A 57,671-nucleotide genomic window follows, 5' to 3' on the forward strand; every position below is an offset into this window, starting at 1 on the left:
GCATCTGGGTCAGCCAGACGTGGTCGCAATACCAGGACAACGTCCGACGCATCGCGCTCGGCCTTACGTCTCTCGGTTTCAGGAAAGGCGACACCGTCGGCATAATTGGTGACAACAGGCCCGACTGGGTGGCCGCAGAGATCGCCACCCATGCCTGTGGCGGCATATCTCTCGGGCTCTACCGTGACCTGATGGAGAGCGAACTCGGCTATCTCGTCAACTATGCCGAATCGCGCTTCGTCTTCGCCGAGGACGAAGAGCAGGTCGACAAGTTCCTGACCCTCGACGACGAGATTCCGTCCGTCGAGTGGATCATCTACGAAGATCCGCGCGGCATGCGCAAATATGACGATCCGCGGCTCATGTCGCTGGAAGAGCTGCGCAAGAGAGGCGACGAGCTACATGCTGCCGATCCGCGCTTGTACGAGCGGATGGCGGACGAAACGGACGGTGACGCGCTCGCGATCCTTTGCACCACGTCAGGGACGACTTCGCATCCGAAGCTGGCTATGATCAGCGGCCGGCGTCTCATCAATCACTGTCACAACTACCTTTCCGTCGATCCGAAAGGACCGGATGACGAATACGTATCGGTTCTGCAGCTGCCCTGGATCATGGAACAGCTCTACGTGTTCGGCTTCGCGCTCATATCGCGCATGAAGGTCAATTTCGTCGAGGACCAGGAAACAACGATGTCCGACATGCGCGAGATCGGGCCGACCTTCCTGCTGCTTGCGCCACGGGTGTGGGAGCAGATAGCCGCCGATGTGCGCGCGCGCATGATGGACTCCTCGTGGATCAAGCGGAAACTCTACGACTTCTTCATGAAGATCGGACTTGCCGCCTTCGAGAAGGGGCGCGTCTCGCGGCTGGCGACCTTCTTCCTCTACAACGCGCTGAAGGACCGCATCGGCCTGTCCAAGGTCCGGTCAGCGGCAACCGGCGGGGCCGCGCTCGGCCCGGACACGTTCAAGTTCTTCCTCGCGATGGGCGTTCCGCTGCGCCAGCTCTATGGCCAGACCGAGACGCTGGGGGCTTACACCATCCATGAGCCCCGTGACGTCAATTTCGACACTGTCGGCGTGGCGTTCAACGAGGAAATCGAGATCAGGGTGGACAAGCCGGACCCGCAGGGTGTGGGCGAGATCGTCACGCGGCACGCCAACATGTTCATGGGCTACTACAAGAACGAGGAGGCGACAAAGGGAGACCTGCGCGACGGCTGGATGCACTCGGGCGACGCGGGCTATTTCGACGCGAACGGCCACCTCGTCGTCATCGACCGCATCAGCGATCTCGCCGAGATGAGCGGCAACCGGCGCTACTCGCCGCAATTCATCGAGAACAAGCTGAAATTCTCGCCATTCATCGCGGAGGCCGTCATCCTCGGCAACAAGCGGGACTATCTCGCCGCGATGATCTGCGTCCGGTACTCGATCGTTTCCAAGTGGGCGGAGAAGAACCGCATCTCCTTCACGACCTATACCGATCTTTCCTCGCGCAAGGAGGTCTACGACCTCATCTACAGCGAGGTGGAAAAGATCAACGACACGCTGCCGGAGGCGCAGCGTATCCGCAAGTTCGTCCTGCTCTACAAGGAACTGGATCCCGACGACGGGGAACTGACGCGCACCCGCAAGGTGCGGCGCGGCGTGATCGCCGAGAAGTACGGCGAGATCATCGACACGATCTACTCCGACCAGGATCACGTCGACATCGACACGACGATCACGTTCCAGGACGGAACCAAACAGCGAATCCAGACAACGATCGCGGTGCGCAAGGTCGGCGACGTGCCGGAGTCGCGGGCGCTGACGGCAGCCGAATAGGAGAATGCGATGAACTGGGCCCTTCTCTCGCAACTCGTCGTAAACGGCCTCATCGTCGGCATGCTCTACGGCGTGGTCGCGATGTGCTTCGTGCTGATCTACAAGTCGACGCAGGTGGTGAACTTCGCGCAGGGCGAGTTCCTCGTCCTCGGCGGGTGGGTCTGCCTGTGGTTCGTCACCGACATGCAGATGCCGTTCGTTCTGGCGTTCCTGTTCACGCTGGTCTTCATGACGCTGTTCGGCATCCTGCTGCAGGTCGTGATACTCCGGCCGCTGATCGGCGAGCCGATCATCAGCGTGATCATGGTCACGATCGGGCTGTCGATCTTCCTGCAAGCGCTTATGAACTGGATCTTCGGGAACTCCGCAGAGCGGTTCCCGCCCGTCTTCGAGACCGAGAGCATCGCGATCTTCGGCCTGAATGTCGAGACCGCCTACATAATGAGCCTCGCTATGTCGGTCGTCATCATGGGGGCGTTCTACGCGTTTTTCCGGTTCTCCAAGTGCGGCCTGGCGATGCGGGCCACAGCCTTCGACCAGCAGGTCGCACAGAGCCTCGGCATCTCGGTCAAGCAGGTCTTCGCGATGGCGTGGGCGATCTCGGCGGTCGTGTCGGGCATCGCCGGCATTGTGATCGGCCTGGTCAACTCGGTTTCCTCGTCGCTCGCGATCATCGGCATCAAGGTGTTCCCGGCGGTGATCCTCGGCGGTCTCGACTCGATCATCGGAGGCGTTGTCGGTGGCATCATCATCGGGGTGCTGGAAAACCTCGCCGAGTTCATCGACGGCCAGTTCCTGAACTGGGGCAACCTGTTCACGATCGCTCCCTTCTACGTGCTGATCGTCATCCTGATGATCAAGCCCTACGGGCTGTTCGGCACCAAAGACATCGAGAGGATCTGAAGTCATGGCGACGACTTCCCTGCGTCCCTGCGGCGATTTCCGCACCACCTACAAGGCCGACCAGTACCTGCTTCAGACCAAGTGGATCGGCATCTGGACGTTCATCGCAATTGGCGTCCTGCTGCTCGGTCCGCTCGTACTCGACGGCTACATAATCAGCCTGCTGATCCTGATCGGGATCTATGGCATCGCGGCACTCGGTCTGAACATCCTGGTCGGGATGACCGGGCAGATCAGCCTCGGCCATGCGGCCTTCTTCGGCTTTGGCGCGTTCTCGTCGGCGTGGCTGAACTCGACCACCGGCATCCCGGCCATACTCACGATTCCGCTTGCCGGATTCATGACAACGGCGATCGGCATGATCTTCGGCATCCCGGCCGCGCGCATCAAGGGACTGTACCTGGCGATCGCAACTCTTGCTTCCCAGTTCATCCTGCAGGATTTCTTTGCCCGCGCGGACTGGTTTTCCGGCGGATCGTCGGGGTCGCTTGCCGATACCGTGAGCCTTTTCGGCTTCGCCTTCGACAGCGACGAGCGCTACTACTACCTCGTCCTGTTCTGGACCATCCTGTCGCTGGTCGCGGTGGCCAACATGAAGCGCAGCCGGGACGGTCGGGCGCTTGTGGCGGTGCGAGATCACTATCTTTCCGCCGAGATCATGGGCATCAACCTGACGAAGTACCGCATCCTGGCCTTTGGGGTTTCCTCCTTCTTCGCCGGGCTCGGTGGCGCACTGTTCGGTCACTATCTCGGATATGTCTCCGCGGAAGGCTTCACCATCCTGCTGTCGATCCAGTTCCTGGCGATGATCATCATCGGCGGGCTCGGATCGGTGATGGGCACCATGCTGGGCGCCGCTTTCATCGTGCTGCTGCCGCAGGTAATGGAGGCGCTGACGAGCGGCATGTTCGCGATGTTCCCGGAAACGCTGGCCACGTTCTCGTCCGGCCAGGCCTACATCAAGGAGATGTCGGTGGGTGCTGCCATCATCCTGTTCCTGATCTTCGAACCCGAGGGGCTTGCCCACCGGGTGAAACTCATTCGTCAGTCGTGGAAGCTCTATCCCTTCAGCTACTGACGATTTCTACCCGCACCGGAGGAGGGGCGGGAAACAACCGGCGGTACATGATGCGCCGCCACGTATCCGGGAGGATTGAGATGAGAAGATTGTTATCAACCGCAGTTGCCGTTGCGCTGGCTTCCGGCCTGTCCCCGGCGGCGCTTGCCGACAGCGTGTTCGTCGGCCACCTCGTGGACTACACGGGCCCGACCGGCTTCGTCGGAAAGACCTACGGTCCGGGCGTCAAGGACGCCATCGACTACGTCAATGCGCATGGCGGCATCGACGGGACGATGATCGAGCTGGAACAGGTCGACTACGCCTACAAGGTGCCCGAGGCCATCGCGACCTACAAGCGATGGACATCGCGCAACAACATGGTCGCCATGCAGGGCTGGGGCACGGCCGATACGGAGGCGCTGATCACCTTTGTCGCCAAGGACAAGATCCCGGTCTGGTCCGCATCCTATTCGGGTCATCTGACGGATCCGACCGGCAAGAATCCGAACACGGAGAAGCCTGCGCCCTACAATTTCTTCTACGGGCCCAGCTACTCCGACGGCTGCCGCGCCATGGTGCAATGGGCTGCCGACGACGCCAAGGAAAAAGGGATAGAGAAACCCAAGTTCCTGCATACGGGTGACAATCATCCCTATCCCAACGCGCCGAAACAGGCCTGTGCGGAATATGCCGAGGAGCTCGGCTTCGAGGTGTTGCCGCCGGTCGTGGTGCCGATGGCCCCGGGCGACTTCAAGGCGCAGTGCCTGTCGATCAAGGACAGCGGCGCCAACTATGCCTTCATAGGCAATCTCGGCGGATCGGTGGTGTCGCTCCTCGCATCATGCGGCACGGTCGGAACGGACGTGACCTACATGGCCAATATCTGGGGTGGCGACTACAAGACCATCGAGGCCTCGAACGCGCAGAACTACATCTTCCCGTCGGCCTCGCCGTTCTGGGGTGCGGAAGCGCCCGGCATGGAACTGGTCAGGAAGATCTACGAGGAGGGATCCTCGGACAAGTCGGAGAAACCGACCCATCACTACATCCGCGGCATCTGCTCGGCCTTCTACATGGTGGAAGCCATGAAATGGGCGAAGGCCAATGGCGGCATCACCGGCGAGAACATCAAGCAGGGCATGTACGCCACGGCCGACTGGGTTCCCGAGGGACTCGAGGGGGTATGCGTGCCCTCGACCTGGACGGCCGAAGACCATCGCGGCACGACGATCGTGTCGGTGAATCGCGGTTCCGCAGTCGACGGAAAGGCACAGATCGAACAGATCGCCACGGTCGAGTTGCCGCGGCGCGACGACTGGATTGGCTACTGATCGTTGACACCTGCCTCCGCCCTCGGGCGGAGGCATCCACCAAACCGAAGGCCAGGGACAATGTTGCAGGCAGCGCCAGATACAGACAAGAGACCGGACGACAACTCCGACATCCTCCTGTCGGTCAACAATATCGAGGTCGTCTACAATGAATACGTGCTCGTGCTGCGCGGCCTGAGCCTCGACGTGGAACGCGGCTCGATCACCGCGCTTCTTGGCGCGAACGGAGCCGGCAAGTCGACGACGCTGAAGGCAATCAGCGGTTTGCTGAAATCCGAGGACGGCGAGATCACGCGCGGTTCGATCACGTTCGACGGCCGGACGATCAGTCACCAGGATCCCGAGAGAACGGTGCGCGAGGGCATTTTCCAGGTCATGGAAGGCCGCCGGATCATCCAGGACATGACCGTTCTCGAGAACCTGAAGCTCGGTGCGTTCACGCGCAGCGACAAGGGCATCAAGGACGACATCGATCTGGTCTACTCGTATTTTCCCCGGCTCAGGGAACGCAAGGGCCTGGCCGGGTATCTCTCCGGCGGCGAGCAGCAGATGCTGGCCATCGGGCGGGCAATGATGGCGCGACCGAAACTGATCCTCATGGACGAGCCGTCGATGGGGCTTTCGCCGCTGCTGGTCAAGGAAGTGTTCGGCATCATCAAGAAACTAAACGAGGATTTCGGCGTGACCATCCTCCTGGTCGAGCAGAATGCGGCGATGGCGCTGAACTGCGCCAAGCATGGCTACATCATGGAAAACGGGAAGATCGTTCTCGACGGCACGGCCGAAGAGCTGCGCGAGAACGAGGACATCAAGGAATTCTACCTCGGCGGCGGCGGAGAGCGGAAAAGCTTCAAGAACATCAAATCCTTCAAGCGTCGCAAGCGGTGGCTGTAATGAGCAATGCGATCCAGAAATCGAAATCCGGCGGCGATGCGGGTATCTCCGCACCGGATCCGCGCGAGACACGCCCCGTCGCCGAGCGGCAGGCGGAGCAGTTTTCCCGCCTGCGGGAAGTGCTCGTTGCCGCAATGGAAGGCCCCTACTATGCCAAGGCATTCGCGGGCGTGGACCCGACGAGCATCGGGGGGCCGGCCGATCTCGAACAGCTGCCGATCCTGCGCAAGAACGACCTGATCGACATCCAGGCCGCACGGCCGCCGTTCGGCGGGATCATGGCGGAGGCGAGCCGGTCCGACTACCTGTTCGTCTCGCCGGGACCGATCCACGAGCCGGGATTTCTGACAGCCGATTTCTGGCGGGTAGGCAGGGCGATGCGGGCCGTCGGTTTCGAGCCGGGGGACATCATCCACAATACCTTCTCCTACCACCTGACGCCGGGTGCGTGGATTCTCGATTCCGGGGCCCGGGAGATCGGCTGTTCGGTCATTCCGGCGGGCAACGGCCCGATAGAACAGCAGTTGCTGGCGATCGCCCAGTACGGCGCGAACGCCTATTGCGGCACGCCGGACTTTCTCAAGGTGCTCGTGGAGGCTTACCAGAAATCCGATCGCGGCAGGATACCGTTCACAAAGGCACTGGTCACCGGGGGCGCGCTGACGTCGGGCCTGCGCGCCTTTTTCAATGCTTCCGGCATCCGGGCGCTGCAATGCTATGCGACCGCGGAACTCGGCCTGATTGCATATGAAACGCGTCCGACCGGACACATGATCGTCGACGAGGACATCATCGTGGAAATCGTTGACCCGGAAACCGGCAAGGCGATGCCATTCGGAGAAGTCGGCGAGGTTGTGGTCACGACGCTTCGCAGCGATTATCCGCTGATACGTTTCGGGACGGGGGACCTTTCGGCCTTTGTCGAGGAAGAGCAGGTGGACGGGCGTACCGGAGCGGTTCTGCGCGGCTGGCTCGGCCGGTCCGACGAGGCGGCGAAGGTGCGCGGCATGTTCGTGCGACCAAGCCAGATCAACGCATTGACGACACAGATCGAAGGGCTGTCGCGGGCGCGGCTGGTAATAGATCGCTCGAACGAGAAGGACGATATCATGCTGTTCTGCGAGTTCGAGCCCGATTTCATCCTCGGTGACGGGGCAGCGATGCAGGAACAGCTGGCACAGGCATTCCGCGATCTCTGCCATTTGAGAACGAACATCTCGATCGTGCCGCCTGGCACCGTGCCGGATGACGGCAAGGTGATCGTGGATCTTCGCTAGAGATTGTCTAACGGCCAGAAGTTGACCGGCATTGGCGGAAATAGTAATTAAACGAACGTTCTTTTAATTAATGAGGCCGGACGTGGCGCGAACCGCAGGCTCCAACGGCGAAGTGACGGCGCAGGCAATCCGCGAAACCAGCCTGGCGCTTTTTGCGCGCGAGGGCTATGCGGCTGTTTCAATGCGCCAGATCGCCGACCGTGTCGGAGTCCAGGCCAGTTCCCTCTACCGCTATCATGCCAACAAGCAGCAGTTGCTGGTCGACATCATGCGCGATCACATGGTGCAGTTGCTGGAGGCGTGGGAGGCGGAGGACAGGCCCGAGGGCGATCCTGTCGCCGCGCTGGAACATTTCGCGCGGTTCCACATCCGCTACCACATCAAGCGGCCGGACGAGGTCTTCATCTCCTACATGGAACTGCGCTCGCTGGAAGAGCCGGGGCTGCGGGAAATCAGCCGGCTCAGGGGGCGCTACGAGACCATACTCAAGGACATTCTCAGGCGCGGCATGGACGACGGCGTCTTCGACATCGCCGACCCGCATGTCGCGGCGATGGCGATCCTCGCCATGATCACCGGCGTGAACACCTGGTACCGTTCGGGCGGGCGGCTGTCGCAGGCGAGAATCGAGGATATCTACGTATCAATGGTACTGGGCAGCGTGGGCTGCCGGAGCGAGGGAGTAGTCCATGTTTGACCAGACGATGAATTTCGGACACGGCGAGGAGATCGATGCGCTGCGCGAGACGGTGCGTCGTTTCGCCCAGGACGAGATCGCGCCGCGCGCGGCCGAGATCGATGCAACCAACGAGTTCCCGATGGACCTGTGGGAGAAGATGGGAGCGCTCGGCCTGCACGGCATCACCGTGCCGGAAGAGGATGGCGGCTCGGCCATGGGCTATCTCGCCCATTGCGTCGCGATCGAGGAGATCAGCCGGGCGTCCGCCTCGGTAGGGCTTTCCTACGGTGCCCACTCCAATCTCTGCATCAACCAGATCCGGCGCTGGGGTACCCCCGAGCAGAAGGCGAAATACCTGCCGAAGCTGATTTCCGGCGAACATGTCGGCTCGTTGGCCATGAGTGAGCCCGGCGCGGGTTCCGACGTGGTGTCGATGAAGCTGCGAGCCGAAAAGCGCAACGACCGCTACGTGCTCAACGGCAACAAGATGTGGATCACCAACGGGCCCGATGCTTCCACCCTGGTCGTCTATGCCAAGACCGACCCCGATGCCGGCTCGCGCGGCATCACCGCCTTCCTGATCGAGAAGGACTTCAAGGGGTTCTCGACGGCGCAGAAGCTCGACAAGCTAGGCATGCGCGGCTCGAACACCTGCGAACTCGTGTTCGAGGATTGCGAGGTGCCGCTGGAGAACGTGCTCGGCGAGGAGGGCAAGGGCGTCAACGTGCTGATGAGCGGTCTCGATTACGAGCGGGTGGTGCTGGCGGCCGGCCCGGTCGGCATCATGGCAGCCGCGCTCGACGTGGTCGTGCCCTATGTTCACGAGCGCGAGCAGTTCGGCCAGCCGATCGGCACCTTCCAGCTGATGCAGGGCAAGCTGGCGGACATGTACACGACCATGAACGCCTGCCGCGCATATGTTTATGCGGTGGCGGCCGCCTGCGACCGTGGCGAGACGACCCGCAAGGATTCCGCCGGCTGCATTCTCTATGCCGCGGAGAAGGCGACGCAGGTGGCACTCGACGCGATCCAGTGTCTTGGCGGCAACGGTTACATCAACGAGTATCCGACCGGCCGCCTTCTGCGGGACGCCAAGCTCTATGAGATCGGTGCGGGCACCTCCGAAATCCGCCGCATGCTGATCGGGCGCGAGTTGTTCGAGGAAACCAAGTGAGACGCTTGCTTCCCGCCCTGGCGCTGCTGCCGCTTCCCGCGTTCGCGCAGGTGGCGCAGGAAATCGATGTAGACGAGATTGAATATTGCCTGGCCGAAGTCGGCTATACCGGCCCTGCCGACCCGCGCAGATGCATCGGCTTTGTAGCCGATTCCTGCCAGGATTCTGGAGGGGCCGGGAGCGCCGCCGACTGCATGACGCGCGAGGCAGCGGCCTGGAACGAGGTCGCGAAGCGCCGTGTCGAGTTGCTGAAGCAGAGATCGAAGCAAGCGGTCGCCGAAGCGGTCGTTGCGTCACAGGACAGCTGGACGCGCTATCGTGACGCGCAGTGCGGTGCGACCGGCGAATTCTTCTTTCAGTATTCCGGTTCGGCCGCGGCCGAATGGCAGGCGAAATGCCTGCGCGATGCAGCAGCCGAACGGGCGCTGCTACTCGACGATTGGCTGACGCGGTCGGAGGATTTCGTACAATGACGATACTCGAGAGCACGGTTGCGCATGCCTCCGCCGAATTCGCGGCCAACCGAGAGGCGATGGAGAAGCAGTGGGAAGCCATTGCCCGAGAGGCTGCGCGGATCATGCAGGGCGGCTCCGCATCCTCGCGCGAGCGCCATGTCAAGCGCGGCAAGCTGCTGCCGCGCGACCGGGTCGCCGGCTTGCTCGATCCCGGCTCGCCCTTTCTCGAGATCGGGCTGTTCGCGGCATCGGGCGTCTACGAGGATGACATACCGGCGGCCGGCGCGATCGCCGGCATCGGCCGCGTCGAGGGCCGTGACTGCATGATCGTGTGCAACGACGCCACGGTGAAGGGCGGAACCTACTACCCGCTGACGGTAAAGAAGCATCTGCGTGCGCAGGAGATCGCCGAGGAGAACCGGCTGCCCTGCATCTATCTTGTCGATTCCGGCGGTGCAAACCTGCCGAACCAGGACGAGGTGTTCCCGGACAAGGAGCATTTCGGACGCATCTTCTTCAACCAGGCGCGGATGAGCGCCAAGGGGATCGCGCAGATCGCCGTGGTCATGGGGTCGTGCACGGCGGGCGGCGCCTATGTGCCGGCGATGAGCGACCAGACGATCATCGTCAAGAACCAGGGCACGATCTTCCTGGCCGGGCCACCGCTGGTGAAGGAAGCGACGGGCGAGGTGGTCGATGCCGAGACGTTGGGCGGCGGCGACACCCATACGCGGCTTTCCGGCGTCGCGGACTATCTCGCCGAAAACGACGATCATGCCCTGGCGCTGGCGCGCGAAATCGTGCGGGGTCTCGGGCCGGCGCCGCAGCCGAACATCGCGCTCGCCGAACCGCGCGCGCCGCTCTACCCGGCCGACGACATCATGGGAATCGTGCCGGCGGACACCAAGACGCCCTATGACGTGCGCGAAGTGATCGCACGTATCGTCGACGGCTCGGACTTCGCCGAGTTCAAGCCGCGCTACGGGACGACGCTGGTCTGCGGCTTCGCCCATGTCGAGGGCGTGCCGGTGGGCATCCTCGCCAACAACGGCGTGCTGTTCTCGGAAAGCTCGCTGAAGGGCGCGCATTTCATCGAACTGTGCTGCCAGCGAAAGATCCCGCTCTTGTTCCTGCAGAACATCACCGGCTTCATGGTCGGCTCGAAATACGAGGCGGGCGGCATCGCTCGCGACGGCGCGAAACTGGTCGCGGCCGTCTCGACGGCGGCGGTGCCGAAGGTGACGGTGATCATCGGCGGTTCCTACGGTGCCGGAAATTACGGCATGTGCGGGCGGGCCTATTCCCCGCGCTTCCTGTGGATGTGGCCCAATGCCCGCATCGCGGTGATGGGTGGGCCGCAGGCGGCGGGCGTGCTGGCAAATGTCAAACGTGCCGGCATAGAGGCGAAGGGCGGTACCTGGTCGGCGGAGGAAGAGGAAGAATTCAAGCGGCCGACACTGGAGATGTTCGAACGGCAATCGCACCCGCTCTATGCCTCGGCGCGGTTGTGGGACGACGGCATCATAGACCCGCGCAAGACGCGCGACGTGGTGGCGCTCAGCTTGCACGCGGCGCTCAACGCGCCGGTCGAGGAAACGAAATTCGGCGTGTTCAGGATGTGACGATGAAGCCACCTTTCGCAAAAATCCTTGTCGCCAATCGCGGCGAGATTGCATGCCGGATCATCCGCACCGCGCGCCGCATGGGTGTGAAGACCGTCGCCGTATTTTCCGATGCCGATGCGCGGGCGATGCACGTGGAGATGGCCGACGAGGCCGTGAATATCGGTCCCCCAGCCCCCTCGGAAAGCTACCTGAATACTGCGAGGATCATCGACGCGGCCAAGAGGACCGGCGCGCAAGCGGTGCATCCGGGCTACGGCTTTCTCTCGGAGAACCCGGATTTCGTCGAGGCGGTGGAGAACGCGGGGCTTGTCTTCGTGGGGCCGTCGGCGGCGTCCATCCGTGCCATGGGGCTGAAGGACGCGGCCAAGCGACTGATGGAAAAGGCCGGCGTGCCGGTGGTGCCGGGCTATCACGGCGAGGCGCAGGAAGTGGTCGTGCTGGCGGCCAAGGCCAACGAGATCGGCTTTCCGGTGCTCATCAAGGCGCGCGCCGGCGGCGGCGGCAAGGGGATGCGCAAGGTCGACTCACCGAAGGAGTTCAAGGACGCGCTGGCAGCGGCGAAGCGGGAAGCGAAATCGGCCTTCGGCGACGACCGGGTGCTGGTCGAAAAATTCGTCGCATCGCCTCGGCATATCGAGGTGCAGGTATTCGGCGACAGCCACGGCAATGTCGTCCACCTGTTCGAGCGCGACTGCTCGCTGCAGCGGCGCCACCAGAAGGTGATCGAGGAAGCGCCGGCGCCGGGCATGACCGAGGAGGTGCGCGCGGCGATGACGGATGCCGCAGTAAAGGCCGCGAAGGCGATCGACTATCGCGGCGCCGGCACGATCGAGTTCATCGCCGACGGGTCGGGGCCGCTTCGCCCGGACGGATTCTGGTTCATGGAAATGAACACGCGGCTTCAGGTGGAGCATCCGGTCACGGAGGCGATCACCGGCCAGGACCTGGTCGAGTGGCAGTTGCGCGTGGCGGCGGGCGAGAAACTTCCGGCAAGCCAGGAAGTGCTTTCCATCAATGGCCATGCCTTCGAGGCGCGGCTTTACGCGGAGGACCCGGCCAACGGCTTTCTGCCCGCGACGGGCAGGCTGCATCACCTGGAATTCAGCGAGGCCGCGCGCAACGACGCGGGCGTGCGTTCGGGCGACGCGATCACGCCCTTCTACGACCCGATGATCGCCAAGGTTATCACCCACGGCGCGACGCGCGGGGAAGCGCTGGTGAAACTCGGCAGCGCCTTGAGGGAAACCCATGTCGCGGGAACCGTGACCAACGCCGCCTTTCTCTGTGCGCTGGCGGCGCATGAAGGCTTCGCGAAGGGCGCGGTCGATACGGGGCTGATCGAACGGGACCTGGCGGCATTGACGGAAAAGGCGCCGCTTCCGGAGACTGTCATCGCGCTTGCGGCGGTGATCTTGCTGGGCGTCGATCCGTCGGCGCGGCATGCCGGCTGGCGGCTGTGGGGCGAGGCGAGCCACCGGGTCCGGTTCGTCCATGACGGAGAAACGGTGGAGCGGCGGCTGGTGGTGCCGGGCGACGGGACCTTCGCGCTGGAAGGCGGAGCGGAGCGGGTGAGCCTGCACTCCCTCGTTCGCGATGGCACCAGGGTCAGGGTGCGCCGGGGCGATTCGGGCGAAGCGGTCGAGGCGGATGTCGTCACATATCCGGGCATCGACGGCACGGCCGTCTCGGTGCAGATCGACGGAGTGGCGCATGTGCTGCTCAAGCCCGATCCGCTGGCGGTGGCCGCTCATCACGGTGAACACGGCGATGCGATCCTGGCGCCGATGACCGGCATCGTGCGCTCGGTCAATGTCGAGGAAGGCGCGGCCGTGGACAAGGGCGACAAGCTGATCGTCATGGAAGCGATGAAGATGGAGACCAGCCTGGCCGCCCCGCGCGCCGGACGGGTGGCGGAAATCTTCTGCGCCGAGGGCGAAACGGTGGAGGGCGGCGCAGTGTTGCTGCGTTTCGAGGAGGCGGAGTGATGATCCGGCTGCATCACTGCCCCCAGACGCGCTCCATGCGCGTGCTCTGGCTGCTTCACGAATTGGGCGTGGAGTTCGAGGTCGTAACGCATCCGTTCGACAAGAGCCTGCGCCTGCCCGGCTACCTGAAGCTGTCACCGGCGGGCAGGGTGCCCGCGCTGGAGATCGACGGTGCCACCATGTTCGAAAGCGGGGCGATCACGGAGTATCTGTGCGAGCGGTTTCCCGAAGCCGGTCTCGGCAGGCTGCCGGGAGAGCCCGAACGGGCGGAATGGCTGACCTGGATGCACTTCGCGGAAACCGTAAGCCAGCATGTCGCCGCGCTTACGCAGCAGCACGTGGCGCTTTACGATGATTCCATGCGTTCGCCGGTGGTGATGAAGCTGGAGGCGGCGCGGCTGACCAAATGCTACGGCGCAATAGAGACCCGGCTGGCCGGGCCGGACGGGCGGCGCGCCCACCTGCTCGACAGCAGTTTTTCCGCCGCCGACGTGGCGGTCGGCCAGGCGGTGTATATGGGCCTGCATTTCGCGAAGCTCGACGGGTTCCCGGCGACAAGCGACTGGTACCGGCGCATCACCGCGCGCCCCGGTTTCGAGGCATCGCTTCCGGGCAAGGACGAGGCGTTGCTGTATGCCCGCGATTTCTACCCGGCATGGGAGGTGCCCGCGTGAAGCATGTCCGCATCCACGAAGTCGGCCCGCGCGACGGGTTGCAGAACGAGAAGGCGATCATCCCGACGGAGCAGAAGATCGGGCTGATCGACCGTCTTTCCGAGGCCGGGTTCGAGAAAATCGAGGCGACCAGCTTCGTGTCGCCGAAATGGGTACCGCAACTGGCCGACGCAGAGGCGGTGCTCCGGGGCATCAAACGCAGGCAGGGCGTGACCTATGCGGTGCTGACGCCGAACCTGAAAGGCTTCGACCGGGCGGTGGCGGCGGGAGCCGACGAGGTGGCGGTGTTTGGCGCGGCATCGGAGACCTTCAGCCGGAAGAACATCAACTGCTCGATTGCCGAAAGTCTTGAACGCTTCGCGCCGGTGATGGACGCGGCGGCAGCGGCGGGGATCCCGGTGCGCGGTTACGTGTCCTGCGTGGTGGCGTGTCCATATGAGGGCGATATCGCGCCGGGAGCCGTGCGCGACGTGGCTGCGCGGCTGACGGAGATGGGGTGCTACGAGGTGTCGCTGGGCGACACGATCGGCAAGGGTACGCCGGAAACTGTCTCGACAATGCTGGAAGCGGTTCTGCAGGCCGTGCCGGCGGAAAGGCTCGCCGGCCACTACCACGACACGAACAACCGGGCGCTCGACAATGTGCGTGCCAGCCTGGAGCTCGGCCTGCGCTGTTTCGACAGCGCGGTGGGCGGGCTTGGCGGTTGTCCCTATGCGCCGGGCGCGAAGGGCAATGTCTCGACCGGGGCGTTGGCGAGGATGCTGACGGCGGAGGGCTGGGAGACCGGCATCGACATGGAAAGGCTGGCGGAGGCCGAGGCCTACCTGGCCAGGGTGATCGCGGCGTCGAGGGAGTGAGACGATGAATTTCGAAACGATCCGGCTGGAACGGGACGCGCGTGGCATCGCCACGGTGACGCTGGCAAGGCCGGACAAGCACAATGCGATGAATGCGCGGATGATCGCCGAGCTGGACGAGGCGGCTCGCGATCTGGGTGAGGATGCCGACGTGCGCGCGGTGGTGCTGGCCGCGGAGGGACGGAGCTTCTGCGCTGGCGGCGACCTCGGCTGGATGCGCGAGCAGGCGGAGAAGGACCGTGCAGGCAAGATGGCGGAAGCGCGGGCGCTGGCCGCCATGCTTGGCGCATGGAACGCCCTGCCGAAGCCGGTGATCGCCCGGGTGCAGGGCGCGGCCTATGGCGGCGGCGTCGGCATGATCGCCGTATGCGACATCGCGGTGGCGGCCGGCCATGCGAGATTCGGCCTGACCGAAACGCGGCTGGGCCTGATACCGGCTACGATCGGCCCCTTCGTGGTGCGCAAGATGGGCGAGGCCTTCGCAAGGCAGGTGTTCTTCAATGCGCGGCCCTTCGGCACGGAATTCGCGTTGCGCGCCGGGCTGATCGCCCGCGCGGTGGCCGATGACGGCCTCGACGCGGCAATAGAGGAAGAGGCTTCCGCATTTCTCGAATGCGCGCCGGGCGCCGTCGCGGACGCCAAGGCGCTTGCCCGCAGGCTGGGGGGGCAGGATCCGCAGGAGCTGGCGGAAATGACGGCGAACGCGCTGGCCGACCGCTGGGAGACGGACGAAGCGCAGGCCGGCATCGCCGCCTTCTTCTCCCGGCAGACACCGCCTTGGAAAGCTGGCTGAGGACACGCGTCGAGCCAGGTTGCGACGACCTGCATCCCGGCGGATATTCAACGGGGCGAGGTGGATCAGGCCGCGTCCGTGACGGGAGGGAACAGTGCGACAGGGCGAAAGCGAAGACACCTATGACTACATCGTGGTCGGAGCCGGCTCTGCGGGGTCGCTGCTTGCCAACCGGCTGTCTGCCGATCCGGAAAGCCGGGTCCTCGTGCTTGAGGCCGGCGGCAGGGATGACTGGATCTGGTTTCATATCCCGGTCGGCTATCTCTTTGCGATCGGCAATCCGCGCTCGGACTGGTGCTTCAGGACGGTCAGCGAACCCGGGCTGAATGGGCGGGCGCTGTCCTATCCTCGCGGCAAGGTGATCGGCGGCTCGTCGGCGATCAACGCCATGATCTACATGCGCGGGCAGGCCGGGGACTACGATCACTGGAAGCAGCTCGGACTGAGGGGCTGGGGCTGGGACGACGTGCTGCCGATATTCATGAAGCACGAGGACCACTACCTGGGCGCCAGCGAGTTTCACGGCGCCGGCGGGGAATGGCGGGTCGAGCCGCCGCGCGTGGAATGGGAAATCCTCGACCGCTACCGCGACGCTGCGGAGGAGTGCGGGATCGCGAAGATCGACGACTTCAATCGTGGCGACAACGAGGGCTCGGCCTATTTCCAGGTTAACCAGAAGCGCGGCCGGCGCTGGTCGGCAGCGCGGGGCTTTCTCAAGCCGGTGCTGCACCGACGGAACCTGGAACTGGAAACGGGATGCGTCGTTGACAGGCTGACCTTCGACGGCAGGCGTGCGACAGGGGTGGAGTGGATACAGGAAGGCCGGCGCCGGCATGCGACCGCACGCAGGGAAGTCATCCTGGCGTCGGGCTCCATTGGCTCGGTGCAGGTGCTTCAGCGCTCGGGCATCGGCGACGGCAACCACTTGCAATCACTGGGTATTCCCGTGGTCGCGGACCGCAAGGGCGTGGGCGCCAACCTGCAGGATCACCTGCAGCTTCGCCTTATCTACAAGGTACATGGCGTGCCGACACTGAACCGCATGTACGCCAACATCCTGCGTCGCGGCTGGATGGGTGTCGAATACGCATTGTTTCGAAAGGGACCGCTGACCATGGCTCCGTCGCAGCTTGGCGTGTTCGCACGATCCGGGCCGGATGTCGAGCGGGCCGATCTCGAGTTCCACATCCAGCCGCTGTCGCTCGACAAGTTCGGCGACCCGCTGCACCGTTTCCCGGCGATCACGACCAGCGTGTGCAACCTGAGGCCGGACAGCCGCGGCCATGTACGCATCGTTTCTCCGGACCCGTCGGACGAGCCGGAAATCGCACCGAACTACTTGACCGCGGACCATGACCGCGAGATTGCCGCGCGCTCGATCCGCCTGGCGCGGCGGATAGCGGCGACAAGGGCACTGCAGCCATACAGGCCGGAGGAATATCTGCCGGGTCCCGCTATCGGCGACGATGATGAGTCGCTGGCTCGTGCGGCAGGCGACATCGGCACGACCATATTCCATCCGGTCGGCACGGCGAAGATGGGCCTGCCGAGCGATCCGACGGCGGTTGTCGATGACCGGCTGCGGGTTTTCGGCGTGGAGGGCCTGCGCGTTGCCGACGCCTCGGTGATGCCGACAATCGTTTCCGGAAATACCAATTCGCCGACGATCATGATCGCGGAGAAGGCGGCGGCCATGATTATCGAGGACAATGGGGCCCGAACCGGCCGCCTGTCTCAGCGGCCGAGCGCGTAGAACTCGTCGTTCGGACGCATATTCATGAAGTTCGCCATCCTGTTGGACATGCCGAAGAAGCCTGCAATGGCGGCAATGTCCCAGGCATCCTCCTCGGTGAAGCCGTGTTCGGCGAGCAAGGCGATGTCTTCGTCGTCAACCTCGTGGGAACGGAGCGCGATCTTCATGGCGAAATCGAGCATTGCCTTCTGGCGCGGCGTGATGTCGGCCTTGCGGTAGTTCGCGGCGATCTGATCGGCGATCAGCGGGTTCTTCGCGCGGATGCGGAGGATCGCGCCATGCGCGATGACACAATACTGACACTGGTTGGCACTGGACGTGGCCACGACGATCATTTCGCGCTCGGCCTTCGTCAGGTTGCCCGGTTTTTCCATCAGTGCGTCGTGATAGGCAAAGAAGGCGCGAAACTCGTCGGGCCGACGGGCAAGCGCGAGAAACACGTTCGGTATGAAACCCGACTTCTCCTGGACCGCGAGGATACGTTCGCGGATATCCTCCGGCAATACGGCAAGATCCGGAGTGGAAAACCGGCTGACGGGCTTGGGGGCGGATGTCGTCATGCACTCCTCCACGGCAACGACTGCGCGGGCTATTGCGCGACCCGCTTCTGACACGACTTATCGGAAATCGGTGCCGGTTTGACCAGCATGTCACGCAACTAAATGTCGTGCGCCAGTTTGATCGATGTCATGGGAATCCGGGCCGGGATGGTAAAAGACGCATTCCGGATGTGTCTTGTACGAAAACAGGAGCAGAGGATGAACGAGGCTCAAACCCCTGCGGATCGGTTGGAGAACTTCCCGATCACGTTCTATGCAATCGTGATGGGCATGCTCGGGCTGACACTCGCAATCCATGCGGCAGAAACAGCTTTCAGCCTGCCGTCGTTCGTCTCGCCCGTGGTTCTCGTGGTCTCCGTCGGTATCTTGGCGAGCATCACGGCGCTGTATGCGCTCAAGTATATGAAGCACCGCAAGGCCGTTGTGGCGGAATGGGCACATCCCGTGAAGATTGCCTTTTTCCCGACGGCATCCATATCGATCCTGCTGCTTTCCGTCGCCGTTCTGCCGTATAGCCTGCGCTGGGCGGACACGCTCTGGATCATGGGCGCTGCCTTGCAGGCGGCCCTGACGCTCAGCGTCATCGCCAACTGGATCGGCCACAGGTCATACCAGCAGGTCCATCTCGGCCCGGCCTGGTTCATTCCCGCCGTCGGCAATGCAGTCGCCCCGATAACCGGGGCCATGCTGGGATATACGGAACTGTCCTGGCTCTTCTTCTCGGCCGGGCTGATTTTCTGGATCGTGCTGCTGACACTGGTCATGAACCGGCTGATCTTTCACGATCCGCTTCCGGCACGCCTCATGCCGACCCTGGTGATCCTGATCGCACCGCCGGCCGTCGCATTCATCGCATATTACCGGCTGACCGGAGAGGTCGATGCTTTCGCGCGCATCCTGCTCAATACAGGTTATGTTTTCGCCGCAGTCGTTGTCACCCAGATCGGCAAGTTCAGGCGGTTGCCCTTTGCACTATCGTGGTGGGCGCTTTCATTTCCCGTTGCCGCGTTGACGATCGCGTCATTTCTTTATGCGGAGAGGGTGGGGACGTCTGCACACGAATTTGTCGCCGGGTTCCTCCTGACCGCATTGGTTCTCATCATCGCCGGCCTGCTGATCAAGACCCTGCAGGCCATCGCCGCCCGCAAGATCTGCGAGCCTGAGTAAGAACCGAAAATGTAGGGCTCTTTTGCCTTACCGCCACCGCCAACAGTTCCGGTTTTTCAGCATTGCCGTCGATAGGAAGCGGGAAATCGGGCGCTGTCGGAAGAAGGTGTATTCGAAATTGACCTTTATCAAAGCGAGCGGCCCGAAACGCATTTTATCTTCCATTTTCGATATATATCGAAGGGAGAATGCCGGATGCGAAGCGGAAGGGTGGGGCCCTCGCTGGTTGTGGCGCTATTTTTGACCGACGCCGCGCCGGTCATGGCGCAGGTGCAATCAGATGGCAAAAGCGGCAGTACGGCCGATCATTCCGAGTTCGGAATTCTGAAAAAGCCTTTCGCGTCGGGGCCTGAAGTGACCGAGGCCTGTCTGGCCTGCCATACCGAGGCTGCAGAACAGGTGCAGGAATCCATTCACTGGACCTGGGACTATACGCATCCGACAACCGGCCAGAAGCTTGGCAAGAGCAGGGTCATCAATGCCTTTTGTGGCAATCTCGTATCGAACGAGCCGCGCTGCACGAGTTGTCATGCCGGTTATGGCTGGGACGGCTCGATGGACGGTCCGCCGAAGGCGGAGACAGCGGTCGACTGTCTCGTGTGTCACGACAAGTCCGGCACCTATACCAAGCTCGACAATGCAGCCGGTCATCCGCCGCTGACGCCGGTTCCGGCGAACGCGAAGACGATCACCGGCGCGCCTGCCAAGCCTGTAGACCTCAATCTTGCCGCGCAGAGCGTCGGACTGCCGGATCGGGACAATTGCGGCCAGTGCCATTTCTATGGCGGCGGCGGCGACAACGTGAAGCACGGCGACCTCTCGTCTGCATTGTACGATCCAGACCGGTCCGTCGACGTGCACATGTCGAAGGACGGGGCGAACATGGTATGCACCGACTGCCATGTCACCAACAGCCACGTCTGGGCAGGTAGCCGCTACAATGTCGCCGCGCATGACATGGTCGGAACCGGCAAGCCGGGCGAAAGGCGGGACGTGGCGACATGCGAATCCTGCCATGGAACGGCTCCCCACAAGGCCGCGTCGCTAAAGGGGCTTAAGCTGAACGACCACATAGACCGGGTGGCTTGCCAGACCTGCCACATCCCCGAATTTGCCAAGGGCGGTGTTGCGACCAAGACATTCTGGGACTGGTCTACGGCAGGGGATCTGAAGGACGGCAAGCCCTATGGCGAGGAAGAATTCGTGCAGAGCGACGGGAAGCGGCTGCACACCTACCTGTCTACCAAGGGGGATTTCGAGTGGGAGGAAAACGTTGTTCCCCACTACGCCTGGTTTGACGGCCAGGTAGAGTACACGACCATCGACAGGAAGATCGACCCTACAAAAGTTGTCGAGGTCAACAGCATTTCCGGATCACCGGACGACGGCAAGTCGCGCATCTGGCCCTTCAAGAGAATGGAGGGGCGGCAGGCCTATGACAGCAAGCTCAACAATCTCGTCTATACAAATGTCTACGGCCCGGAGACAGACACCGCATTCTGGACGAACTTCGACTGGTCGAAGGCGATTGAGGCGGCGATGGAAAAGGCCGATCTACCCTATTCGGGCGAGTTCGGTTTCGTAGACACCTACATGTACTGGCCAATCACACACATGGTCGCGCCAAGCGAGAACGCGCTGGACTGCGAGGCCTGTCACGCGGAGGACGGGCGGCTCGCAAGGCTCGCCGGCTTCTACATGCCTGGTCGCGATCCCGGCGGAACGGTCGACCGGATCGGTCTCGCCATTCTGCTTGCGGCAATCGCCGGCGTGTTCGGGCATGCCATCCTGAGACTGGTTCTGAGAATGGGAGGGCGCAGCTGATGACCGAGCGTCTCGTCAAGGTATACCCGGCATTCGAGCGTTTCTGGCACTGGATGCAGGCCGCACTGATTTTCATCCTGCTGTTTACCGGGTTGGGGTTGCGCGGCTTGCATGACCTGCTGCCGTTCGGCCCGGCTGTCATGCTGCATACGATCACAGCGCTCGCCTTGGTCGTGCTGTGGGTATTCGCCATATTCTGGCATCTGACAACCGGCACATGGCGGCACTACGTGCCGACGACGCAGGGACTGTGGAAGGTGGCAAGATTTTACGCCTTCGACATATTCAGGGGCGCGCATCATCCCTATCGCAAGGCCTATTGGCGAAAGCACAATCCGCTGCAGGCGCTAACCTATCTGGCGCTGAAACTATTCCTGTTCCCGGCCATATGGGTCACAGGCATTGCATACCTGACCTACAATTTCTGGGAACATCAGCCGAATGCCTCGCTGGCGCTGCAGATTATCGCCAACCTTCATGTGCTGGTTGCCTACCTGATCGCGACCTTTGTCGTCGTTCACGTGTACCTGTTGACCGTTGGTCACTCCTTTGTGGAACACGTGAAGCCAATGATTACCGGTTTCGACACGGTCGACCTGACCCCGGAAGAGGAAGCCTACCTTGCCGCGGACGAACCGGGGCGGTTGAAATAGGCGAAGGCTGGCCGCCGCACGGTATCATCGATTCGCTTGCGGCGGCAAAATTGCCGCGTAGCTTGGAACTACCGGGCGCCCTGCCGGTGATCGGAAACGGCACCGGCATCATTTCATCTTCGTTCAAGGCCGTCCGCCTTCCGGCGGATTTTCCTCCCTGTCAGCAACGTTCATGGCCGTCATGAGGAAACCGTCGCTCGGGCGCGCCTGAAACCGCGAACCGGCAGCGGATCGATGCGGGCGCCTGTTCGTGTGTCGATCATCATTCATCAAGCAGGGCATGTGCGGATTGCCGCTTCGCGGGGAAATGCTGATGCGCGAACCGGGAGGACGGCGCGAGGATCCCGAACGGAACCCAATACGGGTACATATCCGGTGCCGCGTGTTCGGCTGCCAATCCGTAGGCAACTCTATCGGATGTCCGCCGGGCGTTGCCGCGTCGACACCGATCCAGGGACCATGACGATAGCGCGGCCGGGATCATGCAGCAGATAGCCCCCGGACCGGGGCAGGCCGGACCGGGGGCTGGCGGGACACTATGCGATCCGAGGGGGGATCAAATGACCGGAGCCACTTCACTTCCGGTCGTTGCGCCGTTTGCCGGCGCGGAACCGGCGCCGATGACCGGCACCGATCACTTCGTCGCTGCGGATGGGGCTAGCCGCGACCCGGGGAGGATTCGTCCTCGGTCAGCAGGCGGTCCTGCTGCATCTCCAGCCACATCGCGTTGACCACCGCAAACATGGCCGCGACAGGCAGGCCGAGAAGCCAGGCGAAATACCACATGATGTTGTCTCCTTGTCTCAGTAGACGCTGTCGCTGTTCGACGTCACTTCATCCTCCGTCACCTTGCCCCACAACACCTTGTAGACCCAGGCGGTGTAGAGAAGGATGATCGGCATGAAGATCACGGTCACGACCAGCATGACGAAAAGCGTCAGGTGCGAGGACGAGGCGTCCCAGACCGTGAGCGACGACTTCGGGTCGATCGACGAGGGCAGGATGAAGGGGAACATGGTCAGCCCCACAGTCGAGATTATACCGAATATGCCGAGCTTCGACCAAAGCAGTGTCGAAACCTCTCCGCCGGTGCGCAGGCCGCGGATGGCCATGGCCATACCGAGGAAGCCGAGCGCGGGCGCGATCGCGATCCACGGACGTTTCTCGTAGGCTGTCAGCCAGCTGACTCCCTTTTCCACTTCCGAATGGAGCGGGTTGGAGTGGCCGTTCGCAACTGCGTCGCCGACAAGGGCGTAGCCGTCGATGCCGAAGGCGAGCCATACGCCGGCCAGTGCGAAGCCGGCCATGGCCAGCAATCCCATCCATGTACCGATCGCGCGGGCACGGTCGACGATGACGCCCTCGGCCTTGACGGTCAGCCATGCCGCGCCATGCATCAGGAGCATCCCGAAGGACACGAGTCCGGCAAGCAGGGCGAACGGGTTCAGGAGGCCGAGGAACTTGGCATAAAAGGCGCCCTCGTAGACCGGGAAAAGATCTTCGGTCAGACGGAAGGGCACGCCCTGGAGGACATTGCCGACCGCCACGCCGAAGATCAAAGCCGGCACGGCCCCGCCGACGAACAATGCCCAGTCCCAGCCATTGCGCCATGCGGCGCCGTCGCGCTTGGAGCGGTACTTGAAGCCGACCGGCCTCAGGATGAGAGCAGCCAGAACGACGAACATGGCCAGGTAGAACCCCGAGAACGAGACCGCGTAGAGCGGTGGCCAGGCTGCGAAAATGGCGCCGCCACCGAGGATGAACCAGACCTGGTTGCCCTCCCAGACGGGGCCCACGGTGTTGATGACGACCCGCCGCTCGGCATCGGTCTTTGCCACGAAAGGCAGCAACGCGCCGACCCCCATGTCGAAGCCGTCGGTAAGCGCGAAGCCGATCAGCAGGACGCCGAGCAGCAGCCACCAGATGACGCGAAGCAGGTCGAAACTGATGAGTTCATGCAGGATCATGGTTCTTACTCCGCTGGAAGTGCGCCAGGCACGTTGCCGTTGTGAGTGCGCAAACGATGTTCATGCCGTGCCATCCACGCCTCTGTTTCCTTCACATCCTGGTAGGGACCCTTGCGGATGTATTTCAGCATCAGTCCCATCTCGATGATGAACAGGATCGTGTAGAAGGTAACGAAGCCGGCAAGGGTAATCAGCAGGTCGGCGACACTCAGATGCGAGACCGAAATAGCGGTCGGCAACACGCCGTCAACGGTCCATGGCTGGCGTCCGTATTCCGCCACGAACCAACCAAGCTCCGCGGCGATCCACGGTGTCGGGATGATTATCACCGCAAACCAGAGGGCAGGTCTCGGGAACTGCATCCTGCGGAAAGAGGCCCGGTAGAAGAAATAGGCCATCACCGCGATGAAGGAGAAACCGAGTCCGACCATCAGCCGGAAGGCCCAGAACAGCGGCCACACGGTCGGAACCGTGTCGTTGGCAGCCATGAGTATCTGTTCCTCGGTCGCCTCGCGCGGATCGTCGACGTAGCGGCGCAGCAGGAAGGCAAAGCCCAAGTCTGCGCTGTGTTCCTCGAAGGTGTCGCGGACTTCCTGCGGCGCCGTTTCGCGTTCGGTGCGCAGTCGCACGAGTGCGTCATAGGCGACTATGCCGGAGCGGATACGCTGTTCCGCGGTGGCGACCAGCTCGTCGATTCCGGGAATGACCTGGGTCAGCGAGCGGGTGCCGATCAGGCCCATCACGTAGGGAATGTGGATCGCGTACTTGGTCTCGCGGGCCTCCTGGTCCGGAATGCCGACCAGCGTGAAGGAGGCCGGTGCCGGCTGCGTCTCCCACATGGCCTCGATGGCCGCCAGCTTCATTTTCTGAGAATGCGTTGCCGAATAGCCGGACTCGTCGCCGAGCACGACCACAGACAATGCGGAGGCAAGGCCAAAGCTCGCCGCGACCGCGATGGAGCGGCGGGCCAGCTCGACATGCCTGCCCTTGAGCATGTACCAGGCCGAAACACCGAGCACGAAGACCGCTGCCGTGACATAGCCGGCGGAGACCGTGTGGACGAATTTCGCTTGTGCGACCTCGTTGAACAGTACGTCGTAGAACGAGGTCATCTCCATGCGCATCGTCATCGGGTTGAATTCCGCGCCGACCGGATTCTGCATCCAGCCATTGGCGATGAGTATCCACAGGGCGGAAAGGTTTGAACCTATCGCGACAAGCCAAGCGACGACCAAGTGAGCCACCTTGGAAAGCTTGTCCCATCCGAAGAAGAAGAGGCCGACGAAGGTTGCCTCCAAGAAGAAGGCCATGAGACCCTCTATGGCAAGCGGTGCTCCGAAGATGTCGCCGACATAGTGACTGTAATAGCTCCAGTTCATGCCGAACTGGAACTCCATGGTAATGCCGGTGGCGACCCCCAGCACGAAGTTGATCCCGAACAGCGTACCCCAGAACTTGGTCATCTGGCGCCAGATGGGACGGTCGGTCATGACATAGACCGTCTCCATGATGGCGACGATGATCGAGAGGCCAAGCGTGAGCGGGACGAAGAGGAAATGGTACATTGCCGTCATCGCGAATTGCAGGCGAGACAGCTCAACGACATCGAGCTCCATCTTTCGTTCCTTTCTATCCAAACATGCATCCCGGCTGCATGTTTCCAAGAACAGATCGCAACGGAAAGCCACGAGAGCATTGATGCAAATCAATTCCCCGGCGGAGCGGGACTTCCCGCGGGTGCGACATAGTGAACCCGGTCCGCGAATTCACGTTCGGCGGCGCGGTGGGAGGCAAGCACAATGGTCGCATCGGGAAGGTAACCGCGGATTCCAGCCAGCACGTTTCGGGCGGTTTCGCGATCAAGGCCTTCCGTCGGTTCATCGAGAAGGAGCAGAGATGGCCGACGCAGGAGAACGCGAGCGAGCGCCAACCGGCGGCGTTCGCCTCCGGAGAGGCCGGCACCGGATTCGCCCAGCCGGCTGTCGACGCCGCCGCGTTCCTGCACGGCCCGGTCAAGGGCCACCGCGGTCAGCGCGGACCAGGCTTCGCGATCATCGATATCGGGGCGTGCAAGGGCAAGTGCGTCGCGGATCGTGCCGCTGAGAAGGGCACTGCGTTGGGGGAGCAGCGCGACGGCTTCGCGCAAGGCCGGTTCGGACCATTTCCGGGCCGCGATTCCCAGGATCTCCACCTGACCCTCGTCCGGATCGAGCATGCGAGCAGCGAGGTGAAGGATCGTTGACTTGCCGCTGCCGCTGGGTCCCACCAAGGCGACTATCTCGCCGGCACCGATCTTCAGTTCGAAACGGTCGAGAACGGGTGCTTCGGCTCCCGGATGCATGAATCGCACATCGCGCATCACCAGAGCCGGGCTGTCTCGTCGGGTTGTCGGCGGCCACTCGTCTATCCGATCCGCGGAGTTCTCGCCCGTCGCAAGCAGGCGGTTTACCCGGCGTGCGGCGTCGGTCATGCGTCCAATCTCCGCCATGCCGCGCCGAAGCGGGCCGAGCATCTCGGCAAGCGCAAGGGCGGCGAAGAAACCAAGCGCGGCGCGGGCAGGGTCGATCGATCCCGTTTTCGCCAGCATCGCTCCGGCCAGCAGGGCTCCCGCTGCCGCTGCGGATTCGGTCACCGACAGGATGATGCCGCCAGTGCGCTCGATGCGGTCGGTGCGAGCGACAGCGGCGCGCATTCGTGCCTCCGCCGCCGTGACATGTTCCATTCGCGTGGCGAGCTTTCCCGATACGGCCAGATCCGCGCGCGCACGCAGCAAGTCGACGAAACGCATGCGAAAGGCATTGAGCGCGAGTTGCCCGCTACGCGACGGTTTGCGCGAGCGCCAAGCGACAAAGACCAGTGCGAGCGCGGAACCCGGCACATAGGTGGAAAGCAGCCAGGTTACGACACGGGGATCAACCAGGAACCGCAACACCGCCGCCGTCAATGCGACAGCGGTCAGGGCGGAGACGATGGGGATCAGCAGTCGGAGCGCCACGCCGTCGAGGGCATCGACATCCCGCGTCAGGCGGTTGAGCTGTTCGGATGCACGCAGCGCGGGAAGTCGTGCGAATGGCGTGTTGGCCAACGCCGCGAGCAGCTGTACCCGGAGCCGGGCGAGGCTGCGCAGTGTCGCGTCATGGGTCAGGATACGTTCGCCGTACCGTGCGGCTGTACGGCCGAGTGCGAGGAAACGCACACCGGCACTCGGGCGAAAAACGTCGAAAGCAATGCCGGCGCCGGCCACTCCGGCGAGACCCGCGGCGGTAATGAACCAGCCGGAAAGGCCCAGCAGCGCGATACCGGCGATCAGGACAAGCATGGCCAGTGCGGTGCCGCGCAGAAGCGCCCACCACTCATGTGACCAGATGCGCCGAATGATCGGAAGAAGCGTCTTCATTCCGCGTTCTCCAATTCGACGATCCGATCAAGCCGGCCAGCCAGTTCCATGTCGTGGGTAGCGACGATCAGGGTCGTGCCACGGCTCGCCAAGGCCAGCAGCCCTTCGGTCACGGCCTTGGCCGTAGCTTCGTCGAGATCCGCTGTCGGCTCGTCGGCCAGCACGACGTCGGCATCCGAATAAAGTGCCCTTGCAATCATGAGCCGGCGCGCCTCGCCGCCGGAAACGCCGTGGCCGGTCTCGCCGAGCTGCGTGTCCAGGCCGCGCGGCAATGCCGCGACGATGCCTTCCGCCGATGCCTTTGCAATCGCTTGCGATAGGCGCGCATCGTCCCGGTCTTGCGCTGACAAAAGCAGATTTGCGCGCAGGCTCTCGTTGAAAAAGTGCGGTGCCTGCCCGATCCATCCGAGCCGCGCGCGCCAGGCGTCGGCGATTTCGTCGTCGAGATGCACTCCGGCGACCTCGATCTTTCCGTCCGTGGCTGGTGCGAGCCCGGCCAAGAGCGCCAGCAAGGTCGTCTTGCCGCTGCCGCTGCGGCCGGTAATGGCCAGCGACTCGCCGGCTTCAACACGGATGTCCGGAAAGTGGATCTTCCGACCGCCGGGTGTCGTCCAAAGCAAGTCACGGGTGACAATGCGTGCCGATCCGGAAAGCGGCGCGGTACTGGCGCCCGCACCCAGCATGGGCATTTCGTGTCCGCATTCCATTTCGGCGATCTCGCCGGCAACGGCAAGGGCGGACGCCTTGTCGTGCCAGGCGGCGGCAAGATCGCGCAGTGGCTGAAAGAAATCAGGCGCGAGCAGCAGAAGGAAGATGCCTTCTCCCGCCGTCAGCGGGGTTGCCCAGGCACCGAAGCGCAACTCGCCAATAAGCGCGAAACCGACATAGACTGCCACCAGGGCCACGCCTATGGCGGCGAACAGTTCCAATACGGTCGAGGACAGAAAGGCGATACGCAGGACTTCCATTGTCTGGCGGCGCAGGCGGTCGGCGGCGGCTTCGAAGTCGTCGACGGTGCGTCCCACCGCATCCAGCAGGCGCAAGTCCGTAAGTGCCTGAATGCGTTCAAGCAGCAATGCGTTCATGCCGCCTATCTCTTGCATCTGCCTTTCGCTTGCGTCACGTGCCGCCATGCCGACGAGCGCCATGAATACCGGGATGAGCGGGCCGGCCACCAGCAGGATCACGCCGACGATCCATGACACTGCAAAGGAGATCGCCAGAATGGCGAGCGGAACGACACGCGTCCGGGCCATGGCCGGGGCGTAGCGGGTAAGATACGGAGCCACCAGATCCAGCTTGTCGGCGGCAAGACTTGCAATCTCCGCGGAAGAATTCCGCCCGGCAACGACCGGCGAGCGGCGCGCCTGTTCCTTCAGCATTTTCGCCCGCTCCCTTGACAGCGTCGTGTCGGCTACCGCGAATGCCATGCCGCCGGCAATGCTCGACAATACGGCGCGCAGAATCCCGATGGCGAAAAAAGCGACACTCGCCACCAAGGGACCGGGGAACGGGTCTTCGTCGGCGATCAGCGCCGCCAGCTGGCCGGCGACGAGGGCGGCCTGCGGAATCCACAACAGCGAGGTCAGTGCGGTCAGCCAGGATGCCGCGGACAGGCGTCGTCGATCCGGCGCGAGCATTCCGTCAAGGCGTGCTGCCGCCCTTGCTTTACTGGCCCGTTCGTCCATTTCTCGATGCGTTGTTGCGGTGAAGAGCGATTGCACTTTCCACCTGCAGGCAAGCATTTCAAATGATCCTGATCAAGCCATCCCGCCATTCAGGTGCCTGGTCGGCCCGACTTCAGTCCGTGTTGTCGGGCACAAGATGCGGCAGACGAAGGCGGGGCTGGAAGACATAACAACACTCCTTTCCGGATGTCGGGTGTCTTCTCAGATGGCTGCCGGTTATGCGTCCAGCACGGCGTCGATTTCGGCCATGATCGCATCGGGCAAGGGCCCCTTTTCGAGAGTGCCCAGATTGTCGCGGACCTGGGTCTCGGACTTGAAGCCAGGAACGGGAATCGCGTGGGGCGCCTTCGCCAGGATCCAGCCAAGCGCCCCCTGCGCCAGGCTTCGTCCGCCGGTACACAGGAGATCTCGTATCGCCTCCAGACGAGTGGCGAATTCGGGGGTCGCCCTGCCGTTCCGGAAGTATTTCATCCAGTCCAGTTTTTCAGCGCGCAGATCGCCCGGGCCGACAGCCTTGCCGCCGCGATACTTTCCGGTCAGCAGGCCCATGGCCAGCGGCAACCGGTTGAGGGATATCAGCCCGGCCTCTTTCGCAAATGCCATCAGCGGTTCGGCGCGGTCGAAGATGTTGTGGTCGTTCTCGATCGCGACGAAGCCGTCCCGGCCGGCGAAAGCGCGGGCGCTTTCCACGTGGTCCGTCGACCATCCGTAGGCACCGATGATGCCCGCGTCGCGCAGTTCGTCCAACGTATCGAATACGAAACCGGCCTCGGCGGGATCGAAATCGTTGACATGGAAGAGCACGAGATCGAGTCGATCCCGCTGCAGGTTCAACCGGCTCTGATCGACTGTCTCCCGGATAAGGGCGGGCGTCAGCCGCTCGTCGAGAAACTGACGCGTGCCGGGATCGACCCTGTGACCGAACTTGGTAACGATGACCAGGTCGTCTCGTCCTCCAAAAGCCTGGCCGAGCAGCCACTCGGAATGGCCCCCGCCATAGGCCGCGGCGGTGTCGAAGACCCTGGCGCCCATCTCGTCCGCGACTCTCAGGCCGGCAAGTGCGGCGGCGTCATCGACTTCGCCATAATTGAGTGAAACGGCGCCGCTCATCATTCGCCCACCGATCGCCCAGCATCCCACGCCTACGCGGGGGACACGAGCTCCGTTCCACAAGGTCATTTGGACGGCCATATGCATCTTCCTCATTGTTGCCGGGCTTTTTTCATGCGCAGGGCATGAATGCTTCCAGAGCGTGCAAGCGGCATCAACGACCATTGCCGAAAGGCGGCTTTCAGATATGAAAGGTTTGGCGGAATCCGCATTCGATCGGCCGACGGATTCGCCGGATGCATCGTGCGGCGTTTCGGTTGTCCCTATCAGAATGCCTGGGACGGGAGCCAGAGCACGAGTGCCGGGAAGGCAACCAAAAGCGCCAGCCGCAGGATGTCCGCCAAGATGAATGGCAGAATGCCCCGGATCACAGTGGCCTGCGTGACGTCCCTTGCCGCAGCCTGGACGACGAACAGGTTCATTCCGATGGGCGGGGTGATCAATCCGATCTCCGCAACCGTGACCACGACGATACCAAACCAGACAAGATCGTAGCCGAGTTCCGCCGATACCGGTGCCAGCAGCGGCACTGTCAGCAGGATCATCGACATCGAATCCATGAAGCAGCCTAGCACGATGTAGAAGATCAGGATCAGGATCATGATCGCGAGCGGGCCGAGGCCGATATTGCGGATTTGCTCGATAAGGAATTGAGGAAGACCGGTGTTCTCAAGGAAGAAGTTGAACAGCGCGGCCCCAATCAGGATGAAGAAAATCATTCCGGTCAGGCCTGCGGTTTCGAAGACCGATGCCTTCAGCGTTGCCCGGTTCAACTCGCCGGAAAGCAGCGCCAAGAGAAAGGCGCCCACTGCTCCGACCGCGGCAGCTTCGGTCGGCGAAAACCATCCCAGGTAGATACCGCCGATGACCACCAGGAAGAGAAGCACCACCGGCCAGACCTGCCCCATGTGCCGCAGCCGTTCCCGCCATCCGGTTCGGGCGGTTCGGGGCGCCATGTCCGGCTTCATCCGCACGCGGATCATGATTGCTACGGAATAGAGCAGCGCTCCAAGCAGGCCGGGTACAAGAGCCCCGATGAAAAGCTGACCGATGGAACTTTGGGTCAGCAGACCGTAGATCACCAGGAGCACAGAGGGCGGAATCAGCACGCCCAGCGTGCCGCCGGCGGCGACGGTCGCGGTGGACAGCGACGCGTCGTAACCGTGCCGCTTCATCTCGGGCAGGGCGACCCGTCCGATCGTGGCGACGGTGGCGAGGGACGATCCGCAGATCGCGCCGAATACCGCGCTGGCCCCCACTGTGGTGATGGCGAGACCGCCCTTGCGATGGCCGACGAAGGCGTTGATGACGTTGAAGAGAGATTGGGACAATCCCGCGTGCGAGGCAAAGACCCCCATCATGACGAAAAGCGGGATTACGGAAAACGAGTAGGGAAAGATCGACTCGAACGGGCTTGAGCCCAGTATGTAGGCCACACCGGTCCAACCGTTGAGATACCAATATCCTAGAGCGCCGATCACTGCCATCGAGATCGCGACGGGCAGGCCAAATGCGATCAGGGTCAATGCCGCGAAGAAACCGGCCAATCCAAGAACCGCGTCACTCATTGGGCGCCTCCTGCCTCAGGGCATTAAGAAAACGCAGGGTCGCGCCGATCATCGAGGCGGCAAGGCCGACCAGCAGCGGATACCAGTACCAAGCGATCGGAATGCCAAGCTGCTGTGACCTGTCGCCGAACATGGTGCGGGTGCGGAAAGTCAAGAAGCCCTGCCAGAGCATGAACGCCAGGAGCGCGAGAGTCACAAGTGCGGATACGATCACCAGAAGCTGCGTCACCGACCGCGGTAACGCGGCGAGCAGGAAGTCCACGCTTACATGGGTGGCCTCCATGAAAGCATAGGGCATTACCAGCCAGGCGCCGGCCATCACGAAGAGCTGGACAAGATCCACCACCCCTTCGATAGGCATCCCGAACTGGCGTCCAATCACGTCCGCCACTGTCACTGCCGCAGCCGCGCCATAAGCCAGAACGCCAGCAACCGTCATTGCCAGTACGAGGCTCCTCGCCCGCTTTGCGAGTTGTATCAACGGCCACCCTCCTGCAAACGTCAAACTCCGGCCCGATCCGTGATCAGGCCGGAGTCACGATCACGCCACGATCGGCATCAGTCCCGATGCGAGGCTTCGTATTCCGCGATCCTGTCCTGCATCTTCTGATAGATTTCGTCAGCGTCGTCGATACCCGCATCCTTCATTTTCTGAAGATAGGCGGACATCATCGGCTGGAGTGCCTCGCGCCAGCGCGCGCGTTCATCGTCGGCGAGCTCGCTGATCACGTGGCCGGCATCGATAGCCTGCTGACGGCCGGGCGCATCCCACTTGTCCCACCAATCGCCGAATTTTGCGACCAGCGCATCTCCGGAGTACTTGTCGACACAGGCCTGCGCCTCCGGCGATAGACGATTGTAGGAGCGCTCGTTCATCACGAAGAAGAAGGACACCGTGTAGACACCGGCGTCGAGGTGATATTGCAGAACCTCGTTCAAGCCGAACGACTTGACCGGATCCCATGGGAACACCGTGCCGTCGATGACGCCGCGCTGAATATTCTCGTAGGCCTCGCCCGGCGGCAAGCCTTGCGGGTCGGCGCCGAGGAAGGACAGCATGTCCGATATTGCCGGAGACGGGGTGCGAATGCGCAGCCCCTTCAGGTCTTCCATCGTCTCGACCTTCTTCTCCGAGGTGTGAACCAGCCCACCATTGTGAGCGTGCAGCGCCAACACCTTCATGCCCTCGTATTCCTCGGCCAGTTCGTCGGGCAGCATCGACCACAGGGCATAGGTCGCCGCGCCGGCATCGTCGGTAAGGAACGGCATGTCGATCAGCGATGTGCGCGGGAAACGCCCCCGCGGGATGCCGTGCAGGCCGTGGGCGATATCGACCACGCCAGCCATCACCTGCTCCTGCTGACGGGCGACATTGCCGAGCTGCGTGCCTGCCGGATAGATCTCGAACTCGACCTCACCGCCGGTGCATTCCGACACCTGCCGGGCCCAGGGCTCGATGAAGTCCGTATGGATGCCGTGTACCGCAGGCAGATAGTGGCTGATCTTCATTTTCGTTTTGGCCTCGGCGCCAACCGCGCCCGATACGGACACCGCCGCCGCCAGCGCCATGCCGGCCACAATGTTGGATGCGAATTTCATTTGGAGATCCTCCCTCTGGACGTTGATTCTGTTTGAAGACCGGTGCCGCCGCGGCTCAGAGCGCCAGCGTGATCCGGCTCCCGTTTTTCGCACGCGAGCAACAGGCCATCATGCGTGTGTTTTCGGCTCTTTCCGCGCGGGTAAGCACCTTGTCACGGTGGTCGATGTCTCCTGCGAGAACGGAAACCTCGCAACTTCCGCACAGGCCTTCGCAACAATCGGAGGCCACGTCTATGCCGGCGGCGCGGATTGCGTCGAGCAATGTCTGGTCGGCCGCAACCTTCAACGAGAGGCCCGAATCCTTCAACTCGACCTCGAACGCGCTTTCCTTCTCGGGGTCGAGTGCGGAACTGTCGGCCGTGAAATGCTCGAAATGGAGCGTGCCTTCGGGCATATCGGCTGTCAGATCCTCCAACGCGGCGATCATCCGGTCGGGGCCGCAGCAATAGATCTGGCCGCCATCAGGCAGGCCCGCAACAATCGTCGGGAGGTCCGCACGCCGACCTTCGTCCCCCGCGTAGACCGTCAGCCTCTCGCCATGGTCGGCCGCGAGCCGATCCAGAAACGCCATGCTGCAACGCGAACGTCCACAATAGTGGATGGCATAGTTCTTGCCGAGCGCCTTCAGACGGTCGGCCATGGCCAGTATCGGCGTAATGCCGATTCCGCCAGCAATCAGTACATGGTGAGCGGCCTGCTCGTCCAAGCGGAAAAGATTGCTCGGACCGCGCATTCGAAGCTCCGTTCCCTCGCGCACGGTGTCGTGAATGTGGCGAGACCCGCCGCGGCCTCCGTCCTCGCGCAGTATGGCGACTTCATAGCCCGATGCTCCCGGCTTGCCGCATAGCGAATACTTACGGTCATATTCGCCCACGCACAGTTCGACATGGGCACCGGGACTCCACGCCGGAAGCGGACGCCCCTTCGCATCCTCGAGCGTCAGTCCGATTATTCCGTCTGCCTCCCGGCGCACCTCGGCAACGCGAATCTTGCGCGCGATGTCGCGGCGCGACGGCGCGCCGACGGGAAAGTGGAGATGTTCACGTGCAAGGGCGGGGTGTTTCCGTTCCGGATTCTGCGCCGGATCCCATTCGACCCAGAGGTGATCCGGTCCGCGGAACGAGGTGTTGGGCAGATAGGTGAATTCCTGCTCGGCCAGCCGCAAGTGAGGCAGGCGGCGCGTCATTTCCTCAAGAAAAATGCGCATCTCCATCCGGCCAATGTTCTTGCCCATGCATTGATGGCTGCCATAGCCGAAGGTCAGGTGATCGATGGCGTTGTCCCGGTAAATGTCGAAGGTGTCTCCGTCCTCGAAGTGGCGCTCGTCCCGGTTGCCCGAGGCCTGTACGATGAGCAGCTTCGCGCCCTCCGGCAGGTCGATGCCGCCGAGGCTGGTCGGTGCCGTGGTCTGACGTCGCCACGCAACGATCGAGCCGGCATAGCGCAGGCATTCCTCGACCGCGTTCGGGACCAGACTTGGATCGGCGCATATGTCGTCCCAGGCATCGCGGTGGGTCAGAAGCGTCTTGAACATGTTCGCCGAGGCCAACGAGGTCGTTTCGTGTGCGGCGACGATGATTGCCATCATCATCGAATGCACATAGCTGTCGGTGACCACATCGGGCATTGTGGCATTCTTGCGGATGGTCTCGTGCATCCAGCCGGTGCCTTCGGGCTCGCTTTTCATCTTCTCGATGATCTCGCCCGCATATTTCCAGAATCGTCCCACGTCATGGGCGATCGCGACCTGCTGTTCATCCGTCGGGCGTCCCCAGGTGTTGACCGAGTGCGCGACCGAGAATTTCCTGAGAACCGCGATTTCGTCCTCGGGCACGCCGAGAAAATGCAGCGCCACGTTCAGCGGCACCTCGTAGAGCATGGCGTCAACGAGATCGACGCGACCGGTATCGATGAATTCATCCATCTTCTCGCGCGTCAGGCGGCGGACCATTTCCTGGTGCTTTTCGAGATTGGCGGGGATGAAATGGTCCATCAGTGCGCGGCGGCGCTCCATATGTGCCGGCTCGTCCTCGTTCACCATTGTGCGGTTCATCGCGTAGCCGTAGCTTTTCAGGACCTCAACGGCTTCCGCGGTGGCCGGGGTGATCTTTTCCAGCACGTTCCGCGGAGAAAACAGGATGTTGTCGCGGAACACCGCCTTGATGTCCTCGTAGCGGCTGACCACCCAGTAACCCAGCCGGGGAGCGTAGAAGACGGGCAACTGGTCGCGCGACCAGCGCAGCGCCTCCGCCGGGTCCAACTGGTAGGGGGGCTGAAAGGGGTCGAACTCGCGCGCCAGCGCTGCCGGATCGAATGCGGGACAGGTGTCCCGGGCCGGGGAGGAAGCAGATTCGCTGCTGAAGGGGCATTCCCGCGAAGCCCGCGACGGGTGCTCAACCGTGCCTGTCATGCTGCCCCTCCCATCGGTCGCATCATTCCAATTTCCTGTAATTCATCTTTATCGGACAATCAATCTCTATTATAGTTACAAAATCGCGCGCAATCGGGTAACGCTGTTGCCGGGCGGTAGCGATTGTGAATAAAGGCCGGTCCGGACAAGGGGCGACGAACTCGGGAAACAGAATGGGAAATGGCACGCTTCAAACGCTTGATCGCGGCATAGAAGCATTGCTGCTGATCGCGCGCACGCCCGGCGGGGTGAAGGTCGGCGAACTGGCCGGCCGGTTGAACCTGCACCGTGCCATAGCCTATCGGATCGTTGCCACGCTTGCCGACCGGGGCATGGTCCGGCGTCTCGATGACGGGCGGATCGTGCTTGGCGCAGCGGCGTTTCTGCTGGCTGCGCAGGCAGGCGGTATTGTCCGTTCGTTGGCGCGACCCGTCCTGGAAGACCTCGCGGAACAGACCGGCGCGACAGCGTTTCTTTCCATGGCGGAAGGCGCCGAGTGCGTGGTCGTGCTGACCGCCGAACCGCGCGAAGCCGATGTAAACATCCATTACCGGGTGGGGACACGTCACCCGATCGATCGCGGCGCGGCAGGAATCGCGATTCTGTCGACGCGGCCCGAGCGACCGGACGACTCGGTGGATATCCGTTTTGCCCGCGCGCACGGGTACAGTGTCACGCGCGGCCAGCTGCACAAGGGGGCGGTTGGCGTATCGAGCCCGGTTCGTTTACCTAGCGAGGCATTCGCGGGGATGGACTATTCCATCGGCGTTGTCGCCTTGGAGACACTGGAAATGGATATGGTGTGTCGAGCCGTTCCGGAGGCGGCCCGCGCCTTGTCCGCAAGGTTTGCCTGAGGCTTCGCCGCCGTTCGGGGAACGGGTTTCAAGACAAGAGTGCAAAAGCTCGAAGTGCCGATCGAGGCAATTCGGCGGATTACCCGGGCAAATGCGATCAATCCGGGGGTGGGCGCGTTCGGCGGGCCGGTTCCTGGCGTCGGCGTCTTGGCCGTGCTCAAGGGCCCTTGGGCGCCCCATCATGACATCTCTTTACACACATAAGTGCAGTGTCGTTTCCGGGCGGATGGGCTGTCCGGAATACTGCCGGTGCCGTCCCATTTTTGAAGCGAAATCAGTTCTTTCTAATCGGTGACGCAGGGTTGCTTCGCGCCCGTTCCGGTGAGCCGCCGCTGGCTGTGCCCCAGAATCAACTTGTCAAAATTTGGAAATCAATTATACGAGCATGGTTACAAATATGTACGAATAGGAGGAGAACATGTTTGTGTTGAGAACCAATTTCTTCAAGGCATTGACCCTGGCCGTAGGACTGGCCTTGCCGGTCGCATCCGCCAGTGCGGCCGAACTGCGCGGCTGGAATATTCATGTCGAGGATTATCCGGTATCCATCGGAATGGAATCCTTCATGAAGGAGGTCACCGAGAAAACGGGAGGAGAGATCACCGGCAAGATCTTCCATAACGGTGTCCTGGGCTCCCAGCCCGACGCGATCGAGCAGACCCGCCTCGGCGTGATCGATTTCGGCGAGTTCAACCTTGGTCCGATGGGGCAGTCAATTCCGGAGGCCAACGTCGTTTCGCTGCCCTTCATCTTCAAGAGCATCCCGCAGATGTACAGGCTGATGGACGGCGAGGCCGGAGAGGCCATCGGCAAAGGGATGGAGGCCAAGGGACTGGTTCCGCTTGGCTGGTATGATGCCGGTGCACGCTCTTTCTACAATTCGATCAAGCCGATCAACACGCCCGACGACATCAAGGGCATGAAGGTCCGGGTCATGAGCAATGACCTGTTTGTAGGCATGGTTGAATCCATGGGGGGCAACGCGACGCCGATGGCGTTCGCCGAGGTGTTCCAGTCGCTGAAGACGAACGTGATCGACGGCGCCGAGAACAATCCGCCGTCATACGAGTCCACCAGCCACTACGAGGTTGCGAAATACTATTCGCTGACCGAGCACCTGATCATTCCCGAGTGCCTGTGCATGTCCAAGAAGACTTGGGACAAGCTCACTCCCGAACAACAGGCGATCGTCAAGGAGGCCGGGCGCAATAGCGCGGAACTGCAGCGCAAGCTCTGGGCCGAGCGTGAGAAGGCCAGCATGGAAAAGGTCATCGCGGGCGGTGTCACAGTCAACGAGATTGCCGACAAGAAGCCGTTCCAGGATGCAATGGAGCCGGTATACGAGGCGTTTCTTGCCGAGAACCCGGATCTTGCCGATCTCGTCAACCTGATCCGCAACGCTGACTGACAACGGCATCTGCCGCCCGGCCTTTCAGGAGAAAGGCCGGGCATGTTTCATTGCTTGCATGTATCTGGAAAGTCTGATCGATGAATGATCATGCCGAAATCGTTGGGCGTATCGAGGCGGTTCTGGCCCGGATCAGCGCCGCCTGCATCTTCCTGGCGTCCTGTGCGCTCGTGGTTCTGGTGGTAACGTTCGGTTGGCTCGTATTCGGGCGATACGTTCTCAACATGACGCCGACCTGGGTGGAACAACTCGCGCTTCTGCTTGTGGGATACATCGTCTTCCTGGGCGCGGCAGCAGGCGTTCACGATGACGGTCACCTGGGCGTTACAATGTTCAGGGATGCGCTGGGCGAACGGGCCCGCATGGCGGTGCTGATCGTTGCGGATTTCATTCTGGCGATTTTCGGGGGCGTCATGTTCGTTGCCGGCATGGAACTCATGCATTTTGGCTGGGACACGCGCCTTCCCATGCTCGACCTGCCCGAAAGCATTCGCACGCTGTCGATGGTTTGCTGCGGCGGCCTGATGGTTCTTTTTGCGGGATTTCGCGCTGGTTGCCGTGTCTGGCGGTTTCCACACGCAGTCACCACACCTGTCGATGAGGGGCGCTGAAAATGGGGCTGGCAATTCTGCTTGGCGTCTTCGCCGTAGGCGTGGTTATCGGGCTGCCGGTGGCCTTTGCCATGGGGATCGCCGCCGCCACGGCCTTCTGGTTCGAAGGCTTCCCGATGCTGATCACGTTTCAGCGCGCAATGGCCGGTGTCACCGTATTCTCTCTGCTGGCCATCCCGTTCTTCGTCTTCGCCGGCGAGATCATGCTGCATGGCGGCATCGCCGTGCGCCTGGTCCGCTTCGCCTCGGCGCTTGTGGGCCATATCCGGGGCGGCCTTGCAATGGTCAACATCTTTTCCAGCATGTTGTTCGGTGGCATTTCCGGATCGGCGATTGCCGATATCTCCGCTCTGGGATCGCTTCTGGTTCCTGTCATGAAGGAGCGCGGTTACCGGCCCGAATATGCCGTCAACGTTACGGTTACATCGTCGATTGCCGGAATCGTTATTCCGCCCAGCCACAACATGATCATCTTTGCCGTGGCAGCCGGCGGCGGCATTTCCGTTTCAAGCCTGTTCCTGGCCGGCGTGATACCGGGCATCTTGATGTGTCTCTGCCTGGCGGTCGCCGCCTATATCCTGGCCGTGAAGCACAAGTATCCCTCCGAACCCTTTCCCGGCGGTGCTGAGCTGGCGCGAACCGCCCTGGATGCATTGCCCGGACTGGTCACCGCCGTGATCATTGTCGGCGGCACCTTGTCCGGAGTGTTCACGGTTACCGAATCGGGCGCATTCGGCGCGATTTACGCCTTGCTGCTCACGACGTTCTTTTATCGCAGCTTGAACTGGAAGGGCTTCGTCACCGCCGTTGTCTCGTCGGTTCGCACCACGGTCATGGTGATGATCCTCATCGCCTTCGCCAGTTCCTTTGCCTATCTGCTCGCGCTCTATCAGGTTCCCGCCAAGCTCAGCGACTTGCTCGTTTCGATTTCGGAAAACCGATATGTCATCCTGCTGATGATCAATGTCATCCTGCTGCTGCTTGGCATGATCATGGACATGGCTGCACTGATCCTGATCTGTACACCGATCTTCCTGCCGATCGTCACGGGGTTGGGGATGGCGCCGGAGCATTTCGGCATCATGCTGCTGATCAATCTCGGCCTCGGGCTTTGCACGCCGCCTGTCGGAACCTGTCTCTTCGTTGGCTGCGCCGTCGGCAAGGTGAAGATCGAGGACTCCGTTCGCACGATCTGGCCCTTCTACCTGGCGATTCTCGCCGCGTTGCTTCTCGTGACCTACGTGCCCGGCTTCTCCATGTGGTTGCCGGGGCTGTTTTGAAGGTGAACCATGGGCAGATCCCTGAAAAATCCCCCAGGAGACCCGCTTCCGGAGAAGGTCCGGGAGGCGCTGGCACATGTCAGCACCGCAACCCTGACGACCGTTCTCTTCAGGCGCGGCCTCAGGAATGTGTTCCTGCAGGGGCCGAGGCGGGTGGCGCCGGGCCGGAACATGGTCGGATTCGCCTATACCCTGCGCTATATCCCCGCGCGTGAGGACCTGGACGTGCTGGAATCCTTCGCGGATCGCAACAATCTGCAGCGCAGGGGTGTCGAGGAATGTCCCGCAGGGGCGGTCTTTGTCATCGATGCGCGGGGCGATGCCACTGCGGCCTCGGCCGGCGCCATCCTGGCCACCAGGCTGCAGGCGCGGGGCTGTGCCGGCGTCGTGACCGACGGCGGCTTCAGGGACACCCCCGAGATCGCCACGCTTGGCATGCCTACCTACCAAGTCCGCCCGAGCGCCCCGACGAATATTACGCGGCATCATCCCATCGCTCTCAACGAACCGATCGCGTGCGGCGGAGTGGCGATCTATCCGGGCGATACCATCGTCGGCGACAATGAAGGAGTTGTCTGCATCCCGTCGCATCTCACCGAAAGTGTGGCGGTCGAGGCGGCCGAGATGACGGTGTTCGAAGATTATGTAATGGAGAGGGTGAAGGGCGGCTCGTCCATATACGGGCTGTATCCTTCGACACTCCAGCAAACCGCGGATGAATTCGAGGCATGGCGAAAAGCAAAAGACAGATAGAAGAAACGGAATTCGGACCGGCCGGACATTCGATTCGTGTCGTGCGGGATATAACTCTCGCGGACTCGGTCTATGAACGCATTCTGGGAATGATCGTGGACGGAACGATCGCCGTCGGCGAAAGGATGCCTTCGGAGCATGAGCTCTGCAAGGTGCTGAACGTGTCCCGCCCGGTGCTCAGGCAGGCCTTGAAGCAGCTGCGCAGCGACGAGGTGATCGTGTCACGCCAAGGGTCGGGCTCCTATGTCATTCGCCGTCCGGATAGGGGCGTTTTCGATTTTGCGCCGGTCGGTTCCGTTGCCGATATCCAGCGCTCGTTCGAGTTTCGCACGGCTATCGAGGGCGAAGCCGCCTTCCTGGCCGCTCAGAGGTGCAGCGAAACCGATCTCGCGCGTATCGAGGCGGCATTGCGCGAACTGGATCGCTGCATCGATTCGGGAGAACTCGGCGTTGAGGCCGACGAAGCGTTCCACGTCGCGATATGCGATGCCTCCCACAATCACTACTTCGCGGTTGCCCGCACCGCCATGAAGGAAACCATCCTGACCGGCATGAATCTTACCCGCAACCTGTCTCTCACCAAGTCGCGGGAGCGATTGGAGCTCGTTCAGCGGGAGCATAACGCAATCATGGACGCGATCAGGGCGCATGACCCGGACACGGCAAGGACGCAAATGCGCGCCCACATCGAGAATGCACGCAAGCGGGTATTTGAAGGCAGCCCTGCGGAACACTGACTATCAGAAGATATCTGAAACAGGAGCACACTCATGCAACTCAAGGGCAAGGTAGCGATCGTCTCTGGCGGAGGCCGCGATATCGGCAGGGCGTGCGTCATGCGTCTGGCCGAAGCGGGGGCAAAGGTCGGGATAAACTATCATAGTAGCAGCGAGGGGGCCGAAAGCGCCGTCGAGGAAATCAGGGCTGCGGGCGGCGCGGCATTCGCCATGCAGGGCGACATGACCAATGAGGCGGATGTCCAGGCTTTCGTCGACCGTGCAGTCAGCGAGTTCGGCAAGATCGATATCGTGATTCCGGTGACGGGAGGTCTCGTATCCCGCAAGACGGTTGGCGAGATGACCCTCGATTTCTGGCGCAGGGTGATGGATCTCAATGCCACCTCGGCATTCCTTCTCGTGAAGGCGGCGCTGCCCCACATTCCGGAAGGCGGTGCGATCGTGAACATGGCATCGCAGGCAGCAAGGGACGGCGGCGGGCCCGGGGCGGTCGCCTATGCCGCTTCAAAGGGGGCTGTCGCGACGATGACCCGCGGCCTGGCGAAGGAACTGGGGCCGAGGATCCGGGTGAACGCGATCAATCCGGGTATGATCGACACGGATTTTCACAACACGTTCACGAAACCGGAGGTGCGCAAGCGCGTGGCGGAGAGCACGCCTCTGAAACGCGAGGGCACATCGGAGGACGTGGCGAATCTCGCGGTCTATCTCGCCTCCGACGAGGCAGGATTCATCACCGGTGCCTGCATCGACATCAATGGCGGCATGTTGTTCTCGTAGTGCCCGGTGGCTTCGGACCCGGTTCCGGAGCTTTCGGTGCCCGCGGAGCCTGTTGAGGATCAGACGGTCGAGACGGTCGAAGCGACCCCGACATCGCCTCGTTCGCCCTACAGGTCCCTGTTCCTGAACGGTGCGATGAACGTTGTCGCTCTCAATATTCCGGCATGGCTGCCAAGCCGACGCGGGAATGAGGCCGAACCCGAGGGCGCGATGACTTGCGGTGCGAAGGGATTCGTAGATCCCTTCTTTCCCAGGTTTGAGGCAAGGGGACCATGATGGGTAAAGCCGGCTTCAGCGACAATTTCAAACGGGACGCGGATGATTGCGTTCATGATACGACATGTTGTAGCCGATACCATTCGTAGGGAGGCAGGCGGATAACGACTACGGGTACTTTCGTTCTCCGAGTCCTTATGGATCTCTAGGTATTGGTTCACCAGATTGAAGTGTGATGCATGGGTTCCGAGAACGAGGCTGCGACTGGGAGTTGGTTCCTTTGAGCCAGTGCAGATTGGTACGAATTTTGCCCAGTTATAAGAGTCCCTAGTTCGTCTACGTTACCGCCAGTTCCCTCGCGGCCGATCATCCGAGGATCAGAAGCTCGAAGGTGACGCACACCGGGTTCGTTCCCCGCAATAGCACGCCTTCCGCAATTGCACCGTCAATACCAACCAGGGCTATATCGAGCCGCGCTCTCGGGCCATCCTTCGACTTCGTCACTTGTCCGTCGCGGATCAGAACTTCGGTGGCGTATGACGAAACATGGCCTCCCCCCTCGAAATCGGCACCGACAAGGCTGCCAATTCCCAGCACTTCCGCATCTTCGAAACCGTGTTCGTCGCAAATCGCCTCGATCGCTTCGCATATATCCTGATTCGGCCGAACCGTGGCGAGCACTGCGCGGCGCGGCGTCTCGACGTCCGACGCTTTCGCGATTTGCGGCGAAAAGAGTCGGAAATTCGTTTCGGCATCATCAGTTGCATCGAACAGCGCTCCGGAAATGCCAACGGCGCGGACCTTCGTGGCCTCCCGCAATTCGGCTTCGAAGGGCAGGAGGTGGCCCATGCGAAGTCCTTCGTCCTGTAACTCCCATAGGCCATGGCAGTGGAGAAAGGGTTCTCCATCCCGGCGCCCCAGATGAAGCCCCGCACTGCATATCGTGCCGCCTGAAGAAGGTGCGAAGGTTTCGCTGTACCAAGCGGCGTGGCTCTCATCGGGACTCTCAGCGGGAACAACGTAATCCAGGCGCTTCATCGGCACGTCGTCAAGCAAGGCATAGCCCGCCTCGAACCCATGCGACGAAAACGCATCGGCCAGGCTGGTATTGAAGCTTTTGCCCGGTTCCAGCGTGAGTGACAGTGCCTGCGCCCGGCACGCAACGGCGGTGTGGCGTTCATGCGCCGGCGGTCCGGGATGCCGGATGCTGCGGCCGCTCATTCGGAAATCCCTGCCGTGATGAAACCGCCGTCGACGGCAATTACCTGCCCGTTCACGTAGCCGCCATCGTCAGAGATGAGGAACGCGACTGTTCCCGCGACCTCTTCAGTCGTTCCATAGCGACGGAGGGGCACCTTCCTGTGCCATTGGGCGCGCACATCTGCAGTATGCACCTTGCGGGCAAGTGGCGTATCGATCGGGCCCGGCGCGACGGCATTCACCCGGATACCGTGGGGACCGAGTTCATTCGCCATCACCATGGTCATGGTGTTAATGCCGCCCTTTGATGCGCCGTAGGCGCTGCGGCCCTTGTTGCCGCGCATGCCCGAGATGGAGCTGATGTTGACGATGGATCCCGCATCGCCACGTTCGAGCCAGATGCGAGCAGTCTCTCGCGACACGATGAAAGAGCCGATCAGGTTGACCTCCAGAATGCGGCGGAATTCCTCGACGCTGGTGTCGACTGCCGGACTGTCCACCGCGATGCCCGCAGAATTGACGACACCTGCAAGCTGTCCCGTTTGTGTCACTTCTCCGATGGCTTTGCCAACCGACACCTCGTCGGCCACATCGCAAACGATGCCCCGTTCCGCGGGAATGCCGAGTTCGGCGCAGGCTTCCGCCAGAGTCCGCCGATTCAGGTCCAGAAGCCAGGGGGCGAAGCCGCGTGCCAGAAGCAGCTTCGCGGATGCAAAGCCGATCCCGGACGCGCCGCCCGTGATGGCGACACTCTTCATGGTTTCTCCTCCCATCGTGCCTCAACCGGTCTCGGCCGTCACGAAGACCGGCATCTCTCCACGCCTTTCGAGCTCCTCGCGGATCATCTTCTTGGTGATCTTGCCATAGGCCGACTTCGGCATGGCATCCCAGAAGAGAAACCGTTTGGGCACCTTGTAGCGAGCCATCTTTCCATCGAGCCAGGAACGCAGATCGATGCTTTCCGCATTCACTCCCGGCCGTGCGATGCAAACGGCGACACCGACTTCACCCCAGACGGGATCGGGCACCCCCAGCACCGCCGCCTCCGTTATGTCGGGGTGCATAAGGATCTTTTCCTCGATTTCCCGAGGATAGATGTTGGAGCCGCCCGAGATATACATGTCCGACGAACGCCCCGTTATGTAGAGGAAGCCCTGCTCGTCCATTCGGCCCAGATCGCCTGTGCGGAACCAACCGTTGCGGAAGGATTTCTCATTCGCTTCCGGATTGTTGAAATACCCAGCAAAGACCGCAGGGCCGATGACGCAGATCTCGCCGGTTTCGCCCGGCGGAACTTCGTTGCCGCGTTCGTCCTGTATCTGCACCTGCATGCCCGTGCGCTCGAAGCCGCAGGTGCCGATGCGGGCCTCCTCGCCGTCGTCGAGCGAATGCGCAGCAGGTGGAAGAACGGTGATGTTGCCGGTTACTTCGCCAAGGCCGAAATACTGAACGAGAACGGAACCAAGCGTCGCCAGCGCCTTCTTCTGGTCGGCCCGGTACATTGGCGCGCCGGCGTAGATCACGTAGCGAAGCGTCGAGTGATCGAAGCGCTCCACGGAGGGATCCTCCACCAGCATCTTCAGGATGGTCGGGACGGTAAACATGTTTGTCACCTTCCATTTCTCGACCAATGACCAGACAAGCGGCACATCCAGCTTGTCAGACGGAGGCAAGATCGTCTTGACCGCATGCGCAACCTGGGTGAGCTGATGCACGCCTGCGCCATGAGAAAGCGGTGCGACGACTATCGAAGCATCGTCGGGTCCGGTTCCCGGCATCAGGTCGCAAAGATGGTTGGTGATGACGAATGCGAGCTGGCCGTGGGTCAGCACGGCGGCCTTCGGACGACCCGTGGTGCCAGACGTGAAGAAGAACCAGCACGGATCGTCCCGGTCCACAGCAAAGCTTGGCATCTTCTTGCCGAGATGTCGGGCGACAACCGCGTCATAATCCTCGGCGAAATCCGCGGAACCGATGGAGATGAGGTGCTCGAGATCCGTTGATGCTTCCCTGCAGGCGCGGGCATGTTCGGGAAATGACGCACCGCAGATCATAGCTCGCGCGCCGCTCGCCTGGCAGAGATATGCGACCTCGTCCGGCGCCTGGCGGTAATTGGTGGGAACCCAGACGGCTCCCACCCGGAAACAGGCGAACATGGACTCGAACATCTGGTTGCAGTTCGATGACTGCACCAGCACCCGGTCGCCCTTTCCTATCCCGTAGTCGCTGGCGAGCGCGTGGGCCATGGCCTCGACGCGCGCCTCCATCTCCGACCAGCTCCATACACTGTCGCCCCACACGAAACCGGGATCGTCCGGATGGCGGCGAGCCGCCTGCGTAAGGAAATTGGCCAGGTTCATCACGCGCGTGGAACAGGGCGCGACCCCTCCTCTGGGAGCGGCATTTGTCATTTCACGCGCTCCAGGATGGAAACGTAGTTGGCGACCGCGGCGCCACCCATGTTGAAGACACCCGCAAGCTCGGCATTCGGCACCTGGATGTCTCCGGCCTCCCCGGCAAGCTGCATCGCGGCCATGACATGCATGGAAACGCCCGTCGCGCCGATCGGATGGCCCTTCGACTTCAGGCCGCCGGACGGATTGACCGGCAGCTTGCCGTCCCTCGCGGTCGTGCCCTCACGGACAACGCGATGTCCCTCTCCGGGCCGCGCAAGGCCCATGGCCTCGTACTCGATCAATTCGGCGATGGTGAAGCAGTCATGTGTCTCAACGAAAGAGAGATCGTTGATGTCGAGTTCCGCATCGGAGAGTGCTCCGGACCAAGCGCGCCGGGCGCCTTCGAAGGCCAGCACGTCGCGGCGGCTGAGAGCGAGAACGTCATTGACCTGGCGTCGCGCGCGAAATCCGATGGCGCGCTGGAGCGAAGCCGCCGTTTCCTCGTCGGCAAGCACGATCGCCGCGGCCCCATCGGAGATCAGTGAGCAGTCCGTGCGCCGCAGCGGACCAGCCACATACGGGTTTTTCTCCGAAACCGTATTGCAGAAATCGAAACCGAAATCCTTGCGCATGTGGGCGTAGGGATTGAGCGCACCATTGGCATGGTTCTTGGCCGCGATCATGGCGAGTTCCTCGGAACGGTCGCCATAGCGCTGGAAATAGGTCTGGGCGATTCGGCCGAACAGACCGGCAAAGCCGCCTTCGACATTCGCCTCTTCCTTCCGGTAGCTCGCTCCGAGAAGAATATCCCCCACCTCGGAGGTTGGCAGTGCGGTCATTTTCTCGGCACCCACCACAAGGGCGATGCGGCCACGCCCCGATTCGATGAAATCCATCGCGCTATAGAGCGCCGCCGAACCGGTTGCGCAGGCATTCTCGAGCCGGGTGGCGGGCACGTGCGCCAGCTTCTCGTTGCCCATGGCGACAAGTGCGCCCTGGAAATCCTGCTTCGAGAAACCGTTATTCATTACGCCGACGAAAATCCCGTCGAGGTCGTCCATGTTTATGCCCGCATGGTCCATCGCCGGGGTGGCTACGGAAGCCATGAGCTGCTCGGTATCTTCCAGCTCGGACTTCCCGAAGGGCGAGTGTGCCCACCCAACGATCTGTGCTTTTGTCATTCTATTTCCTCCTCGTCTGCGGCTTTTCCGCAGCGCGTTTGCGAGCGGAGAACATGGCCGTGAGTTTCTTCTCGATGCAAGCGACTTCCTGCTTGAGGTAGCCGGCCAACTCGACCTGTCGAGCCTCCTGCATGCGACTGTCGATGGCTGCGATGCTCAGTGCGCCGGCAAGACGGCCGTCGGGGTAGCTAAACGCCATGCCGATTCCCCAGGAGTTGGCGACAATCAGTCCGGGATTCAGCGAATAGCCTCGCTGTCTGGTCAGGGCGACATCGGCACGAATCCGTCCCGGCGGAAGGCTTGGATAGTGTTCGAGGAGGACCTTCTCGTTGGCGGCCAGCGCTTCATCCACCTCCGCGTCGGAAAGAGCGGCTAGCATGGCGAGGGATCCGGCCCCGACGCCGAGCGGATGCTCGAAGCCCATTTGCAATGCGTGTGTGCGGATCGGATACGTGCCCTCTTCGCGATAGAGGCAAAGCGAGAGCATGTCGCGGCGTACAGAAAGGAAGCTCGTATCCTGCGTACGTTCAGAGAGGCGACCGAGGCTTTCCCGGCATATCTCGAGGAGGTTGAAGCGCTGTGAGGCCAGAGTGCCGAGGACAAAGGCTTCCTCGCCAAGATAGTAGAGCCGGCTCTCCTTGTCCTGCTCCACAAGCCCGCCCCGGATCAGCGCGAGCAGCAGTCGACGCACAGTCGGCTTGTTGAGGCCGCTCTCCTCCACCAGCATGGTCAGGGATGCGCCGCGGTTGGCGTGCCGACCAACCATCGACAGAAGCGCCAAGGCGCGATCGACGCTTTGGGCACCGTTCAACGCTGTTGCCGTCATGCTCTCCAATGGTCCATAATATGGAACAATACTCTATCCGATATGTCCTGAATGTATCAAGCTTTACGAATTATCTTGCAGTAGCTGGAGCAGATTGTAAATTGCTCCTTCCACAAACGTGGAACTTGATCCATTATGTGGACCATATGCGTGATGGAGGTCATGCGGTCTGCATGCCGGCAACGGCGCTATTGACGGAGGAGAAATCATGAAATTTGCAAAGCTGGGCGCGATTGCCCTGTCATCGGCTATCGCGTGCATCGCCATGTTCGGCTCGGCCAGCGCCGAAATGTTGCGGCTCTCACACAATACCGGCGATGCCACCACCTGGCACAAGGGTGCCGAGAAATTCAACGAGCTTCTGAGCGCGGCCACCGACGGTGACCTCACGATCCGTATCTTCCCGAATGCCACGCTCTCGGGCGGCGATCAGATGAAGCAGGCAGAAATGGTCAGCCGTGGAGCCCTGGACTTTGTCATCACGTCAGCGATCAATGTGACTCCGCTGGTCCCGGAGATGGCCGTCTTCTCGCTACCCTATCTCTATTCGAACTATGCCCAGGTCGACGCTACCACCGATGGCGAGCCGGGAAAGAAGATGACCGAAATCATGGCCGATCGCGATATCGTGGTTCTGGCTTGGGGCGAGAACGGTTTTCGGGAGGTTACCAACAACGTGCGCACCATCAAGTCGCCCGAGGACATGAAGGGGCTGAAGATGCGCGTTGCCGGACCGATGTATATTGATGTCATGAACTCGCTAGGTGCCAACCCGCAACAGATGCAGTGGACCGAAACCTTTACCGCGCTTCAGCAGGGCGTAGTCGATGGCCAGGAGAACCCGATCGGTGCCGTGATCATCCCCCAGCGCGTCTATGAAGTGCAGAAGTACATGACCACTTGGCACTACTCCTACGATCCGATCTTCATCGGCGTGAGCAAGAAGCGCTGGGACACGTTCGACGACGCGACCAAGGAGAAGGTCCGGGCGGCCGCAGTCGAAGCCATGGCCTACCAGAAGGAAATCACTCGCAAGAGCACCGAGGAGGGCATTGCATTCCTGCGCGAGAAGGGCATGGAAGTCTATGAGCCCACGGCCGAAGAACTGCAGGCTTTCCGCGAGGCTACCAAGCCGGCCTTTGATACCTGGGCTGCCAAGGTTGGCGAGGAGTTGGTCAAGAGCTTCCAGGATACAGTGGCTGCGACGAACTGACCGCTGCGCAATCCAAAAATGGACCGGCCCGCAAGGCCGGTCCTTCTCCATCGAGCCCCTGGAGACAAGCAATGTCCTTCATCTTGCGTGACGCGGAGAAGATCGCCTGCGCGGTCATCTTTCTGGCCATGACGGCGCTCGGCTTCGTCAATGTCGTTGTCCGCTATACCACCAGCTACTCCCTTGCCTCGACCGAGGAACTCCTGACCAACGGCTTCTTGCTGCTCACCATTCTCGGGGCGGCGGTGGCTGCGCGCAATGGTGATCACTTGGCAGTCACCCTGTTCTTCGAGCTTCTGCCAAAGGGGCTGCGCAAGCTGGTTCTTTTGCTGGCAGGCGTGCTCTCGATCATTCTTCTGGCGCTCTCGGCCTGGTTCAGCTGGGTGCTGGTGTCGAACCAGATTTCGAGCGGCATCCGTTCCTATGCTCTGCAGATCCCGGCCTGGTACTACAGTATTGGCATGCCGTTCGGCTTTGCACTGATCCTGCTCCGCTACGTCCAGCATATACGCGACACCTGGAAGACACTTTCCGACGAGGAACCGCGCCATGCTTGATCTCGGGGCGGGCACGCAAATGCTGATCCTGTTTTTCGTCTTCCTTGTGCTGCGACTGCCGGTTGCTTTCGCGCTTGGCCTTTCCGCTTTATACGCGATGTGGACGCTTGGCTTCGGGCTTGACCTGGTAGGCGATCTCATCGCTACTGGTATCACCAAATTTTCATTGCTTGCCATTCCGTTCTTCATCCTTGCCGGCACGCTTATGGGCTCCCTCGGCATAGCTGAACGCATGGTCCGTTTCTTTCGCGTTCTCATCGGCACTTTGCCGGGCGGAATGGGTGTGGTTGGTACCGTGGTTTGCCTGTTCTGGGGCGCTGTGAGCGGTTCCGGCCCGGCATCGGTTGCCGCAATCGGTCCGCTCATCATCAAGGGCATGGAGGAAGACGGCTACACCCGTTCCTTTGCCGCGGGCCTGGTATGCACGGGCGCGGCCCTTTCCATTGTCATTCCGCCATCGATCGGTCTCGTGATCTATGGTGTGATCGCTGAAACCTCGATCTCTCAATTATTTATTGCGGCCATCATTCCGGGACTATTCATGGGCACCCTGATGCTGCTCACCCTGCCATTTGCCAGAAAGGCCGGAAGCGGTGAAGGTTCGCCCAATCTCAACGAGCTGATGCCCGCACCCTATGAGGAGTTGTCTTATGGCGGCCGCCTGTGGCGCTCTTTCATCGATTCGTTCTGGGGCCTGATGACGCCGGTCGTAATTCTCGGCGGCATCTATTCCGGAGCCTTTACACCCACGGAAGCTGCATTGGTTGCGACTGTCTACGCGCTCTTTGTCGGTGGCCTCATCTACCGCACGCTGACCTTTAGGAGGCTGTATGAATCGCTCACCAACGCCGCAGCATCATCTGCTGTCGTCATGCTGGTGGTTGCCTATGCGAGCCTCTTCGGTTGGGTCGTGACCGTGGATGACCTGATCGGCCAGTACTCTTCGGTCCTGCTGGGGATCAGTGATAATCAATGGGTGATCCTGCTCGTTATCATGTTGATCCTGCTTGTCGCAGGCATGTTCATGGACGCGGTCACCATCATGTTCATCTGCCTGCCGATATTCCTGCCGGTTTCCCGTGAACTTGGCTGGGATCCGGTCTGGTTCGGCATTCTGGTAATGATCAACCTTGCCATTGGCCTTTTCACGCCGCCGGTCGGGATAAATCTGTATGTGGCTGCCAATGTGACTCGCCTGTCCCTGGAGCGGGTCGCTCAGGGCGCCATCCCGTTTCTGATAACGGCCGTCATAGGGCTTGCCATCGTTGCGGCGGTTCCGGAAGTGTCGTCTTTCCTGGCGCCTTGAGCTTTCAAACCCGTTTCGCAGCTTGGCGGATGCGGGCCGCTCAATCTGCCCGTTGTTTCGGCCCTCGTCGGCAGTCAGCCTGTCGGTGTGCGGCAACCGGCATCGACGTGTCTTTCTTCGTGATCTGGCGCCGGATTTGCCACTACGTGGGGAAGCGTTCACGGAAGGGCTCCGCGCGAAGCGACCGGGCTTTCCAAGCCAGACATGGTCCGGGGCTTCTCCAATGCTATTGCATTTTGCTCAAAGCACCGGCTTATTGAACCGATGTCCGATGCTCTCCGAATTGCCAGGGGCCAGTTTGGGCGTGTCGCTCTTCTGGATATGGATCGTCCGCTGGTGCGTCATGCGCATCCGCATTGCCATGTTCTGCTGAAAGTCGAGGGGGCCGATACGCAGTTTCAGGTAAGGGACGGTGTCGTTCCACTTACCGATGAAAGTGCGGTTTTGATCAACGCATGGGAGCCGCATGCCTACGAGCATGTTCCGGAACGCCCGAACACGGTCATTCTCGCGCTTTACATCGAGCCGCACTGGCTTGCTCTATTCCGTTCCAACTGGGCGGCAAGCAGCGCCCCGGATTTCTTCGATCGCAATGTTGGAGCGATCACGCCAGATATAAGGCGGCTGACGGCATTGCTCGCCTCTGCAATGATCCATTCCCCGCATGAGACCAAGGTGCACGAAGAGTTGCTGGCAAGCCTCATGATCGCCGTCATCGAGCGTTTTGCGGCTTGGCGCGACCTTCCGAATTCGGTGCGTAGCCTCGCCAGGGGCAGCATGGTCGACTACCGGATACGAAGGGCTGTCCGTCGCATGAAGGACGAGCCGGGCTCGGTCGTGGACATGAACGCGCTGGCACGCGAAATCGGCCTTTCGCGGGCACACTTCTTCCGTCTTTTCGAAAACAGCGTCGGCGTCAGTCCGCGGGTCTTTCTCAATGTGCAGCGTCTGGAACAGGCGGTTCACCAGATATCGGAAAGTGAGGAGGCGATTGCCACGATCAGCGAAAGGCTGGGCTTTTCGGTGCCCGCGCATTTCTCCCGCTTTTTCCATGACCATGCCGGTTCATCGCCCAGCATTTTCCGGCGTGTTTCCCGTCTGACAGAACAAATTTGAGACTCCTCGGTAAGTCGTAAGACGCTGCGGTATCGCCGCAGGCTTCCTCCTTGCGCTTTTACGATTGCGAGGCCGTTCGTTTCGGACGGGGAGGAGTCAATGACAGTCGAACCAGATCATTCCGGTATTGTCGGTCGTTCGGTGCCGCGCGTCGAGGACGCGGCGCTCCTGTCCGGTCGTGGCCGGTACATCGACGATCTCCCGGTACGGCGCGACACAGCGCATATGGCCATACTGCGTTCGCCTCATGCCCATGCCGAGATCCGTGCCATTGATGCTTCGCGCGCGACTGCGCTGCCCGGCGTTCATGCAGTTCTGACGGGTGAGGATGTTGCATGGCTTACCCGCAGCCTCACGGTTGGCGTCAAGGCGAATGTGGAATGCTGGCCGATGGCGCGGGACCGGGTTCGCTATGTGGGCGAGCCGGTGGCGTTGGTGGTGGCCGACAACCGGTACCTGGCCGAGGATGCGCTCGATCTGATCGAGGTGGAATACGGGCTCCTGCCGGCGGTTGCAGACCCGGTTGCCGCGCTTGCTGACGACGCGGAGCTGCTGCATCCCTCGCTCGGCAGCAATTGCATTTCCGAACGGCATTTCCGCTACGGGGATCCCGAGGCGGAATTTTCCCGGGCGCCCCGCAGAATTTCCGTCGAGGTTTCCTATCCCCGCAACTCGTGCACGCCGATCGAAACCTACGGCGTGATAGCCGAATACGACCCGGGCGAGGATGCCTATGACGTGACGGCCAACTTTCAGGGGCCGTTTTCCATTCATGCGGTGATGGCATTGGCACTCAAGGTGCCGGGCAATCGCATGCGCTTGCGGACGCCACCCGACTCCGGGGGATCGTTCGGTGTCAAACAAGGCGTCTTCGTGTATGCGATCCTGGCGGCGGTTGCCGCGCGTGTCGCCGGGCGCCCGGTAAAGTGGATCGAGGATCGCCTGGAACACCTGACGGCCTCCGTGTCGGCGACAAACCGGGTGACGAAGCTTGAAGCGGCCGTCGGGGAAGATGGCCGTGTCCTGGCTCTCTCCTGGGATCAGATCGAGGATTGCGGGGCGCATTTGCGCGCTCCCGAGCCGGCCACGCTATACCGAATGCATGGCAACATGACGGGCGCCTATGCCATCCGCAACGTGGCCATTCGCAATCGCGTGGTGCTGACCAACAAGACGCCGACGGGGCTCAACCGCGGCTTCGGCGGACCGCAGGTATACTATTCGCTGGAGCGGTTGATGCACCGGATCGCGGACGAGCTCGGCCTCGACCGGCTGGAGGTCATCCGCCGCAACCTCGTTCCGTCCGGCGCATTCCCGTACCGCACCGCGACCGGTGCCTTGCTGGATTCCGGAGATTATGCCGCTGCGATCGACATGGCGGTGAGCGAAGGCGGCCTCTCCGAACTGCGTGAGAGGCAGGCGCGGGCACGCGCTCGCGGCAGGCTCTACGGGATCGGCCTTGCCGCGGCAGTCGAGCCCAGCGTCTCGAACATGGGTTATATCACCACCGTCCTGACGCCGCAGGAGCGTGCCAAGGCCGGGCCCAAGAACGGTGCGCAATCGGTGGCGTCGATCAGCATCGACCCGCTCGGTGCCGTTATCGTCAAGGTTGCCTCGGTACCGCAAGGGCAGGGGCATCGCACGGTACTGGCACAAGTCGTGGCCGAGCGGCTTGGCCTGCCGCTCGAGGCGGTGCGGGTGAACACCGAGCTTGACACCGGCCGGGATGCCTGGTCGATAGCCTCCGGCAACTATTCCAGCCGTTTCGCTGCCGCGGTGGCCGGTACTGCGAGGCTTGCCGCGGACCGCATCCGCGAGCGGCTGGCCTCGATCGCCGCGAGCAAGCTCAATGTTACAGTGGACCGGATTGAATTCGGGAACGGGCGGATCTATGACCGCGACAATCCTGACAATTCGGTTTCCTTCAATCGTGTTGCCGCTTCAAGTCACTGGGCACCGGCTACGCTGCCCGATGGGGTTGAACATACAATTTGCGAGACGGTTTTCTGGAGTCCGGAACAGCTCGAGGCGCCAACGCCCGACGACGGAATAAACTCGTCGCTCTGTCACGGCTTCATCTTTGACTTCTGCGGCGTTGAAATCGATCCGGACACGGCGGAAATCCGCATCGACAAGTACGTGACCATGCATGACTGCGGCCGGATCCTGCATCCCGGCATGGTCGAGGGACAGGTGCGGGGTGCCTTCGCACAGGCGGTGGGCGCGGCACTGTTGGAGGAATATGCCTATGGCGATGACGGGTCCTTTCTCTCGGGGACTCTCGCCGACTACCTCATGCCCACGGTCATGGAAACGCCGGATCCCGTGATCCTGCATTTCGAGAGTCCCTCGCCGTTCACGCCGCTTGGCGCGAAGGGCGTCGGCGAGGGCAACTGCATGTCGACCCCGGTCTGTATCGCCAATGCGGTGGCTGACGCCACCGGTGCGACGGACATCACGCTGCCTTTGTCACCGGCACGGCTCGCGACGCTGGTCTATGGCGAGGAAAGGCCGTCGCCGCGTCCGGAGGCGGAAAGGCCTGGCGAAACCCGACCCGGTGAGCGTCAGCTCACCGGCGAAGGCAGTGCGACGGTCAATGCGGCGCGCGAGGATGTCTGGAGAATGTTGCTCGATCCCGGCACGCTGCAGGCCATCATTCCGGGTGCCCATGACGTCGAGAAGCTGAGTGACACGCATTTTCGCGCCGATGTCACGCTTGGGGTGGGACCGGTCAAGGGACGTTACCGGGCCGATATCCGACTGTCCGACATGATCGAGCCGGAAGCCGTTACGCTCAGCGGTTCCACTCAGGGGGCTCTGGGGTTCGGCAATGGCACGGGGCGCATCACGCTTGTCGAAGCCGGGGGCAGGACGGTGGTGAATTACCGGTACGAGGCCGGTATCGGTGGCAAGGTTGCATCCGTGGGCGGACGCCTTCTCGATGGCGCGGCGCGGGTGGTGATCGGCCAGTTCTTCCAGGCGCTGGCGCGCCATGCCGGTGGCGGGGCCGAAGGCGGGAAAGGGTTGCTCGCGAGGCTGCGCATGACACTCGGGGGGCGGCGATGAAACCCCCCGCTTTCGAATTTCTGCGACCGGAAACGACGGACGAGGCGCTCGACGCGCTGCATCGTCTTGGCGACGAGGCCCGAGTTATCGCCGGGGGGCAATCCCTCGTGCCGATGCTGAATATGCGGCTCGCCCGTCCATCCGTGCTTGTTGACGTCATGTGTCTTCCGGCGCTGGCCTCCATTCGCGAGGAGCAGGGGGCGGTTGTCGTGGGCGCGGGCGTGCGTCAGGCGGTGCTCGAGAGATGGCCGCAGCTTTCTTGCAAGGTGCCGCTCCTGGCGAAGGCCATGGGCTGGATCGGGCATGTACAGACGCGCTCGCGCGGTACGGTTTGCGGCTCTGTTGCCCATGCCGATCCAAGTGCCGAGCTGCCTCTTTCACTGGTTGCCCTCAAGGGCTCCGTGCGGCTGGCGAGCCGCCGCAAGAAGCGGACGCTGGCCGCATCGGACTTTTTCCTCGGAATGATGTCCACGGCGATGGCCGAAGGCGAAATGATCGAGGCTGTCTGCTTTCCCGTGGCAGGTAGCGGAACTGGTCATGCATTCCGGGAAATCGGACGTCGCCACGGTGACTTTGCCATTGTCGCCTGCGCGGCGGTTGCCGACGAAAACAGCACCACTCTGGCCATTGCCGGGGTCGATGATCACCCGCGGCGGTTCGACCTGCCACAGGACGATGGCGATGGGCTGGACGACGCTCTCAATGACATTGCCTGGTCCCTCAATGCCCGGGACGACCTCCATGCCAGCGCGCGCTATCGGCGCGAACTCGTGCGTCGGCTTGGCCGCGAAACCGTGATGGAGGCACGCGCATGCCGACGCTGACAGCCGGAGAAAGACACCGCATTTCCTTCCGCCTCAACGGTCGCCCGGTGGAAGTCATGGCCGAAAACCGGACGCTCCTGAGCGACCTCCTGCGCCATGAACTTGGGGTGACCGGCACGCATGTTGGATGCGAGCACGGCGTTTGCGGGGCCTGCACGGTGCAGATCGACGGTGCGCCGGCCCGCTCCTGCCTTGTCCTGGCCGCACAGGTCGAGGGGTTGGACATTCGCACCGTAGAAGCACTGGCGCCCCAGCCCGGACGACTTTCGCTTCTGCAGGAGGCTTTTCGCGAGCATCACGGGCTGCAGTGCGGGTTCTGCACTCCGGGAATCCTGATGACGCTCGATGCGTTGCTGGCCGAGCGTCCCGAGGCAGGCGAGGACGAGATTCGCGAACACCTGTCGGGTCATCTGTGTCGCTGCACGGGGTACGCGACCATCGTGGCGGCCGCCATTTCTGCCGTCGAGGAGTTGAGGAAGGAGCAACAAGATAATGCTTGATCTGGGAGCGAGTTTTCTGGCCAGCGTCAGCCGTGATCCGCACGCGCTCGCGGTGGTCGACGGTGACATTCGTCTGACCTACGCGCAATGGTACCGCAAGATCTCGGCCCTGGTGGCCGGATTCGACCGGCTCGGCCTCAAGGCTGGCGATCATGTGCTCACCTTGATGATGAATCGCTGGGAAAACGCTTCGCTGCACTGGGCTTGCCAGTTTGCCGGCCTCATCGTCACGCCGCTCAACTGGCGCGCCAAGTCCGACGAGGTGGAATATGCCCTGCAGGATGCCGATGCCAAGGCGGTCTTCTTCGAGGAAATCACCAGCGAGGCCGTGGCTTCGGCACCTTCGGCGGCGGGCTTGCCCGCCATTTCCGCGGCAGATCTGCAGGCCATGATGGAAGCGGATGCACCCGATGTCCGTCCCCGGGCGAACGCTGATGACTGGTCGCTCATGTTGTACACGTCCGGCACCACGTCCCGTCCAAAGGGCGTGCCGCGCCGTCATCGCGCAGAACGTGCCGGAGCGGTGGCCCATGTCGCACAAAATCTATATCGTCACGGTGAGCGCACGCTGGGCGTGATGCCGCTTTATCACACGATGGGGGTGCGATCGCTCATCGCGTCCTCGTTGATCGGAGGCACCTTCGTCTGCCTGCCACGGTTCAATGCGGCTCGTGCGATCGAGCTGATCGAATCGGAGTCGATTACCAATCTCTACCTGGTGCCGACCCTCTATCATGACGTCATTCACGACCCGGCCTTTTCTCCGGAGCGCGTGAAGACCGTCACCAAGCTGGGGTTTGCCGGAGCTTCGATGACTGACGGGCTTCTGAAAAGGCTCGACGCAGCATTCCGACCCGAGCTTTTCGTCAATCACTACGGTTCTTCCGAAATCTACACTTTCACCATCGAGCAGGATGCCGTTTCCAAGCCGGGCTCGGCAGGTCGTGCCGGTATCAACCAGATCATCCGGGTCGTGAAGCTCGGAGCCAATTCGCCGGATGAATTGGCGGAGATTGGCGAAGAGGGCGAGATCATCGCCGCGCTGATAGGGGATGAGGCGTTCGAAGGATACTGGAAGCGCCCGGATGCCGACGCAAAAGCGCTTCGCGATGGCTGGTACTTCACCGGGGATACCGGCTTTTACGACCAGGAAGGCGACCTTTTCGTTACCGGTCGTGTCGACGACATGATCATTACCGGAGGCGAGAACGTGTCCCCGGTGGAAGTCGAAAGCTGCCTGTCGCTGCACGACCAGGTGGCCGAAGTCGCCGTGGTCGGTCTCCCGGACGAACGGTGGGGAAAGATTGTCACCGCGTTCGTCAAGCGAAAGGGCGAGGTGTCGGCGGAAGAGTTGGACGATCATTGCCGCAGGTCGGGGCTTGCCAATTTCCGCCGCCCACGTCGCATCGTGTTTGTCGATGAGATCCCGAAATCCCCGGTTGGCAAGATTCTTCGCCGAAAGCTTGTCGCGGGCGAATACAGCCCCGAAGGCGCGATCGCGTCTCAAGAAAACTGATCGAAAGGACACCCAATACAATGGCTGAGAAATTCCATTCCGATGACCCGCGTCTGGCCGAACTTGACGGGTTCCGGGTGACGGTGGATCCCGATCGCC

50 protein-coding genes (2 of these 50 cut by a window edge) are annotated in these 57,671 nt (G+C 62.0%); 34 read left to right on the forward strand and 16 right to left on the reverse strand.

Features of this window, described 5'->3' with window-relative positions:
• The 15 genes from HTY61_RS00215 to HTY61_RS00285 form a co-directional block, all read left to right on the forward strand.
• On the forward strand, window positions 1–1,829 hold the 3' portion of the coding sequence (locus tag HTY61_RS00215) for a long-chain fatty acid--CoA ligase (RefSeq protein WP_175274895.1). 118 nt of this gene lie to the left of the window's left edge; only the last 1,829 of its 1,947 coding nucleotides appear in the window; its start codon lies beyond the left edge, outside the window; its stop codon occupies window positions 1,827–1,829.
• A gap of 9 nt (window positions 1,830–1,838) precedes the next feature.
• Window positions 1,839–2,732 (forward strand): branched-chain amino acid ABC transporter permease, encoded by an 894-nt coding sequence (locus HTY61_RS00220; protein ID WP_175274896.1) that lies wholly within the window; start codon window positions 1,839–1,841, stop codon window positions 2,730–2,732.
• 4 nt (window positions 2,733–2,736) lie between these two features.
• Entirely contained in the window at window positions 2,737–3,810 is a 1,074-nt protein-coding gene (locus HTY61_RS00225) for a branched-chain amino acid ABC transporter permease (protein WP_175274897.1), read from the forward strand.
• Window positions 3,811–3,890: 80 nt separating this feature from the next.
• On the forward strand, window positions 3,891–5,123 hold the full coding sequence (locus HTY61_RS00230; RefSeq protein WP_175274898.1) for an ABC transporter substrate-binding protein: 1,233 nt from the start codon (window positions 3,891–3,893) through the stop codon (window positions 5,121–5,123).
• Window positions 5,124–5,183: 60 nt separating this feature from the next.
• Window positions 5,184–6,017: an ABC transporter ATP-binding protein gene (locus HTY61_RS00235; RefSeq protein WP_175274899.1), complete on the forward strand. Its 834-nt coding sequence runs from the start codon at window positions 5,184–5,186 to the stop codon at window positions 6,015–6,017.
• Window positions 6,017–7,294, forward strand: coding sequence for a phenylacetate--CoA ligase family protein (locus HTY61_RS00240; protein WP_175274900.1), 1,278 nt, complete (start codon window positions 6,017–6,019; stop codon window positions 7,292–7,294). The genes HTY61_RS00235 and HTY61_RS00240 overlap by 1 nt, the downstream gene beginning before the upstream one ends.
• 82 nt (window positions 7,295–7,376) lie before the next feature.
• On the forward strand, window positions 7,377–7,991 hold the full coding sequence (locus HTY61_RS00245) for a TetR/AcrR family transcriptional regulator (protein WP_175274901.1): 615 nt from the start codon (window positions 7,377–7,379) through the stop codon (window positions 7,989–7,991).
• A 7-nt stretch (window positions 7,992–7,998) separates the two neighbouring features.
• Complete coding sequence (locus HTY61_RS00250) at window positions 7,999–9,147, forward strand: isovaleryl-CoA dehydrogenase (protein ID WP_487345367.1); 1,149 nt, start codon at window positions 7,999–8,001, stop codon at window positions 9,145–9,147.
• Window positions 9,144–9,620, forward strand: a complete 477-nt coding sequence (locus tag HTY61_RS00255) for a lysozyme inhibitor LprI family protein (protein ID WP_175274903.1) — start codon at window positions 9,144–9,146, stop codon at window positions 9,618–9,620. The genes HTY61_RS00250 and HTY61_RS00255 overlap by 4 nt, the downstream gene beginning before the upstream one ends.
• Window positions 9,617–11,224: a carboxyl transferase domain-containing protein gene (locus tag HTY61_RS00260; RefSeq protein ID WP_175274904.1), complete on the forward strand. Its 1,608-nt coding sequence runs from the start codon at window positions 9,617–9,619 to the stop codon at window positions 11,222–11,224. The genes HTY61_RS00255 and HTY61_RS00260 overlap by 4 nt, the downstream gene beginning before the upstream one ends.
• A gap of 2 nt (window positions 11,225–11,226) precedes the next feature.
• The gene (locus HTY61_RS00265) at window positions 11,227–13,212 is read left to right on the forward strand and encodes an acetyl-CoA carboxylase biotin carboxylase subunit (protein ID WP_175274905.1); all 1,986 of its coding nucleotides are present in this window, start codon (window positions 11,227–11,229) and stop codon (window positions 13,210–13,212) included.
• A complete protein-coding gene (locus HTY61_RS00270; protein ID WP_175274906.1) occupies window positions 13,212–13,886 on the forward strand; it encodes a glutathione S-transferase family protein in 675 nt (224 codons plus the stop codon). The genes HTY61_RS00265 and HTY61_RS00270 overlap by 1 nt, the downstream gene beginning before the upstream one ends.
• Window positions 13,868–14,743 carry a hydroxymethylglutaryl-CoA lyase gene (locus HTY61_RS00275; RefSeq protein ID WP_175274907.1) on the forward strand — a complete coding sequence of 292 codons (876 nt, stop codon included), beginning with the start codon at window positions 13,868–13,870 and terminating at the stop codon, window positions 14,741–14,743. Before HTY61_RS00270 ends, HTY61_RS00275 begins: the two co-directional genes overlap by 19 nt.
• Window positions 14,744–14,747: 4 nt before the next feature.
• The gene (locus HTY61_RS00280; protein ID WP_175274908.1) at window positions 14,748–15,536 is read left to right on the forward strand and encodes a crotonase/enoyl-CoA hydratase family protein; all 789 of its coding nucleotides are present in this window, start codon (window positions 14,748–14,750) and stop codon (window positions 15,534–15,536) included.
• Window positions 15,537–15,630: 94 nt separating this feature from the next.
• Window positions 15,631–17,289, forward strand: a complete 1,659-nt coding sequence (locus tag HTY61_RS00285; protein WP_175274909.1) for a GMC family oxidoreductase — start codon at window positions 15,631–15,633, stop codon at window positions 17,287–17,289.
• Here the strand turns inward: HTY61_RS00285 and HTY61_RS00290 are convergent.
• Window positions 17,271–17,849 (reverse strand): peroxidase-related enzyme, encoded by a 579-nt coding sequence (locus tag HTY61_RS00290; protein ID WP_175274910.1) that lies wholly within the window; start codon window positions 17,847–17,849, stop codon window positions 17,271–17,273. The genes HTY61_RS00285 and HTY61_RS00290 overlap by 19 nt on opposite strands.
• Window positions 17,850–18,047: 198 nt before the next feature.
• On the opposite strand from HTY61_RS00290, the gene HTY61_RS00295 reads away from it, so the two are divergent.
• The 3 genes from HTY61_RS00295 to HTY61_RS00305 all read left to right on the forward strand — a co-directional run bounded on the left by HTY61_RS00295 (window position 18,048) and on the right by HTY61_RS00305 (window position 21,493).
• Entirely contained in the window at window positions 18,048–19,016 is a 969-nt protein-coding gene (locus HTY61_RS00295) for an SLAC1 anion channel family protein (protein ID WP_175274911.1), read from the forward strand.
• Between the two features lie 195 nt (window positions 19,017–19,211).
• Window positions 19,212–20,840, forward strand: coding sequence for a tetrathionate reductase family octaheme c-type cytochrome (locus HTY61_RS00300; RefSeq protein WP_175274912.1), 1,629 nt, complete (start codon window positions 19,212–19,214; stop codon window positions 20,838–20,840).
• Window positions 20,840–21,493 (forward strand): cytochrome b/b6 domain-containing protein, encoded by a 654-nt coding sequence (locus HTY61_RS00305; RefSeq protein WP_175274913.1) that lies wholly within the window; start codon window positions 20,840–20,842, stop codon window positions 21,491–21,493. The genes HTY61_RS00300 and HTY61_RS00305 overlap by 1 nt, the downstream gene beginning before the upstream one ends.
• A 657-nt stretch (window positions 21,494–22,150) precedes the next feature.
• On the opposite strand, the gene cydX is transcribed toward HTY61_RS00305, so the two are convergent.
• From cydX to HTY61_RS00355, 10 genes are all read right to left on the reverse strand, one after another.
• The gene (gene cydX / locus HTY61_RS00310; RefSeq protein WP_175274914.1) at window positions 22,151–22,279 is read right to left on the reverse strand and encodes a cytochrome bd-I oxidase subunit CydX; all 129 of its coding nucleotides are present in this window, start codon (window positions 22,277–22,279) and stop codon (window positions 22,151–22,153) included.
• Window positions 22,280–22,296: 17 nt separating this feature from the next.
• The gene (gene cydB / locus HTY61_RS00315) at window positions 22,297–23,460 is read right to left on the reverse strand and encodes a cytochrome d ubiquinol oxidase subunit II (RefSeq protein WP_175274915.1); all 1,164 of its coding nucleotides are present in this window, start codon (window positions 23,458–23,460) and stop codon (window positions 22,297–22,299) included.
• Window positions 23,461–23,465: 5 nt separating this feature from the next.
• Window positions 23,466–25,076 (reverse strand): cytochrome ubiquinol oxidase subunit I, encoded by a 1,611-nt coding sequence (locus tag HTY61_RS00320; protein WP_175274916.1) that lies wholly within the window; start codon window positions 25,074–25,076, stop codon window positions 23,466–23,468.
• Window positions 25,077–25,165: 89 nt separating this feature from the next.
• Window positions 25,166–26,857, reverse strand: a complete 1,692-nt coding sequence (gene cydC, locus HTY61_RS00325) for a thiol reductant ABC exporter subunit CydC (RefSeq protein WP_175274917.1) — start codon at window positions 26,855–26,857, stop codon at window positions 25,166–25,168.
• On the reverse strand, window positions 26,854–28,545 hold the full coding sequence (cydD, locus tag HTY61_RS00330; protein ID WP_175274918.1) for a thiol reductant ABC exporter subunit CydD: 1,692 nt from the start codon (window positions 28,543–28,545) through the stop codon (window positions 26,854–26,856). Before cydD ends, cydC begins: the two co-directional genes overlap by 4 nt.
• A 216-nt stretch (window positions 28,546–28,761) precedes the next feature.
• Window positions 28,762–29,655, reverse strand: a complete 894-nt coding sequence (locus HTY61_RS00335; RefSeq protein ID WP_343045200.1) for an aldo/keto reductase — start codon at window positions 29,653–29,655, stop codon at window positions 28,762–28,764.
• A 266-nt stretch (window positions 29,656–29,921) separates the two neighbouring features.
• Window positions 29,922–31,223, reverse strand: coding sequence for a TRAP transporter large permease (locus HTY61_RS00340; RefSeq protein ID WP_175274920.1), 1,302 nt, complete (start codon window positions 31,221–31,223; stop codon window positions 29,922–29,924).
• Entirely contained in the window at window positions 31,216–31,704 is a 489-nt protein-coding gene (locus HTY61_RS00345; protein WP_197945338.1) for a TRAP transporter small permease, read from the reverse strand. The genes HTY61_RS00340 and HTY61_RS00345 overlap by 8 nt, the downstream gene beginning before the upstream one ends.
• Before the next feature lie 77 nt (window positions 31,705–31,781).
• Window positions 31,782–32,822 carry a TRAP transporter substrate-binding protein gene (locus tag HTY61_RS00350; RefSeq protein ID WP_175274921.1) on the reverse strand — a complete coding sequence of 347 codons (1,041 nt, stop codon included), beginning with the start codon at window positions 32,820–32,822 and terminating at the stop codon, window positions 31,782–31,784.
• A 55-nt stretch (window positions 32,823–32,877) separates the two neighbouring features.
• Window positions 32,878–35,232 (reverse strand): cytochrome P450/oxidoreductase, encoded by a 2,355-nt coding sequence (locus tag HTY61_RS00355; protein ID WP_175274922.1) that lies wholly within the window; start codon window positions 35,230–35,232, stop codon window positions 32,878–32,880.
• 218 nt (window positions 35,233–35,450) lie between these two features.
• Between HTY61_RS00355 and HTY61_RS00360 the strand changes: the two genes are divergently transcribed.
• The 7 genes from HTY61_RS00360 to HTY61_RS00390 all read left to right on the forward strand — a co-directional run bounded on the left by HTY61_RS00360 (window position 35,451) and on the right by HTY61_RS00390 (window position 41,655).
• On the forward strand, window positions 35,451–36,086 hold the full coding sequence (locus HTY61_RS00360) for an IclR family transcriptional regulator (protein ID WP_197945339.1): 636 nt from the start codon (window positions 35,451–35,453) through the stop codon (window positions 36,084–36,086).
• Window positions 36,087–36,504: 418 nt separating this feature from the next.
• Window positions 36,505–37,494: a TRAP transporter substrate-binding protein gene (locus HTY61_RS00365; protein ID WP_175274924.1), complete on the forward strand. Its 990-nt coding sequence runs from the start codon at window positions 36,505–36,507 to the stop codon at window positions 37,492–37,494.
• 80 nt (window positions 37,495–37,574) lie between these two features.
• Complete coding sequence (locus HTY61_RS00370) at window positions 37,575–38,105, forward strand: TRAP transporter small permease (protein WP_175274925.1); 531 nt, start codon at window positions 37,575–37,577, stop codon at window positions 38,103–38,105.
• A 2-nt stretch (window positions 38,106–38,107) separates the two neighbouring features.
• On the forward strand, window positions 38,108–39,385 hold the full coding sequence (locus HTY61_RS00375; protein WP_175274926.1) for a TRAP transporter large permease: 1,278 nt from the start codon (window positions 38,108–38,110) through the stop codon (window positions 39,383–39,385).
• Window positions 39,386–39,394: 9 nt separating this feature from the next.
• Window positions 39,395–40,138: a ribonuclease activity regulator RraA gene (locus HTY61_RS00380; RefSeq protein WP_175274927.1), complete on the forward strand. Its 744-nt coding sequence runs from the start codon at window positions 39,395–39,397 to the stop codon at window positions 40,136–40,138.
• Window positions 40,114–40,875 carry a FadR/GntR family transcriptional regulator gene (locus HTY61_RS00385; protein ID WP_175274928.1) on the forward strand — a complete coding sequence of 254 codons (762 nt, stop codon included), beginning with the start codon at window positions 40,114–40,116 and terminating at the stop codon, window positions 40,873–40,875. The genes HTY61_RS00380 and HTY61_RS00385 overlap by 25 nt, the downstream gene beginning before the upstream one ends.
• A gap of 33 nt (window positions 40,876–40,908) precedes the next feature.
• Window positions 40,909–41,655, forward strand: a complete 747-nt coding sequence (locus tag HTY61_RS00390; protein WP_175274929.1) for an SDR family NAD(P)-dependent oxidoreductase — start codon at window positions 40,909–40,911, stop codon at window positions 41,653–41,655.
• A 582-nt stretch (window positions 41,656–42,237) separates the two neighbouring features.
• Here the strand turns inward: HTY61_RS00390 and HTY61_RS00395 are convergent.
• The 5 genes from HTY61_RS00395 to HTY61_RS00415 are packed head-to-tail and all read right to left on the reverse strand — an operon-like array spanning window position 42,238 to window position 47,474.
• Entirely contained in the window at window positions 42,238–43,092 is an 855-nt protein-coding gene (locus HTY61_RS00395; protein WP_175274930.1) for a PCC domain-containing protein, read from the reverse strand.
• Window positions 43,089–43,829, reverse strand: a complete 741-nt coding sequence (locus HTY61_RS00400; RefSeq protein WP_175274931.1) for an SDR family NAD(P)-dependent oxidoreductase — start codon at window positions 43,827–43,829, stop codon at window positions 43,089–43,091. The genes HTY61_RS00395 and HTY61_RS00400 overlap by 4 nt, the downstream gene beginning before the upstream one ends.
• Before the next feature lie 21 nt (window positions 43,830–43,850).
• Window positions 43,851–45,482: an acyl-CoA synthetase gene (locus tag HTY61_RS00405; protein ID WP_175274932.1), complete on the reverse strand. Its 1,632-nt coding sequence runs from the start codon at window positions 45,480–45,482 to the stop codon at window positions 43,851–43,853.
• Window positions 45,479–46,648: an acetyl-CoA acetyltransferase gene (locus HTY61_RS00410; protein WP_175274933.1), complete on the reverse strand. Its 1,170-nt coding sequence runs from the start codon at window positions 46,646–46,648 to the stop codon at window positions 45,479–45,481. Before HTY61_RS00410 ends, HTY61_RS00405 begins: the two co-directional genes overlap by 4 nt.
• 1 nt (window position 46,649) lies before the next feature.
• Window positions 46,650–47,474 carry an IclR family transcriptional regulator gene (locus HTY61_RS00415; RefSeq protein WP_175274934.1) on the reverse strand — a complete coding sequence of 275 codons (825 nt, stop codon included), beginning with the start codon at window positions 47,472–47,474 and terminating at the stop codon, window positions 46,650–46,652.
• A 208-nt stretch (window positions 47,475–47,682) separates the two neighbouring features.
• On the opposite strand from HTY61_RS00415, the gene HTY61_RS00420 reads away from it, so the two are divergent.
• From HTY61_RS00420 to HTY61_RS00460, 9 genes are all read left to right on the forward strand, one after another.
• Complete coding sequence (locus tag HTY61_RS00420) at window positions 47,683–48,687, forward strand: DctP family TRAP transporter solute-binding subunit (protein WP_175274935.1); 1,005 nt, start codon at window positions 47,683–47,685, stop codon at window positions 48,685–48,687.
• A 71-nt stretch (window positions 48,688–48,758) separates the two neighbouring features.
• The gene (locus HTY61_RS00425; protein WP_175274936.1) at window positions 48,759–49,244 is read left to right on the forward strand and encodes a TRAP transporter small permease; all 486 of its coding nucleotides are present in this window, start codon (window positions 48,759–48,761) and stop codon (window positions 49,242–49,244) included.
• Entirely contained in the window at window positions 49,237–50,550 is a 1,314-nt protein-coding gene (locus HTY61_RS00430) for a TRAP transporter large permease (RefSeq protein WP_175274937.1), read from the forward strand. Before HTY61_RS00425 ends, HTY61_RS00430 begins: the two co-directional genes overlap by 8 nt.
• Before the next feature lie 264 nt (window positions 50,551–50,814).
• Window positions 50,815–51,666 (forward strand): helix-turn-helix transcriptional regulator, encoded by an 852-nt coding sequence (locus tag HTY61_RS00435; protein ID WP_175278351.1) that lies wholly within the window; start codon window positions 50,815–50,817, stop codon window positions 51,664–51,666.
• 99 nt (window positions 51,667–51,765) lie between these two features.
• A complete protein-coding gene (locus tag HTY61_RS00440) occupies window positions 51,766–54,732 on the forward strand; it encodes a xanthine dehydrogenase family protein molybdopterin-binding subunit (protein WP_175274938.1) in 2,967 nt (988 codons plus the stop codon).
• The gene (locus HTY61_RS00445) at window positions 54,729–55,556 is read left to right on the forward strand and encodes an FAD binding domain-containing protein (protein ID WP_175274939.1); all 828 of its coding nucleotides are present in this window, start codon (window positions 54,729–54,731) and stop codon (window positions 55,554–55,556) included. The genes HTY61_RS00440 and HTY61_RS00445 overlap by 4 nt, the downstream gene beginning before the upstream one ends.
• Window positions 55,544–56,056: a (2Fe-2S)-binding protein gene (locus tag HTY61_RS00450; RefSeq protein WP_175274940.1), complete on the forward strand. Its 513-nt coding sequence runs from the start codon at window positions 55,544–55,546 to the stop codon at window positions 56,054–56,056. The genes HTY61_RS00445 and HTY61_RS00450 overlap by 13 nt, the downstream gene beginning before the upstream one ends.
• On the forward strand, window positions 56,049–57,572 hold the full coding sequence (locus HTY61_RS00455) for an AMP-binding protein (protein WP_175274941.1): 1,524 nt from the start codon (window positions 56,049–56,051) through the stop codon (window positions 57,570–57,572). The genes HTY61_RS00450 and HTY61_RS00455 overlap by 8 nt, the downstream gene beginning before the upstream one ends.
• A 20-nt stretch (window positions 57,573–57,592) precedes the next feature.
• On the forward strand, window positions 57,593–57,671 hold the 5' end (the start) of the coding sequence (locus tag HTY61_RS00460; RefSeq protein WP_175274942.1) for an enoyl-CoA hydratase/isomerase family protein. It continues 728 nt past the right edge of the window; 79 of the gene's 807 nt are visible here — the first part of the coding sequence; its start codon is at window positions 57,593–57,595; its stop codon lies beyond the right edge, outside the window.

Origin of the sequence: Oricola thermophila, from assembly GCF_013358405.1 — a bacterium.
GTDB lineage: Bacteria > Pseudomonadota > Alphaproteobacteria > Rhizobiales > Rhizobiaceae > Oricola > Oricola thermophila.

Coding starts and splice junctions, on each gene's coding strand:
- HTY61_RS00280 (WP_175274908.1), top strand. CDS start 14,748: ATGAATTTCGAAACGATCCGGCTGGAACGGGACGCGCGTGGCATCGCC.
- HTY61_RS00370 (WP_175274925.1), top strand. CDS start 37,575: ATGAATGATCATGCCGAAATCGTTGGGCGTATCGAGGCGGTTCTGGCC.
- HTY61_RS00415 (WP_175274934.1), bottom strand. CDS start 47,474: ATGACGGCAACAGCGTTGAACGGTGCCCAAAGCGTCGATCGCGCCTTG.
- HTY61_RS00420 (WP_175274935.1), top strand. CDS start 47,683: ATGAAATTTGCAAAGCTGGGCGCGATTGCCCTGTCATCGGCTATCGCG.
- HTY61_RS00320 (WP_175274916.1), bottom strand. CDS start 25,076: ATGGAGCTCGATGTCGTTGAGCTGTCTCGCCTGCAATTCGCGATGACG.
- HTY61_RS00270 (WP_175274906.1), top strand. CDS start 13,212: ATGATCCGGCTGCATCACTGCCCCCAGACGCGCTCCATGCGCGTGCTC.
- HTY61_RS00250 (WP_487345367.1), top strand. CDS start 7,999: ATGAATTTCGGACACGGCGAGGAGATCGATGCGCTGCGCGAGACGGTG.
- HTY61_RS00295 (WP_175274911.1), top strand. CDS start 18,048: ATGAACGAGGCTCAAACCCCTGCGGATCGGTTGGAGAACTTCCCGATC.
- HTY61_RS00240 (WP_175274900.1), top strand. CDS start 6,017: ATGAGCAATGCGATCCAGAAATCGAAATCCGGCGGCGATGCGGGTATC.
- HTY61_RS00425 (WP_175274936.1), top strand. CDS start 48,759: ATGTCCTTCATCTTGCGTGACGCGGAGAAGATCGCCTGCGCGGTCATC.
- HTY61_RS00290 (WP_175274910.1), bottom strand. CDS start 17,849: ATGACGACATCCGCCCCCAAGCCCGTCAGCCGGTTTTCCACTCCGGAT.
- cydD (WP_175274918.1), bottom strand. CDS start 28,545: ATGGACGAACGGGCCAGTAAAGCAAGGGCGGCAGCACGCCTTGACGGA.
- HTY61_RS00440 (WP_175274938.1), top strand. CDS start 51,766: ATGACAGTCGAACCAGATCATTCCGGTATTGTCGGTCGTTCGGTGCCG.
- HTY61_RS00220 (WP_175274896.1), top strand. CDS start 1,839: ATGAACTGGGCCCTTCTCTCGCAACTCGTCGTAAACGGCCTCATCGTC.
- HTY61_RS00300 (WP_175274912.1), top strand. CDS start 19,212: ATGCGAAGCGGAAGGGTGGGGCCCTCGCTGGTTGTGGCGCTATTTTTG.
- HTY61_RS00350 (WP_175274921.1), bottom strand. CDS start 32,822: ATGAAATTCGCATCCAACATTGTGGCCGGCATGGCGCTGGCGGCGGCG.
- HTY61_RS00390 (WP_175274929.1), top strand. CDS start 40,909: ATGCAACTCAAGGGCAAGGTAGCGATCGTCTCTGGCGGAGGCCGCGAT.
- cydC (WP_175274917.1), bottom strand. CDS start 26,857: ATGAAGACGCTTCTTCCGATCATTCGGCGCATCTGGTCACATGAGTGG.
- HTY61_RS00305 (WP_175274913.1), top strand. CDS start 20,840: ATGACCGAGCGTCTCGTCAAGGTATACCCGGCATTCGAGCGTTTCTGG.
- HTY61_RS00380 (WP_175274927.1), top strand. CDS start 39,395: ATGGGCAGATCCCTGAAAAATCCCCCAGGAGACCCGCTTCCGGAGAAG.
- HTY61_RS00400 (WP_175274931.1), bottom strand. CDS start 43,829: ATGAAGAGTGTCGCCATCACGGGCGGCGCGTCCGGGATCGGCTTTGCA.
- HTY61_RS00450 (WP_175274940.1), top strand. CDS start 55,544: ATGCCGACGCTGACAGCCGGAGAAAGACACCGCATTTCCTTCCGCCTC.
- HTY61_RS00435 (WP_175278351.1), top strand. CDS start 50,815: ATGTCCGATGCTCTCCGAATTGCCAGGGGCCAGTTTGGGCGTGTCGCT.
- cydX (WP_175274914.1), bottom strand. CDS start 22,279: ATGTGGTATTTCGCCTGGCTTCTCGGCCTGCCTGTCGCGGCCATGTTT.
- HTY61_RS00265 (WP_175274905.1), top strand. CDS start 11,227: ATGAAGCCACCTTTCGCAAAAATCCTTGTCGCCAATCGCGGCGAGATT.
- HTY61_RS00375 (WP_175274926.1), top strand. CDS start 38,108: ATGGGGCTGGCAATTCTGCTTGGCGTCTTCGCCGTAGGCGTGGTTATC.
- HTY61_RS00385 (WP_175274928.1), top strand. CDS start 40,114: ATGGCGAAAAGCAAAAGACAGATAGAAGAAACGGAATTCGGACCGGCC.
- HTY61_RS00365 (WP_175274924.1), top strand. CDS start 36,505: ATGTTTGTGTTGAGAACCAATTTCTTCAAGGCATTGACCCTGGCCGTA.
- HTY61_RS00335 (WP_343045200.1), bottom strand. CDS start 29,655: ATGAGCGGCGCCGTTTCACTCAATTATGGCGAAGTCGATGACGCCGCC.
- HTY61_RS00395 (WP_175274930.1), bottom strand. CDS start 43,092: ATGAGCGGCCGCAGCATCCGGCATCCCGGACCGCCGGCGCATGAACGC.
- HTY61_RS00260 (WP_175274904.1), top strand. CDS start 9,617: ATGACGATACTCGAGAGCACGGTTGCGCATGCCTCCGCCGAATTCGCG.
- HTY61_RS00225 (WP_175274897.1), top strand. CDS start 2,737: ATGGCGACGACTTCCCTGCGTCCCTGCGGCGATTTCCGCACCACCTAC.
- HTY61_RS00430 (WP_175274937.1), top strand. CDS start 49,237: ATGCTTGATCTCGGGGCGGGCACGCAAATGCTGATCCTGTTTTTCGTC.
- HTY61_RS00275 (WP_175274907.1), top strand. CDS start 13,868: ATGGGAGGTGCCCGCGTGAAGCATGTCCGCATCCACGAAGTCGGCCCG.
- HTY61_RS00355 (WP_175274922.1), bottom strand. CDS start 35,232: ATGACAGGCACGGTTGAGCACCCGTCGCGGGCTTCGCGGGAATGCCCC.
- HTY61_RS00340 (WP_175274920.1), bottom strand. CDS start 31,223: ATGAGTGACGCGGTTCTTGGATTGGCCGGTTTCTTCGCGGCATTGACC.
- cydB (WP_175274915.1), bottom strand. CDS start 23,460: ATGATCCTGCATGAACTCATCAGTTTCGACCTGCTTCGCGTCATCTGG.
- HTY61_RS00445 (WP_175274939.1), top strand. CDS start 54,729: ATGAAACCCCCCGCTTTCGAATTTCTGCGACCGGAAACGACGGACGAG.
- HTY61_RS00455 (WP_175274941.1), top strand. CDS start 56,049: ATGCTTGATCTGGGAGCGAGTTTTCTGGCCAGCGTCAGCCGTGATCCG.
- HTY61_RS00235 (WP_175274899.1), top strand. CDS start 5,184: ATGTTGCAGGCAGCGCCAGATACAGACAAGAGACCGGACGACAACTCC.
- HTY61_RS00230 (WP_175274898.1), top strand. CDS start 3,891: ATGAGAAGATTGTTATCAACCGCAGTTGCCGTTGCGCTGGCTTCCGGC.
- HTY61_RS00405 (WP_175274932.1), bottom strand. CDS start 45,482: ATGACAAATGCCGCTCCCAGAGGAGGGGTCGCGCCCTGTTCCACGCGC.
- HTY61_RS00410 (WP_175274933.1), bottom strand. CDS start 46,648: ATGACAAAAGCACAGATCGTTGGGTGGGCACACTCGCCCTTCGGGAAG.